The organism is Pseudomonas moorei (genome assembly GCF_042846945.1).
GTDB classification, from domain to species: domain Bacteria; phylum Pseudomonadota; class Gammaproteobacteria; order Pseudomonadales; family Pseudomonadaceae; genus Aquipseudomonas; species Aquipseudomonas moorei.
The window spans coordinates 5354961-5411886 of record NZ_AP035776.1 but is presented as its reverse complement, the minus strand read 5'-3'; the positions used below and the strand labels follow the sequence as shown (position 1 = coordinate 5411886).

The 56926-nt window shown below is 58.5% G+C and carries 50 protein-coding genes and 1 pseudogene (2 of these 51 only partly in view); 31 read left to right on the top strand and 20 right to left on the bottom strand.

What is annotated here, in order from left to right; all coding sequences use genetic code 11:
* From ACGJAX_RS25240 to ACGJAX_RS25225, 4 genes are all read right to left on the bottom strand, one after another.
* A protein-coding gene (locus ACGJAX_RS25240; RefSeq protein ID WP_390959992.1) for a DUF2950 family protein crosses the window boundary here: on the bottom strand, positions 1-822 show its 5' portion. 21 nt of this gene lie to the left of the window's left edge; 822 of the gene's 843 nt are visible here — the first part of the coding sequence; its start codon is at positions 820-822; its stop codon lies off the left edge, out of view.
* A gap of 80 nt (positions 823-902) precedes the next feature.
* The gene (locus tag ACGJAX_RS25235; protein WP_390956576.1) at positions 903-2429 is read right to left on the bottom strand and encodes a DUF3300 domain-containing protein; all 1527 of its coding nucleotides are present in this window, start codon (positions 2427-2429) and stop codon (positions 903-905) included.
* Positions 2430-2678: 249 nt separating this feature from the next.
* Entirely contained in the window at positions 2679-4235 is a 1557-nt protein-coding gene (locus ACGJAX_RS25230) for a glycosyltransferase family 39 protein (protein WP_390956575.1), read from the bottom strand.
* 265 nt (positions 4236-4500) lie between these two features.
* Positions 4501-4719, bottom strand: a complete 219-nt coding sequence (locus ACGJAX_RS25225; protein WP_248915224.1) for a DUF4287 domain-containing protein — start codon at positions 4717-4719, stop codon at positions 4501-4503.
* A gap of 291 nt (positions 4720-5010) precedes the next feature.
* Between ACGJAX_RS25225 and ACGJAX_RS25220 the strand changes: the two genes are divergently transcribed.
* The 6 genes from ACGJAX_RS25220 (at position 5011) to ACGJAX_RS25195 (ending at position 11815) form a co-directional block, all read left to right on the top strand.
* The gene (locus ACGJAX_RS25220; RefSeq protein ID WP_390956574.1) at positions 5011-5223 is read left to right on the top strand and encodes a hypothetical protein; all 213 of its coding nucleotides are present in this window, start codon (positions 5011-5013) and stop codon (positions 5221-5223) included.
* Positions 5220-7958: a toxin VasX gene (locus ACGJAX_RS25215; RefSeq protein WP_390956573.1), complete on the top strand. Its 2739-nt coding sequence runs from the start codon at positions 5220-5222 to the stop codon at positions 7956-7958. The genes ACGJAX_RS25220 and ACGJAX_RS25215 overlap by 4 nt, the downstream gene beginning before the upstream one ends.
* A complete protein-coding gene (locus ACGJAX_RS25210) occupies positions 7955-8647 on the top strand; it encodes a hypothetical protein (protein ID WP_390956572.1) in 693 nt (230 codons plus the stop codon). Before ACGJAX_RS25215 ends, ACGJAX_RS25210 begins: the two co-directional genes overlap by 4 nt.
* Before the next feature lie 424 nt (positions 8648-9071).
* Entirely contained in the window at positions 9072-9827 is a 756-nt protein-coding gene (locus ACGJAX_RS25205) for a hypothetical protein (protein ID WP_390956571.1), read from the top strand.
* A gap of 429 nt (positions 9828-10256) precedes the next feature.
* The gene (locus ACGJAX_RS25200; protein ID WP_390956570.1) at positions 10257-11144 is read left to right on the top strand and encodes a hypothetical protein; all 888 of its coding nucleotides are present in this window, start codon (positions 10257-10259) and stop codon (positions 11142-11144) included.
* Positions 11145-11320: 176 nt separating this feature from the next.
* Positions 11321-11815: a cupin domain-containing protein gene (locus ACGJAX_RS25195; RefSeq protein WP_390956569.1), complete on the top strand. Its 495-nt coding sequence runs from the start codon at positions 11321-11323 to the stop codon at positions 11813-11815.
* A 182-nt stretch (positions 11816-11997) separates the two neighbouring features.
* Here ACGJAX_RS25195 and ACGJAX_RS25190 read toward each other — a convergent pair whose 3' ends face one another.
* Complete coding sequence (locus ACGJAX_RS25190) at positions 11998-12318, bottom strand: isochorismate lyase (RefSeq protein WP_390956568.1); 321 nt, start codon at positions 12316-12318, stop codon at positions 11998-12000.
* A gap of 84 nt (positions 12319-12402) precedes the next feature.
* On the bottom strand, positions 12403-13332 hold the full coding sequence (locus ACGJAX_RS25185) for a LysR substrate-binding domain-containing protein (RefSeq protein ID WP_390956567.1): 930 nt from the start codon (positions 13330-13332) through the stop codon (positions 12403-12405).
* Positions 13333-13655: 323 nt separating this feature from the next.
* Here ACGJAX_RS25185 and ACGJAX_RS25180 point away from each other — a divergent pair, with 323 nt between their 5' ends.
* From ACGJAX_RS25180 to ACGJAX_RS25170, 3 genes are read left to right on the top strand one after another with little or no spacing between them, the layout of a single operon-like run.
* The gene (locus ACGJAX_RS25180; protein WP_390956566.1) at positions 13656-15092 is read left to right on the top strand and encodes an aldehyde dehydrogenase family protein; all 1437 of its coding nucleotides are present in this window, start codon (positions 13656-13658) and stop codon (positions 15090-15092) included.
* An 11-nt stretch (positions 15093-15103) separates the two neighbouring features.
* On the top strand, positions 15104-15442 hold the full coding sequence (locus tag ACGJAX_RS25175; RefSeq protein ID WP_390956565.1) for a carboxymuconolactone decarboxylase family protein: 339 nt from the start codon (positions 15104-15106) through the stop codon (positions 15440-15442).
* Positions 15439-16440 carry a zinc-binding dehydrogenase gene (locus tag ACGJAX_RS25170; RefSeq protein ID WP_390956564.1) on the top strand — a complete coding sequence of 334 codons (1002 nt, stop codon included), beginning with the start codon at positions 15439-15441 and terminating at the stop codon, positions 16438-16440. Before ACGJAX_RS25175 ends, ACGJAX_RS25170 begins: the two co-directional genes overlap by 4 nt.
* Before the next feature lie 13 nt (positions 16441-16453).
* On the opposite strand, the gene ACGJAX_RS25165 is transcribed toward ACGJAX_RS25170, so the two are convergent.
* Positions 16454-16651 (bottom strand): transposase, encoded by a 198-nt coding sequence (locus tag ACGJAX_RS25165; protein ID WP_390956563.1) that lies wholly within the window; start codon positions 16649-16651, stop codon positions 16454-16456.
* 180 nt (positions 16652-16831) lie between these two features.
* Between ACGJAX_RS25165 and ACGJAX_RS25160 the strand changes: the two genes are divergently transcribed.
* The gene (locus ACGJAX_RS25160) at positions 16832-17290 is read left to right on the top strand and encodes a YfcE family phosphodiesterase (protein ID WP_390956562.1); all 459 of its coding nucleotides are present in this window, start codon (positions 16832-16834) and stop codon (positions 17288-17290) included.
* Between the two features lie 87 nt (positions 17291-17377).
* On the opposite strand, the gene ACGJAX_RS25155 is transcribed toward ACGJAX_RS25160, so the two are convergent.
* The gene (locus ACGJAX_RS25155) at positions 17378-18289 is read right to left on the bottom strand and encodes a YeeE/YedE thiosulfate transporter family protein (RefSeq protein WP_390956561.1); all 912 of its coding nucleotides are present in this window, start codon (positions 18287-18289) and stop codon (positions 17378-17380) included.
* 701 nt (positions 18290-18990) lie between these two features.
* Here ACGJAX_RS25155 and ACGJAX_RS25150 point away from each other — a divergent pair.
* The 5 genes from ACGJAX_RS25150 to ACGJAX_RS25130 all read left to right on the top strand — a co-directional run bounded on the left by ACGJAX_RS25150 (position 18991) and on the right by ACGJAX_RS25130 (position 24855).
* Positions 18991-20019 (top strand): LuxR C-terminal-related transcriptional regulator, encoded by a 1029-nt coding sequence (locus ACGJAX_RS25150; RefSeq protein WP_390956560.1) that lies wholly within the window; start codon positions 18991-18993, stop codon positions 20017-20019.
* Positions 20020-20188: 169 nt separating this feature from the next.
* Positions 20189-21646 carry an amino acid permease gene (locus ACGJAX_RS25145; protein ID WP_390956559.1) on the top strand — a complete coding sequence of 486 codons (1458 nt, stop codon included), beginning with the start codon at positions 20189-20191 and terminating at the stop codon, positions 21644-21646.
* Positions 21647-21662: 16 nt separating this feature from the next.
* A complete protein-coding gene (locus tag ACGJAX_RS25140; protein WP_390956558.1) occupies positions 21663-22565 on the top strand; it encodes a farnesyl diphosphate synthase in 903 nt (300 codons plus the stop codon).
* Between the two features lie 165 nt (positions 22566-22730).
* Positions 22731-23948 carry a Xaa-Pro peptidase family protein gene (locus tag ACGJAX_RS25135; RefSeq protein WP_090323389.1) on the top strand — a complete coding sequence of 406 codons (1218 nt, stop codon included), beginning with the start codon at positions 22731-22733 and terminating at the stop codon, positions 23946-23948.
* Between the two features lie 79 nt (positions 23949-24027).
* Positions 24028-24855, top strand: a complete 828-nt coding sequence (locus ACGJAX_RS25130; protein WP_390956557.1) for a nitrilase-related carbon-nitrogen hydrolase — start codon at positions 24028-24030, stop codon at positions 24853-24855.
* 373 nt (positions 24856-25228) lie between these two features.
* On the opposite strand, the gene ACGJAX_RS25125 is transcribed toward ACGJAX_RS25130, so the two are convergent.
* The 4 genes from ACGJAX_RS25125 to ACGJAX_RS25110 all read right to left on the bottom strand — a co-directional run bounded on the left by ACGJAX_RS25125 (position 25229) and on the right by ACGJAX_RS25110 (position 28616).
* Positions 25229-25876: a hypothetical protein gene (locus ACGJAX_RS25125; RefSeq protein WP_390956556.1), complete on the bottom strand. Its 648-nt coding sequence runs from the start codon at positions 25874-25876 to the stop codon at positions 25229-25231.
* Between the two features lie 290 nt (positions 25877-26166).
* Complete coding sequence (locus ACGJAX_RS25120) at positions 26167-26571, bottom strand: DUF6632 domain-containing protein (protein WP_390956555.1); 405 nt, start codon at positions 26569-26571, stop codon at positions 26167-26169.
* 360 nt (positions 26572-26931) lie between these two features.
* Positions 26932-28122 (bottom strand): MFS transporter, encoded by a 1191-nt coding sequence (locus tag ACGJAX_RS25115; protein WP_390956554.1) that lies wholly within the window; start codon positions 28120-28122, stop codon positions 26932-26934.
* A gap of 95 nt (positions 28123-28217) precedes the next feature.
* The gene (locus ACGJAX_RS25110) at positions 28218-28616 is read right to left on the bottom strand and encodes a DUF5329 family protein (RefSeq protein ID WP_390956553.1); all 399 of its coding nucleotides are present in this window, start codon (positions 28614-28616) and stop codon (positions 28218-28220) included.
* Positions 28617-28971: 355 nt separating this feature from the next.
* On the opposite strand from ACGJAX_RS25110, the gene ACGJAX_RS25105 reads away from it, so the two are divergent.
* The 3 genes from ACGJAX_RS25105 (at position 28972) to ACGJAX_RS25095 (ending at position 33930) form a co-directional block, all read left to right on the top strand.
* Positions 28972-31023, top strand: a complete 2052-nt coding sequence (locus tag ACGJAX_RS25105; RefSeq protein WP_390956552.1) for a phosphatase PAP2 family protein — start codon at positions 28972-28974, stop codon at positions 31021-31023.
* Positions 31024-31335: 312 nt separating this feature from the next.
* A complete protein-coding gene (locus ACGJAX_RS25100; protein ID WP_090323384.1) occupies positions 31336-32268 on the top strand; it encodes a cation diffusion facilitator family transporter in 933 nt (310 codons plus the stop codon).
* Positions 32269-33099: 831 nt separating this feature from the next.
* Positions 33100-33930 carry a type 1 glutamine amidotransferase domain-containing protein gene (locus ACGJAX_RS25095; RefSeq protein WP_390956551.1) on the top strand — a complete coding sequence of 277 codons (831 nt, stop codon included), beginning with the start codon at positions 33100-33102 and terminating at the stop codon, positions 33928-33930.
* A 748-nt stretch (positions 33931-34678) separates the two neighbouring features.
* Here ACGJAX_RS25095 and ACGJAX_RS25090 read toward each other — a convergent pair.
* A complete protein-coding gene (locus tag ACGJAX_RS25090; protein WP_248915206.1) occupies positions 34679-34951 on the bottom strand; it encodes a hypothetical protein in 273 nt (90 codons plus the stop codon).
* Positions 34952-35244: 293 nt separating this feature from the next.
* On the opposite strand from ACGJAX_RS25090, the gene ACGJAX_RS25085 reads away from it, so the two are divergent.
* From ACGJAX_RS25085 to ACGJAX_RS25070, 4 genes are all read left to right on the top strand, one after another.
* Positions 35245-36606, top strand: a complete 1362-nt coding sequence (locus tag ACGJAX_RS25085) for an MATE family efflux transporter (protein WP_390956550.1) — start codon at positions 35245-35247, stop codon at positions 36604-36606.
* A 165-nt stretch (positions 36607-36771) separates the two neighbouring features.
* The gene (locus tag ACGJAX_RS25080; protein ID WP_390956549.1) at positions 36772-37374 is read left to right on the top strand and encodes a YceI family protein; all 603 of its coding nucleotides are present in this window, start codon (positions 36772-36774) and stop codon (positions 37372-37374) included.
* A 2-nt stretch (positions 37375-37376) separates the two neighbouring features.
* Positions 37377-38429: a DUF2235 domain-containing protein gene (locus ACGJAX_RS25075; protein WP_090323376.1), complete on the top strand. Its 1053-nt coding sequence runs from the start codon at positions 37377-37379 to the stop codon at positions 38427-38429.
* 173 nt (positions 38430-38602) lie between these two features.
* On the top strand, positions 38603-39325 hold the full coding sequence (locus ACGJAX_RS25070; RefSeq protein ID WP_390956548.1) for a GNAT family N-acetyltransferase: 723 nt from the start codon (positions 38603-38605) through the stop codon (positions 39323-39325).
* Positions 39326-39716: 391 nt separating this feature from the next.
* Here ACGJAX_RS25070 and ACGJAX_RS25065 read toward each other — a convergent pair whose 3' ends face one another.
* Positions 39717-40847 carry a P1 family peptidase gene (locus ACGJAX_RS25065; RefSeq protein ID WP_390956547.1) on the bottom strand — a complete coding sequence of 377 codons (1131 nt, stop codon included), beginning with the start codon at positions 40845-40847 and terminating at the stop codon, positions 39717-39719.
* A 103-nt stretch (positions 40848-40950) separates the two neighbouring features.
* Positions 40951-42054 (bottom strand): polyamine ABC transporter substrate-binding protein, encoded by a 1104-nt coding sequence (locus ACGJAX_RS25060; protein WP_090323371.1) that lies wholly within the window; start codon positions 42052-42054, stop codon positions 40951-40953.
* Between the two features lie 111 nt (positions 42055-42165).
* On the opposite strand from ACGJAX_RS25060, the gene ACGJAX_RS25055 reads away from it, so the two are divergent.
* A complete protein-coding gene (locus ACGJAX_RS25055; protein WP_390956546.1) occupies positions 42166-42939 on the top strand; it encodes a LuxR C-terminal-related transcriptional regulator in 774 nt (257 codons plus the stop codon).
* Between the two features lie 48 nt (positions 42940-42987).
* Here ACGJAX_RS25055 and ACGJAX_RS25050 read toward each other — a convergent pair whose 3' ends face one another.
* A complete protein-coding gene (locus ACGJAX_RS25050; protein WP_390956545.1) occupies positions 42988-43929 on the bottom strand; it encodes a class I SAM-dependent methyltransferase in 942 nt (313 codons plus the stop codon).
* Between the two features lie 281 nt (positions 43930-44210).
* Here ACGJAX_RS25050 and ACGJAX_RS25045 point away from each other — a divergent pair, with 281 nt between their 5' ends.
* The 6 genes from ACGJAX_RS25045 to ACGJAX_RS25020 all read left to right on the top strand — a co-directional run bounded on the left by ACGJAX_RS25045 (position 44211) and on the right by ACGJAX_RS25020 (position 49349).
* Positions 44211-44828, top strand: a complete 618-nt coding sequence (locus ACGJAX_RS25045) for a cytochrome b/b6 domain-containing protein (RefSeq protein ID WP_390956544.1) — start codon at positions 44211-44213, stop codon at positions 44826-44828.
* Complete coding sequence (locus tag ACGJAX_RS25040) at positions 44825-45610, top strand: molybdopterin-dependent oxidoreductase (protein ID WP_247257253.1); 786 nt, start codon at positions 44825-44827, stop codon at positions 45608-45610. The genes ACGJAX_RS25045 and ACGJAX_RS25040 overlap by 4 nt, the downstream gene beginning before the upstream one ends.
* Positions 45611-45663: 53 nt before the next feature.
* Positions 45664-45960 (top strand): pentapeptide MXKDX repeat protein, encoded by a 297-nt coding sequence (locus ACGJAX_RS25035; RefSeq protein ID WP_248915194.1) that lies wholly within the window; start codon positions 45664-45666, stop codon positions 45958-45960.
* A 401-nt stretch (positions 45961-46361) separates the two neighbouring features.
* Positions 46362-46874 (top strand): formaldehyde-activating enzyme, encoded by a 513-nt coding sequence (gene fae / locus ACGJAX_RS25030; protein WP_090323359.1) that lies wholly within the window; start codon positions 46362-46364, stop codon positions 46872-46874.
* Positions 46875-46884: 10 nt separating this feature from the next.
* Positions 46885-47919 carry an aldo/keto reductase gene (locus tag ACGJAX_RS25025; protein WP_390956543.1) on the top strand — a complete coding sequence of 345 codons (1035 nt, stop codon included), beginning with the start codon at positions 46885-46887 and terminating at the stop codon, positions 47917-47919.
* Positions 47916-49349, top strand: coding sequence for a succinate-semialdehyde dehydrogenase (locus ACGJAX_RS25020; protein ID WP_390956542.1), 1434 nt, complete (start codon positions 47916-47918; stop codon positions 49347-49349). The genes ACGJAX_RS25025 and ACGJAX_RS25020 overlap by 4 nt, the downstream gene beginning before the upstream one ends.
* 131 nt (positions 49350-49480) lie before the next feature.
* Here the strand turns inward: ACGJAX_RS25020 and ACGJAX_RS25015 are convergent, their stop codons facing one another.
* Positions 49481-50356, bottom strand: coding sequence for a LysR substrate-binding domain-containing protein (locus ACGJAX_RS25015; protein WP_090323353.1), 876 nt, complete (start codon positions 50354-50356; stop codon positions 49481-49483).
* A gap of 309 nt (positions 50357-50665) precedes the next feature.
* Here ACGJAX_RS25015 and ACGJAX_RS25010 point away from each other — a divergent pair, with 309 nt between their 5' ends.
* On the top strand, positions 50666-52231 hold the full coding sequence (locus ACGJAX_RS25010; RefSeq protein WP_390956541.1) for a methyl-accepting chemotaxis protein: 1566 nt from the start codon (positions 50666-50668) through the stop codon (positions 52229-52231).
* 7 nt (positions 52232-52238) lie between these two features.
* Here the strand turns inward: ACGJAX_RS25010 and ACGJAX_RS25005 are convergent.
* The 3 genes and pseudogenes from ACGJAX_RS25005 to ACGJAX_RS24995 all read right to left on the bottom strand — a co-directional run.
* Positions 52239-52352, bottom strand: a pseudogene (locus ACGJAX_RS25005) (IS110 family transposase); the annotation flags it as partial.
* A 335-nt stretch (positions 52353-52687) separates the two neighbouring features.
* Positions 52688-54097, bottom strand: coding sequence for a serine hydrolase (locus ACGJAX_RS25000; protein ID WP_390956540.1), 1410 nt, complete (start codon positions 54095-54097; stop codon positions 52688-52690).
* Positions 54033-55805 (bottom strand): DUF1302 family protein, encoded by a 1773-nt coding sequence (locus ACGJAX_RS24995; RefSeq protein ID WP_390956539.1) that lies wholly within the window; start codon positions 55803-55805, stop codon positions 54033-54035. Before ACGJAX_RS24995 ends, ACGJAX_RS25000 begins: the two co-directional genes overlap by 65 nt.
* A 388-nt stretch (positions 55806-56193) precedes the next feature.
* Between ACGJAX_RS24995 and ACGJAX_RS24990 the strand changes: the two genes are divergently transcribed.
* Positions 56194-56926 carry the 5' end (the start) of an AMP-binding protein gene (locus ACGJAX_RS24990; RefSeq protein ID WP_390956538.1) on the top strand. Its footprint extends 815 nt past the window's final position, so 733 of the gene's 1548 nt are visible here — the first part of the coding sequence; it begins with the start codon at positions 56194-56196; its stop codon lies off the right edge, out of view.

The following is a 56926-nucleotide window of genomic DNA, read 5'->3' as shown; positions in this document are numbered from 1 at the left end:
CGCAGGCACCACTTTCCAACTGTCATCCGGATCAAACAGCTTCATCGACTGCGCCAGCTTCTCACCGTCGGGCCCCAGGTCTTTCTCGAATACCTGACCATCATGGCTGATCATGAAACTCATCACGCCACTCTCGCCGTATTGTGCCGGCCAGGCGATCAGTGCAAAGCCCCGGCTCATCTTGTCGCCGATCAGGTAGCTATAGGCGCCGCCCGGTGCCGAAGGGCCCTGGCCATCGAGGATGCGGAAGTGGTAACCATGCCAGTCCTGGCCGTCAATGGTCTTGCCGAACTCGGGGCCCAGCGGGCTGATCTGACCACTGTTGTCGTCCGCCCAGTAGAGCCCGTCGTGCTTGCCCGGGGTGCTGAAGATTTTCTGCGCGTATTCAAGTGCGCCGTCACCGTCACGATCCACTGACGCGTAGTCCATCTGGGCGTCGTGATAGGCCAGTGCCGACTGCACGGCGGCGAGTTCGTTGCGGCCAATTTGACGGGCACGGATCTCGGCACTGCCGGCCTTGATGTCGAAGTGCCAACCTTGTGCGCTTTTGACCATGGGAATGGGCAATGTCCAGTGGTCACTGCCCACCGACAGAATGGCCTTGCCATCACTGGTTTTTTCAATGCCGTGTTGCTCGCGGTATTGCTTCAAAAACGCATCCACGTCTTTGCGCTCCGCGCCTTCGCGGGGGATGTAGGTGCGCCATTCGTTGCCCAGTAACTCGGTCAGGCGTTTCTGATCCGCGTGTTTTGTGCCCAGTGCTTCGACGAACGCCTGGGCGGCCTTTTCAGGGGTGGGAAACGCCTGCTGTGCCATGACCATGCAGGACCAGGCCAAACCGGCCGTGATCGCCAGGGCACTACCAAGCAGGCCTTTGAGAGCCGGTACTCGAGGATGGTTATTCAACGGCGGCCCCCCCTTTGACGCGCTGGTGGAGTGGAAGGCCGACTGATCTGCTGGCCGGCTGAACGTGAGGCGCTGGGGCGCTGAACGGATGCCTGACTGGCCCGGCCACGACTGGCTTGCAGGTTGGCCTGGGACGGTGAGCGCGCGCCAGCGAAGGCATTGTCGGGAGCGCTGCCCCGGCTGGCGGGCTTCGCGGCCGGCCGGTTTTGCGTGGTCTGGCGTGCCTGTGCATTGCCTTGTGCGCGTTGATTGCCTTGCGCGGTCTCTTTCCTGGGCTGCTGATTGTCCCGGGTATTCCTGGCCGTGCCCTGGCTTCTGTCAGTCGCTTTCGGTCTGTCTGTGGCGTTGGCTCTGTCTGATGCCCTGGATTTGTCTGCACCGGCTTGTAACCGATTGCCCGAGTCTCGCGCCTGGGCTTCGCGCGCACGATCCCGGGCTTCGAGGTTGCTGGTGGCGGGCCGTTCGATGCCGTGCTTGTCCATTGAGCTACGGGCCTTGTCACGCGCCTGGGCGCGTTGGGCATCTTCCCCCCGGTAGGCCTGACGCTGATTGGCGCCGTCCAGTTGACGGCCGTACTGTTCGCGGCTTCTGGTGTCCCGGTAGGGCACGCCATTGCGATGCACGGGGTTGTGCTGCCAGCTGTTATTGGTGATTCGGTTGTTGCCATTGATGTTGTTGTAGCGATTGACGTTGATATCGACGTCGTTATTGCCCCAGTCGCATTCACCCCACAACGCGCCGACGATTGCCACCCCGGTCCCGAACGCCAGCCCGGCCATCAACGCCTGGCCGGGGTAATAGGCCGGCGGCGGTGGGTAGTAAGCCGGCGGCGACGCCGGATAGGGCCAGGTGCCGTACGTGGTGGTCGGGTTATAGGTGGGGACGTACACCACCTGCGGATCGGCGGGTTGAATGATGATGGTGGAGCTGCTGCTGGCAGGGGCCGGTGCGGGGGCCGAACTCGTCGCGGCGGGTGCCGGTGCCGGGGCGGGAGCCGCCACATTCTGGATGGTCACGTTCTGATACTGGTTGCTCTGCAGGTTGCCGGCGGCTTGCGCTTGGCGACGCAAGCGTTGCACGCCCTCCATGACATCATCCGGTTGCGCCAGGAAGGCATCACCCAAGCGCTGTACCCACACGGGGTCCTGTCCCAGCGTCGCCAGCACCTGGGGGAAGGCGACCAGCGCCTGCACGCTGGGGTCCCATGGCTGGTTTGCCACTTGCTTGACCGCGTCATCGCCCTTGGCGTCCGGATTGGCTTTGGACCAGGTAACCGCTTCGGTCACTTCACCAGGGTAGGTCGTCGCCATCAGTACCTGTGCCAGCAGCGGGTCCGGGTAAAGCGCAATCGGCGCCAGCATTTGATCCAGCTGCTCTTGGGTAAACACGGCATCTTTAGCGGGCGCCGGGGCCGGTGCATTGGCGGCTGGGTGGGTGGTGGCGGTATCCGCTGCCTGCGCAAAGCAAGGGGTGCCGCTCAAAAAAACGAGCGTGGACAATGCATAAAGAAATGGAAGGCGCATCGCAGCTCCCTTTGGTCTGGCAGATTTGAAAGGAGTGAATCCATGCCAGGGAGGTGACAACTGACTTTGCAAGCCACGACCTCGATGCCGTGCAGTAATAGTAGCAAACAAAAAATGTCTGCCACTGAATCGGCGGTTCAGTGAGGGGAGCGAATGACTACGCGGTAAGGATGTGTATGCCTGATGGGGGGTGGTCGGTCGACCACCCCCGAAAATCCACGAGGGTTATGCACGCGGAAAAGAGGGACCTCAGTCGCCCGTTTTCACCTTGGGAATGTACGCAGCACTGCCGGCTTCATGGGAGTGAGTCAAGCGGGCGCCGTTGTTGGGCCTGGTGGTGATCAACTGATGATCGGCAGTCAGATAGCCCAGGGGCAATCGATTGATGTCCTCGTACGGCTCGACAATGATCGTGCGTTCGGGATTCCAGCGCTCGCCACTTTTCTTTTCCAGCCACGCCATGAGTGCCGCGCTGTCACCACTTTTCGGAATGTCCGAGTCCGGCTGAACGTAATAAAACGGTGAGCCATGGTTTTGCAGGTACATGGGCAGCTTGTTGTCGACGTCCACCAGCACCAGGCGCCATTCGTTCCACGGCGCCGTTTTGCTGGCTTCGGCACGCACATCCTTGCTGAACTGCATGACCCCGCCGTCTCCGCCGTTGGTCCAGGGATAGACGATCCCCAGAATCAACAACAAGAAACCAGCCGCGCCGGCAATGCCCTTGGTCCAGCCTGGGCCGCTGACTTTACCCGCAGCCTCTCGCTCGGCCATGCGCCGGGTAACCCACCAGGCCGCCAGCAATTGGGCAAACGGCACCAGTGGCAATACGTAATAGCTGCGTCGACTACCGCTGGCGGTAAAGAACAGGAACAGCAGCCCCAGGCCGCCAATCAGCCAGCGAACGTTGGGCTCGGTGTGCTTCCAGCTGCGCACGGCCACCCACAGGCCGAGTATCCAGCAGGGAGCCCAGGGCAGGGTGTAGACCGGCAGATAAATCAGATAGGTGTAGATCGGGCCAAATTGGTCGAATGGCTGAAAGAATCGGACCACGTTTTCCCGAAAGACCAGATCAAGCCCGCTCTGTTCGTAGCTTGGCGTGCCGTAGCGTTGCGACAGCAGGAACGGCAGCATGTAGAACGCGCCTGCCACCAGGAGCGCCAGGCACAGACGGGGATTGAGGTGGTTTTTCCAGCGCCCTTCGCCCAGCAAGTGCGGCAGCAGGATCAGCCCGGGAAGAATGAACCCGATCAAGCCCTTGAACAGCGAGGTCAGCGCCAGTATCAGGAAAAACACGATGTAGCGACTCAGGCGCGTATCGTTCGGACCGCGCCAATACCACCAGACCGCACCCAGGACACCGCAAACCGTGAGGATGTCCGCCGTGGCGACCCGGGCCCAAAATACGAAAAAGAACGTCGTCGTCAGAAACCAGCCAGCGATCAGGCCGGTGCCTTTGCGATACAACTGTTCACCGATCAGGTAGACCAGCCAGACACTCACCCACGCCGACAAGACCGTGGGCAGACGCAGCGACCAATTCCCAAGGCCACCCATCAAATGGGCAGTGGCGGTAATCAACCAATAGGAAGGCAGTGGTTTGTCGTAATAGGGCGTGCCCTTGAGATAAGGGTCGAAATAATCGCCAGTTTGCATCATCTGCAGGGCGATGTTTGCCCAGCGGGTTTCCGGGCCCCAAAGCTCTCTGGCACCTAACCCGAAAAGCATCAAGAGCGCGGAGACGCTCAGCAGAAGTATCAGCGCACCCTGTTCACTTTTTAGAAAACTGACTAACGTTTTTTTCATGAGAGTTTCGCACGTTGCGCTCGCCGTGACGTCGGTGAAGCGTCTGGACCGTCAAGGCTATCGGTTGAAATGTGATGGAATTGTCAGTAGATCGCGAATAAATCATTAGTTGCGGTTCATATCCAGTTAACACACCCATTAATGCAGGAGTGTGAATAACAGCATAAACAATGGTTCATGTCAGACTGCTGGATCCGGAAGAGCGGCGGATTCGGCTTGATTGGCCCCATCGCAGCGCCGAGAAGGCCCCAATGATGCCGTGTAGTCAGTCGCTTCTAGCTGAAGCCAAATAGTGGGCAACTAACGCGTTGGCATGACCATGGCCGATACCGTGTTCGGATTTGAGTAAGGCCACCAACTCCATATGCTTCTTGCCGCTGACTGATTCGAGCAGATTCAGCCAGTGAGTGACAGGCTGCCCGTACTTTTTTTCAATGGAGGGGAAGTAAGACGCCGGCCCTTTGATTTTTGAGTCTTCGGTCATGAGGCAAACTCCTTTTTGGCTTGGGTGATGGCAAACACTGCGGCTGGCCGAATTCGAACGCAGTATAGGCAACTTGGGCTGAAATGCAGCAGACACGAAAAGCCCAGTGGATCAGACCCTGATTTTCAGCAGGGTATTTGTCTCGTAAAGGACAAGTCCTTCCGACTTTAAAGATTCTTCCTACATCTATCCGCTTTTTGCCTTGGTAGCGTGCGTGCCAATTTTCGCGAGCACGAACCAGGGACGGTTTGAACATCGCACTTCTTTTCTTCCTTGCTTAAGGATAAGCGTATGTTCCGGTCGACCCATGCGGCGCAGTTAGTGCTGCAGACCCCTGCTATTTGTCACGACTTCGGCTATCTGGCCGGCCAGCCGTTGAGCGATCACCCGGACATCGTCGAGCTGCTGACGGTGTCGACCCAACAATCACTGTTGAGCCGCGTGCAACGTGCAGCGGAGCTGGCACATGCGCGCTCGACCGAACGACCGGGAGACGTGCCGTGACAGTCCAACCACCGCTCCGAGGTGCTGCCAACATCGCCGCCATGGCCAAGAGCGCCCAGGACATCCGTTCGCCCATGGGCCTGTGTCCCCTGATGAGCCAGAAAGTGCAGTTGCTGCCGCTGCGTTATGGACTGGTCGAACACCTTGATCCCTCATCCGAACTGACCCTGCCGCTCAAGCTGAACAGCCAGCCGCTGGGCATACGCCTGCTGCGCGACGGTTACCTGTACATCATCGACAGCGGCACCGGCTACCTGCACGAATACCGCGTCGAACAGGGGCAGATCAGCAAGCTGCTGTGGCAGGGCCCGGAGGTGGCGGGCGATACGCGCACCACGTCGGTGGGTGAACCGCACTTGGTCTTCGCCCGTCGGCACACCTTGTTTGCCAGCTATTCGGAAATCCAGTGGACGGCCTACAAGTGTTCGCAAGTGCTCAAGGACGCCACCGAGCGCGAGCGCTTGATGCAACGCATCGAGCTGGCCAAAGCCTGCCCGGACCGGGGCGGCGCCGATTTGCTGAGCCTGCGCCAGGCGATAACCTGGCTGGCCGAGGTCGCTGAAGCGGGCGCGCCAGCCCAGGGCCGCGAGCCGTTGCCCGAAGGCGCCCACCCGCAAGAGCGCCAGCCCTATGGCTGGGAAGACAGGCCGCTGTTCAAGGCCACGGCGATCGAAGCACTCACCAGCCAGGTGCTGGGGGATCATCAGAACGACTACCTATTCCTGGTGTTGCGCGACGACTTTGGGGTGATGCGCGACCTGGCCAGCGCCCAGCTGCAAGTCGCGGACTGGATCGAGCAATGGAGCGCCGACGACGACGCCCAGCGCAAGTACCTCACCGGTGCCTACATCCAGTCCTTGTACGAGGTGACACCGGCGCGCCTCGAGGCGCTGGCTACCCGCGATGCCGATGTCAACGCCCTGATAGAAGACACCGACCCTGCGCAGCAGGCCGCCCTTGAAGAGTATCTGCGCATCCGGCGTGACCATGACGGGCCGCCGATCCATGGCGACGAGGCCCATTGGCGCAAGGCGGCGGCCAGCGATCCTTATGCGCGCGCCGCCGTCAACCTGCAGGACGCCCTGGGCGTGGCGCTGTGGCAAAAGCATCGAGACACCATTGCCAGGCTCCACGGGCAAACCTGGGAAACGTTGCACGGCGAGGCTATCGGCCAGCGCGGCATTGATCATCTGGTCAATCGGGCCGGGATGGAAGCATTTGTCCGCCAGCAGCAAACGCTGCTGGCCCATTGGCACAAGCGCCTGCAGGTGATTCGCGAAGACCGCTTGAACATGATCGTCGCCGGCCATTTCCACCGTGCCGCCTGGTATTACGACTTCCGCAGCGATGCCCAGATCCGCCATCGCCTGGAGACCGAATTCGTCTGCGTGGCCGCCCTGTGCGGTGACCGCGAAGCCACCGAAAAACTGGCCGCCTACCTGCAAAGCAACCTGCTCACCGTGGTGCCGGGGCTGGACACCCTGACCCGGGCCGATCAGCTCGACCTGAGCAAGAAACTCATGGACCTGAGCAATTTCTCGATCACCCTCGCCACGGCACCGGAAAGCCTTGCCAGCGTGAATGTGCTGAGCAACCAGTTCAGAAGCCTGATGAATGAGCGGTTGCCGAACTTTGAGGACCTGAATACGCGGTTCAGGGGGCTGCAGAGTTTGTTGGACGGGGCGTATAACCCGGCGAGGCAACTCAGTATCGCGGACGAGTTAGACACGGCCTACAACGCATTCAAGCAACGACAACATATCGACCCCAACAACTTCATCCGCGACCTGGGCGTGCCGGCACGTCTGCAACTGTTACGCGAGTTTTCCCGCAGCGGCTTGACCCTGCGGGCGGCGTCGGCGGCGGAAATCCAGGCGTTCAACCAGGCCCGCGATGCCGCGCTCGACCTGCGCCGCCAGCTCAAGGACACCTACAAACAGCGCCATCGCGAGTTGTCGCGGCAAATCTATGGCCTGACCGAGCCCGGCGGTGAGCAGAGGCTCAACCAGCGGATCATTAGTCTCAAGACCGCGCTGGTGCCGCTGGAAGACCACCTCAGCCGGGCCCTGACCGTTGGCGCGGGTGGCCCCTGGCAAATCGGCACCGTGATCGATGGCATGGCCCCGGCGCTGCGTGACGAAATGGTGCGCACCGTGCGTGATTTCCGCGCCACGGGGACGTTTGGCCAGCCACTGATGAGTGCGTTGAAGTCCGGGGGGGACGGGATTGCGTTGTTGCTGTTTGTTTATCAGGGGCAGAAGTTTGTGGAGGTGTTGAGTGCGCTTGGTAAGGATAGTTATCGCTCGTTATCAGGCCTGGGAGCTCTTGTTGAGGCATTTATTGTAATGTCAGCTGCTGGCTTTGCCGCTGTACAGGGCCTGTCGGTAACACTCCTTCAGGCATATATCGTGCAAATGGACAGCGCCGCCGGCAAACTCAACACCATGAGCCGTTTAGGACGCTGGAGCGGTATCGCAGGAGTTGGAGCATTTGGGTTTGGCGGTCTTGCTGCCTTAACCGATCTCGGCAAGCACTCCCGGCAATGGGCTAAAGCGCTGGCCCAAGGCAATCACCAGGCCTTGGCGGCCACGACCCTGCAAATCGCCGGCGACGGCATCCTCGTGGCCACCAACACCTGGGGCGCCAAACACACGACGTCGATCATCAGCCAGGTACTCAAAAACCCGCCGAGCTGCGGGCCCTGGCCTGGGCCGAAGCCAGCCCGCGGCTGTTGAGCATCGCTGCCAGGGCCAACCTGGTGGGGTTGATCGGCACGGCCCTGCAACTGGTGGGCGAAGGCCTGTACAACTACTTCAACCTGGACGCACTGCAGAAATGGCTGCAAGCCAGCGCCTGGGGCAAGGCCAACCTGCAACGCAGCCTGGCCGAGGACTGGAGCGCGTTGGCCCGGGTGGTGCAACAACCCACCTGCGAGCTGGTCCGTGAGGGTGAACGCACCTATGTGCAACTGCGACTGCCCGGCGTGCGCACCCGGGAAATGGACAGCCGTCAGCTGCATTTGCAGGCCTATCGTCAAACCGGCGATCTGCATCGACCCCGGCCCTACAGTCGGCAGTTACCGCCGACCCGCTGGCAGGAATGCAGCGCGGCGTGGGCGGCGGTTGCCGTGGTCGCCAGCCAGGAAGAGGAGGCCCTGACCCTTCACCTGCCCATCGGCACAGGCATCCAGGCATGGGATTTTGCCCTGGCGATCAACATCGGTTACCAACTGGAGCCCGGGCGCGACTTGCTTCACCGCACCTGTTTTGTCCTGAGCGACCTGCGCATCGCCACGGTGCGGGGGGTACGTTTGCCGACCCAGGGCCGATTCAGGCTCGAGGCCGTGGACAGCTTGCCCCGCGGCACGGGCGATGCCCCTTACTGGTGGTTCACCCGTGACGAAATGGCGACGGTCGATGTTTAGCCAACTGTTCAAACGCCAAGACAAGCCTGATACCGCCGAGCCGGCGCCGGACATTCGCAGCCAGCGGCCCAGCGCCGGGCAGCTGCGGGTTCGGGGATTGAACGAAACCCTGTTTCTGGCGCCATTGCCGGTGTACACCGGGCAGGCGCCAGTCTCTCGGCGTAACTTTTCGGCGATGAATGAGACCTATCTGGAGTTGGGGGGGAACAACTACGGGATGGTCGAGCAGGGAAAAAGATTAGCGTTTGGAATCTGGATTCCTTTGTTTGTAGCTTTCATAGCTCCAAGCCTACTCATCCTGTACGGGGTGCTCTTTTATCCAGAAAACTTTAAGGATCCATGGCGAGATTTATTCCTATTTATGGAGGCAGGCAGCAAAATTAGCGTCGCATCGATTCTCCCTATTGGTGCCGTTATCTACGGCATGCTCTCCAACGTCCGCACCCTGGCCAAAAGCTACCCGGTGCGCTTCAACCGCCAGCGTCGCGAAGTCTGCTACATCGACGACACCACCCATCGCGTGCTGATCGTGCCCTGGGAAAGCGTGGTGGCCTGGGTCGCTCGCAGCCAGGGCATCACCCGCTACGGCGCGATGCGCGATTACACCTTCGGCATGGGCCTGGAAGACGAAGCGCACGACACCGTGCAATTCATCCTGTCGGCCCAGCCCAGCGATGCCCATGCCCTGGGCATGTGGACGGCCATTCGCAACTACATGGAAGAAGGGGAGTTGGTCGATACGCCCAACCCCATGCTCGTTGCGCTGGGCATCACCCTGAGCGAAGACGAGCTCAAACCTTATGAAGGGTTGCACACCTTTGAAATCGAGCGGCTTGACGCCCGGGCACTGGGTCGGTTGGACGACGGTGGAGGTCACCTGACGGCCGAAGAGCGAAAGCGGTGGGGATACTCCAAGCGTTCCCCCTGGCCCCTGCGCTGGTGGTACGTGCGCCGCGTCCTGACCTTCTGGAAAATGCCCTACCTGATCGCCGAGTGGGCCCACCGCAAGGGCCGGCCGGCCCTGCCGCAAAGCGTGCAAGCCTGGTCCCGCCCACTGCCCCCCGAGCAATGGGCCCAACCCAGTCCGGCGCTGCAAAAAGCCAACGCACTGGTGAAAACCGCCATGGACAAAAAGGGCGTGAACTTCATCGATGCCTGCAAAGCGGCGGGGCTGCATTGAAGACGCCACTGCAAACGAGAAAGGGGAATGACGGGTGGTTCGCCCGCGACGAAATGGCGACGGTCGATGTTTAGCCAACTGTTCAAACGCCAAGACAAGCCTGAAACCACCGAGCCGGCGCCAGACATCCGCAGCCAGCGGCCCAGTGCCGGGGAGCTGCGGGTTCGGGGCTTGAATGAAACCCTGTTTCTGGCGCCATTGCCGGTGTACACCGGGCAGGCGCCAGTCTCTCGGCGTAACTTTTCGGCGATGAATGAGACCTATCTGGAGTTGGGGGGGAGTAACCGGGGTACTGTCGAGCAGGGGAAGATCCTTGCGTTTGGCATCTGGCTTGTTTTGTTTACTGCCTTTGTTTTTCCGAGTCTCGTAATTATTCATGGAGTGCTTTTTTATCCAGAAAACTTCACGAACCCGCTCCAGGATCTACTCATGTTTTTGAAGGTTTCGACGCTGGTTTCTCTGGGGGCGATTTTCCCCATCGGCGGCTTCATCTACGGCATGCTCTCCAACGTCCGCACCCTGGCCAAAAGCTACCCGGTGCGCTTCAACCGCCAGCGTCGCGAAGTGTGCTACATCGACGACACCACCCATCGCGTGCTGATCGTGCCCTGGGAAAGCGTGGTGGCCTGGGTCGCTCGCAGCCAGGGCATCACCCGCTACGGCGCGATGCGCGATTACACCTTCGGCATGGGCCTGGAGGACGAAGCGCACGACACTGTGCAATTCATCCTGTCGGCCCAGCCCAGCGATGCCCATGCCCTGGGCATGTGGACGGCCATTCGCAACTACATGGAAGAAGGGGAGTTGGTCGATACGCCCAACCCCATGCTCGTTGCGCTGGGCATCACCCTGAGCGAAGACGAGCTCAAACCTTATGAAGGGTTGCACACCTTTGAAATCGAGCGGCTTGACGCCCGGTTCATGGGTGATCTCGATGACGGCATGGATGACGCCTACCGCAAGCGTTATGGGTACCCCCAACCGACGAGATGGCCCCTGCGCTGGTGGTACGTGCGCCGCGTCCTGACCTTCTGGAAAATGCCCTACCTGATCGCCGAGTGGGCCCACCGCAAGGGCCGGCCGACCCTGCCGCAAAACGTGCAAGCCTGGTCCCGACCACTGCCCCCCGAGCAATGGGCCCAACCCAGCCCGGCCCTGCAAAAAGCCAACGCACTGGTGAAAACCGCATGGACAAAAGGGGCGCGAACTTCATTGATGCCTGTAAAGCGGCGGGGTTGCATTGAGCGCGCCGCTCCCGCTCTAAACGAGCAAGGCCCCTTACTGTTGGTTCGCCCGAGACGAAATGGCGACTGCTGAAATTTAAGGCGAACAGCACACTGCTTGTGGGCGTGATGAGGTGGCGCACCTGTGCGGCAGCGCATTGATTACATTGGGTATCAACTGTAATTCGCGATCACGCCATTATCAGCAATGCCCATCGGAAATAGAGTCAGCCTGACGATTTCGTCTACTGCGTAGTCAAGGTGCCTTCCATGATTCAGAGCATGATCAAAACAGCGGGTCTGGCCGCACTCCTTGTCGCAAGCGCGGCAATCCCGCTCGCCCAGGCTCAACCCTTGCCACTCGATAAAGTCGGCGCCTTGCATAACGAAGACGTGGAATGGCGCAGCTTTCCGGCCTTCCCGAAAGAAGTAAAACTCGCGGTTATCGCCGGCGACCCGAGTAAGCCAGCACCTTACGTAGTGCGAGTCAAAGTGCCCAGCGGCACCAAACTTATGCCCCATACTCATCCGGAAGATCGTATCTATACCGTCATGTCCGGTGTGTTCTACATCGGCTTCGGTACTGTTTTCGATCCAGACAAACTGGTGGCTTATGGTCCGGGCAGCGTAGTGATACTCCCGGCCAATACACCGCACTTTCACTGGGCGAAATCAGGCGAGTACATCTCGCAAGTCTACGGAACGGGGCCGCTGGGGCTTGAATACATTGATAGCCATGACGATCCGCGCAACGCGTCGAAGTGACAAAACCGTGCCCAAGTCGATACCCCCTGTAGGAGCGAGCCCGCTCGCGAAAAACCCGAGGGCGCCGCAGGTAACCGGTTGCCAACGAAGCCGGAGCCATCGAGCAGCCCGCGTTTTCACACTGCCTGGTGCACCACCGAGATAAGCCCGGTGCGCCGGACTGGATATCCGACACTACAGGATTAGGTATTGGGCAATTGCGCCGACCAGTGTTTCATCTCTTCGGCAATGAAATGGTTGACCAAGTCGCTATACAACTTTTCGATCGCATCCGGGCTCAGGCCTTCGGCCTCTGCCCATTCACGACGTGTCGCGAGCATGGCATCGAATCGCTCCCGGGCACGCACCGAAGCCGCAGAGGTCTTGAATTTCGAAGCCGCAAGCACGTACTGGAAACGCTTGCCCAACAGCTTGATGACGGCCCGGTCGAGGGCATCGATCTCGCGTCTGATGTCCTCCATTCGGGCGCATTCTGAGGGTTGCAATTGATTGGAAACGTCCATGTGAGTCACTCCCTTTGCTGAAATAAATTGTGAATCGGCTGATGTGCTATTCAGGATCTGCCTTTCCCGAGAGTCTCAAGCAGGTTACCTATCGATAAGTTCTCTTGCAGTGTCTGCCAATTGGCTACCCACCCGCGTTTTTAGCGTTTCTATGAAGCGGGTTATCTTCGCATCGACAAACTGGCGGGAAGTGTAAACGGCATAAACATTGCGCTCATAGGTATGGTACTCAGGCAAAACTCGCACGAGTTTCCCCGAGCGCAGATCGTCGATGGCCGAGAATCCAGCCAACAAGCCAATCCCCGCTCCGGATCGAACGGCGACGGCCATTGCATCCATATCATTTACGCTAAAGCTCGGCCCGGTGGGTACGAAACTGGCGATGCCGGATTTGCTTTTCAGCTGCCATTCATCCCGAGCGTAATCAACGGTGCCCAGCAACAGGCACTGATGATCGTTGAGGTCTTCAGGCTTCGCCGGCGGTGCATGTTGAGCCAGGTAGGCAGGGGACGCGACCAGCACGCAATGACTGACCCCAATTTTTTGACTGACGTACGCTGAATCGGGCAGCGTTCTGGCTATCAGAATTGAAACGTCCAGTTGGTCTTCCAGCAGGTTCGGCATCCGTTGGGATAGCAGCAAATCTACCGTGACCTCGGGAAACTCCTTGCGGAACTCAAGGATGGCGCAGGTCACCAGATGACGCGCAAGGCCAGGCACGCTATGAACACGGAGCGTGCCCTTGGGTTCCAGGATCGAATTACTCGCTTCGGCTTCAGCGTTTTCAAGGTCGGCCAGGATCGCCGTACAGCGTTCGTAAAATCGTCGACCTGCGTCAGTCACGGAAAGACGACGAGTCGACCTTTGCAGCAGGCGGGCATCGAGCATTGTTTCGAGCGCAGAAACGGCACGGGACACATTGCCGACTGTCGAGTCCAGATGGTTGGCCACTGCAGTGAAAGTGCCCATCTCAACGACTTTCACGAACACAGACATGTTTGAAAGTTTGTCCATCCCTACCGTCCTTTTCTACCGGTTTACTGCTTGAGTTGCAGAGAAAATCCTCTGGGACTGTTCAGTACTTGTGAGCCCAACGCCACCACACACTGACACCGCATGATGGCCGTTGAATGTCGAGGACACAACTCAACGGCGGCGGGTGATATTCCCTCTGCACACAACAATGATTCCCTCGTGGCCATCTAAATCAAACCTGTCGTCCTCCATAGACTGGGCTGCACGGGCCGCCTGAACCGGCTCTGTCGTAAACCACCGAAGCGAGGACTCACGCAGCGCGCTTCGGCCCGATTCCTGACAATCAAGTGAAGGCCATATCTATGAACACGCCATACGATGCGCTCTATCTTTTCATTGGTGGTGAGTGGATCAGCGCAGAAGGGCGCGACACCGCAGCCGTCATAAACCCAGCCACGGAAACTGAAATCGGACGTGTGCCGCTGGCCACTTCAGCCGACCTTGACCACGCCCTTGAGGTCGCCCGGCTCAGCTTCCAGACGTGGCGCCAGACGGTGCCGGACCAGCGCGCAAAAATTCTCAAACGTGCCGCTGATCTCATCCTCGAGCGAGCGCCGCACATCGCCTCCCAGATGACGCTGGAAGAAGGCAAACCCCTTGGCGAAAGCATGGACGAGGTCACGCGTGCAGCAGAGTATTTTGAATGGTTCGCCGAAAGCGCCCGTCGTATCGATGGCCGCGTCGTGCCGGCCAACCGCCCAGGCGTGTTGCAACTGGTGAAGCGCCAGCCAATCGGCCCGGTCGCAGCCTTCACGCCCTGGAATTTTCCAGCCATTACTCCTGCTCGCAAGTTATCAGCGGCTTTGGCGGCAGGTTGCAGCGTCATTCTCAAACCCGGTGAAGAGAGCCCTTCCACGGCGCTGGCCCTTGCTCGCGCCCTTGATGATGCGGGCTTGCCCAAAGGCGTTCTGCAAGTCGTTTTTGGCGTGCCGGATCAAGTCTCCAGTCACTTGATTGCTTCGCCGATCATTCGCAAGGTGACCTTTACCGGTTCCGTACCGATTGGGCGACTGCTGTCGACCAGGGCAGCGGCAGGCGTCAAGCCAATCACTTTGGAGCTGGGTGGCCACGGCCCTGTGCTGGTGTTTGAAGACGCCGACATTGAAAAGGCGGCAGTAGAAGGCGTGGCGAATCGGTTCCGGGGTACCGGGCAAGTCTGTATCTCGTCAACACGCTTCCTGATCCAGCGTGGTGCTTATCAGGCGTTCACCGATCACTTCGTCGCGGCGACCAATGCCTTGAGAATCGGCAACGGCCTGGATCCCGATACTCAGGTCGGGCCACTCGCCAACCCAAGGCAATTGTCAAAGATGGAAGAACTGGTGGCTGACGCCGTCGAGAAAGGCGCGCGGGTACTTGCTGGCGGCGAATGCCTGCCAGGACAAGGCTATTTCTTCCAGCCCACCGTCTTGGCTGATGTGCCCATGAATGCTCGGGTCATGCATGAAGAACCCTTCGGCCCTATCGCGATTTTGATGCCCTTCGATACGTTGGCCGACGGACTGGAAGAGGCCAACCGTCTGCCCTACGGATTGTCCGCCTATGCCTTTACCGCTAACGCTCGAACCGCCATTGACGTCGCAGACGGCCTCGAGGCCGGAATGATCGGAATCAATCAATACCGAATTGTTGCTACTGAACTTCCCTTCGGCGGCATGAAGGAGAGCGGTCATGGCTCAGAGGGCGGCATTGAAGGCATCGAACACTATCTGACCAACAAATTAATCAGCCAGATTTAAGGACGCCCGAAATGTCGAACATCAATTTCAGCAGCCCCCGTGAAGCGGCCAGAGCGTTCACCCCAAAGCTGTCGCAGTTCGTCGACGCTACGCTCTATCCGCAAATATGGAGCGATCCGGCACTGTCTCCACGTGACCGCAGCCTGATAACGGTGGCTGCGTTGATTGCCGGTGGTCACGCCGAAGAGCTGCCTGCGCACCTGCGGCGCGCGGTCAGCAATGGGGTCACCCATGACGAAATATCCGCAGCGATCACCCACCTGGCGTTCTATGCAGGTTTCCCAGCCGCCATCACCGCGTCCGCCATTGCCAATGCCACATTCACTCAACCGCAGGCGAAACAACCATGAAAGCCATTACCATTGAAGAGTTTGGCAGCCCCGACGTGCTGAAGTTGAAGGACGTTCCCGACCCCGTAGTACGCCCTGCCGACCTGCTGGTGCGCGTCTATGCAGCCGGTGTCAATCGCGCGGATCTGACACATCGCACCGGTGGCTACGGGCATCCCGATTTCGGAGATTCACCCATCATTGGGCTTGAGATCGCTGGCGAGGTCATTGAAAAAGGCAGTGCCGTCGTAGGTTTCGAAGTGGGGGATCGGGTGATGGGCGTGGTGGGTGGCGGGGCGTATGCCGAGCTGGCGCGCATTGACTACCGCATGGCCATGTCAATCCCGACTCAACTGGATTACGTGCACGCGGCGGCGATTCCCGAGGTGTTTGTCACCGCTCATGAGGCGATGATGCACCTGGCACGACTCCAGTCAGGTGACTCGGTCTTGATTCATGCCGCCGCCGGTGGCGTTGGCTCAGCTGCGGTACAGCTCGCTTACGCCACAGGTGCGACGGTTTATGCGACAACCGATGGCAGCAAGTTATCGCGCGTCGAGCATTTGGGCGCCGATGTTGCCATCGACTACAAGAACAGTGATTTCGCCGAAATCATCGCCAGCAAAACCGACGGTCGAGGTGTTGATGTCATCATCGATTTCATCGGCGAACCTTACTTCGCTCGCAACCTGGCTTCACTCGCTAACGGCGGGCGATTGATCCAGGTTGGCATCCTCGGCGGTGGCGGGAAGATCTCCCTGGAGCTGGAGCATATTCTCTACCGCCACCTGCAAATCATCGGCACGATCATGAAGTCCCGCACCCAGCCGGAAAAGCACGACATGATCAAGCGATTCCGCGAGCATTGGCTTGAACGGTTCGAAGGGGGAGGCAGCCTGGAGCCGGTAGTCGACAGTACCTTCCCCCTCTCACGTGCCGCAGATGCCCATCGCAGGATGGAGTCGTCCGAAAACGTCGGAAAGATCATTCTCACGATGCAGCCTGTGGACTTGCTCTAAGACTGGCCTTGTATTAGACGCGCCTGCCGAAGTTACCTTGCGTAATCCAGGCAGGCATCCATTTGTGCAAGGTTTCTATTGTCGGGGCTGGTTTTTCCTGCCGAATCAGACGCAGATCCGGTTCGCTGACGTCCCGCGCTTTCCGTTCTACTTGATACAAGCGGCCAATCGGGTGCAGCGGTTGTTCGGCCAATGGGCTTTTGTTTCTCACATACCTGGGCCTGGCGTGAGCCAAGGCCCCGAAAAATGAACATCTGTGTCGTCGCCTGTGTGCCGGGGTGAATCAAGCACTTGACCCCGGAGCACCCAAACGCCGGGGCAGGGGAGTACCCGAACGTTCACCCACGGCTGATACCCTGTATTCATTTTTGAAACTGGCCGGGAGCCTTGCATGAAAGTTGGCGTGATCTCCGATACCCACGGCTTGCTCCGCCCTGAAGCCGTCGCGGCGTTGCAGGGCTGTGAGCGGATCATCCACGCCGGTGACATCGGCAAACCGGACGTTCTCGAACAACTCGCGTCGATCGCGCCCCTGCATGTCGTGCGCGGCAACAATGACCAGACGGCCCCGTGGGCAGCACACATCGCCGACCACCTGTCTTTCGACCTCAATGGCTGGCGTACCTTGCTGGTCCACGACATGGCCGACGTCCCGGCAGCGCTGGAAGCCGGCACAAGGCTGGTGATCACCGGACATTCCCATCAGCCACGCATTGAATGGCGTGACGAACGACTATTCCTCAATCCAGGCAGCGCGGGGCCCCGGCGGTTCAAGTTGCCGGTGACATTGGTGTTGCTGGAGGTGGAGAAGGGGTCTATTGAGCCGCGATTGATTTCGTTGTTGGAATGAGGGGGCTGAAGGGTTGGCCGTTCCATGCCCTTGACGGAGGGGGCGGCCGGTACTGTTGAGTCGACAGCGGAACCCTCTGGAGGGTGTTCAATTCGTAAAGCGCTTTTTGCACCACAACGACACCAGAATGCCTGTGGCGATCGACACCATTGGAATGCTTGAAGCAACGCTCAGTGTTGGAAACACCAACAGTATTTGCGAGTCGTTACCGCCTAGCATCATCGAAGCCCCAATCCCCATCAAAATACCCGCCAACAAATGAACGCCAGCCTTTGATGGGGTAAAGGCCTCGAAACGGAAATTTTTCCGGTATACGGTAAAACTCAGCATGCCGGCCAACAACATGACAAACACTGCAATTCGCCGGGCGCTGATTGCCATATCGGCTTGCCAGAACATCCGCGAAACATCGTAAAAGAACACACTCGGTGTCCATAACGGCTCAAACGCATAGAGCGCACTCGTCAACGCACCCAGCAGCATGCTGGAGAAAACCAGGTGTTTATTACCCTGTATGGCGACCAGAAAAATCAGCACCAGCGCCACAACACCGATCAATAGCCAGTAATGGCGGTTGGAAATTTCCGGCATCAGAAGGGTCTTCTGTTCGGGCATCATGCGCATGTAATACCAGAGCACGATGCCCAGGACCCAGCCGATCACGGTGAACAGCTTATTGACATTGCCACAGGCAAACCGGGTCAGCGTACCTACGCTGCAACCGTTGTTCAGCATCGATGCCACCCCGAACAACAAGCCTCCCGAAACCAGTAAAGGATAGGAAATACCCGGCGAGTACAGCGGCAGGCTGACCTCGGAGAAACGATAGAGCGGGGCCAGCAGCAACCCGAACAATCCACACGATGTCAGTGCCACAAACAATGTCGGACGCCCCGCCAGCAATTGTTCGCTCGCTTTGACAAGGCACATGCCCATGCGCTGCGAAACCCAGCCAATCAGAAACGCTAATACCAACGCCATCAATAAAGAGAAAACCATGTTCGTGCGCCACCGCTGATTTGGATGGACCGGGCCTTACCAGGCATTAGCGTAGCTCTCGATCTGGCTACCTGTGTATCGGACACGGCCCTGAGCTGACGGTCGCTTTGTATTGGCCACTGATTTCGTAGAGGTTGAAGGAATGCGCTTGGCCGATTGCTGCCTTTCTCGAAGGGCTATAGTCGACCTACTGCGGACATTGGGTCAGCCCCTTAACTGAATTTCGTTTGACGGTTTTCTTGGTCGTGATGATTTTATGCTTTGTCCAGATTGAGTTTCTTGATGCTTACTTAACTATGTAAGCAGGGTTCCAGGTTTGTTTCAGTTGTTTTATTTGTATGGTGTTGAGAGTTTCGACTTGATGTAGTTCATGTCTAGAGCAGTATGTGAAATTTGCAGGTTATTTAACGGATTTAAGAGCTGAAGTTTTTAAGCAGCTGTGCTGCGTCGCCTCTTGATAAAAAGTCAATGGTGTCATGTTGCACTATTGCGGATCTCGCTCTGTAAATTAACGTGGCATAGTCATTGCTGATTGGGTGCGCGTAACCGGTTGTCGTTAGCTGACGCGTTAATGCATTGCCAGAAATAACATCAATGTATCGTGTTGAAGCCATCGGTTATGTGCATCGTTTGGTGCGCATGCTGCACTGTGAAAGGGCTATGCTTGATGCGATAAGGCATTTGCAAAATCGGAGATCCTCATGAATGAAGTCTTTCGTGATCACACGCGTGTGGCGGCAGCAATAGCGGCCGTTGTCGACGCTGTGGGGCGCCAGGACTTTTATGCCATCGTGCTGGAGACGCTGGGACAATATATTGACTGTGAGCGTTGGCTGGCTATCAAGTACAGCAGATTTTCTGCCCCCGAGTTCATTGTCAACACCTCCTTGAGCCACGAGGCGGTTGAGCAATACATGAGTCACCTCTACAGGATCGACCCTTTGCTTCGGCTAGTGACAGAAGAGCGTGTGCCCTCTGTTGTAACGTTTTCACTCATGCAAAGTGAGGATGATTCCAACGTTTATTACGATGAAATATTCAAGTCGGGGCAGATTCTGGACGAGCTGACACTGATGCTGCCTGTCATCGGAGGCGGCTATCTGGGTTTCTGTTTCGACCGCGAGTACACCCTGTTCAATGAGGATGAAATCGCCTTGTTCACCGCCCTTTACCCCATCATCGTCGCTGCGCATGCCGCGCACATGCGAACGGAGTTTCTGGAGGGGCTCGGCGCCCTGTTCGGGAATGGAAAGGTCGGCGTTCTCACGTTGGGAAGTGATAACAGGATCCTCTATCAAAACCCCGCATGGCACGCCATGACCGGTCATGCCTTCGGAAACGAAACGCTGGAATTCATATTGAGTCAGCCTGAACTGATTGCGGTTCATGTTGAGGGCTTGATTGCCCACTGGGAATATTCCAGAAATGTATCCGCTTCGGCGACGAACGTCAGAGCAGTATTTCTCGAACAAAAAAGCGAAGGGTATATACAAACGGATGTAAAAGAGTTTTTCGAACAATTCTATGATGCTTATCACCTCAGTCCGCGCGAGCGACAACTGGTCGAAAAAACCTTACGCGGGTATTCGATGCCCGTGATCGCGGAAAAACTGGACCTTAGTCTGGGAACGGTCAGGAATTATAAACAGCGGTTGTACGCCAAACTCGACATCACCAGCGAACGGGAAATATTTTCTTTATTCATGATGCACATGTTCGGGCAGTCATAACGGCAGCTAGTGCAGATTAGCACTATTGGTGCAGTCGGTGACGGGGGATAACATCGCCCTCAAGGCTCGGCACGCAGCCCCGCAACAACGGTCATTCAGCGGCCGGCCTACAACGATAACAATATGAACTTGAAGACTCGCGGATTACGCGAGCGGCGGGAGTATGCCCATGAACAGCACACCGGTTGGCAGGGACTATTGTCAGGAAAAAGGTCATCACTTACAGCGTGAACTGAACTTTTCCTCCACATTTTCCCTGGCCTTTGCCTTCATATCGCCCATTGTGGCGCTTTACTCCATCTTCGGAATCGGCATTTTAACGGTCGGCCCTGCCTTCTGGTGGGGTTTGGTGGTGGCCATGGCAGGGCAGCTGCTAGTGGCGTTGGTCTTCGCCATGCTGGTATCGAGATTTCCATATGAGGGCAGTATTTATCAGTGGTCCAAGTACCTGCTCGGCAGTCGCTTTGGCTGGTTTGCAGGCTGGACTTACATCTGCACGCTGCCGATCACCATTGCAACGGTAGCCCTTGGCGGCGCGGGATTCGTGGCGCAGCTTTTCGGCATCGATGCGACGGACAAGATGATCAGTGTGCCGATTGCGCTGTTTCTCATTGCATTCGCCACGTGGGGTAATACTCAAGGCCGAAAGATTTTCTCGACCATCGTCTGGCTGTGCATTGCAGCCGAAGTGATCGGTTCGGTCGGCATCGGCGTGCTGTTGCTGGTGGAGTTCAAAGTCAACGCGCTGTCCATCCTGATTCCCGACGCTCAGGTGTTTGCCTGGCCGGAACCAGGTATCTCCGGCTTTTTCTCGTCGAAAGTAGCGCTCGCCATTGCTTACTGCGGTTGGGCATTCGTGGGTTTTGAAAGCGCCGGTGCCGTCGCTGAGGAAGTCAAGGATCCTGAACGAGCGGTGCCCAAGGCGATGCTCTTTTGCCTGCTGTCGGTTGGCGCGGTGGTGGCATTTTCGGCGTTTTCGCTGATCCTGGCGTTGCCCACCCTGGAATTCCCCGCGGGAAGCGACCCTGTCACGGTGACGCTGATCACTCATCTGGGGCAGATCGCTTACAAGGGCATGCTGGTGCTGTTCATCATTGGATTTCTGGCGTGCATGCTGGGCATTCAGGCTTCGGTTTCCCGGGTAATTTGGGCGTTCGCTCGGGACAGAACCATTCCCTGCTCGGATTTCCTTCGACAGTTGAGTGGGGACGACAAATTGCCCACCCGCGCTTTTCTCTTGACCGGCGGGTTATCGGCACTGTTGTTCATGTTGTCTTTCACCAATATTTATCCGCTGTTACTGGCGTTCAGTATTGCCGGGTTTTATCTCGCCTTTGCATTCCCGCTGGTGGGTGCTTGTATCAGCGTATTGAAAGGCGACTGGCGAGAAGGGCCGTTTTCGCTGGGGGTCTTGAGTATTCCCGCCATCTTCGCGGCCACCGGTTGGACCCTGTTTGAAGCGGTCAATATTTCATGGCCTCGTTATCCGGAACTTGCCTGGTACGAAAACTGGGCGGTGCCGATCATGATTGTTTTCCTGGCGATGGCGGGTTGGGTTATTTATTCGAAATGGGCCTCGCCTTCTTATGCGCACTCTATGTTACGCGCCGTCGCGGATAACGAATAAATCTGGCGAGCCGGTGATGCAAATACATGAAACCGTGAACAGCGAAAGATACCTGACACTTCGTGCACGACTGGACAATGGATTACGGAAACGACTGACACACTCAAGTCCTTCACTGGAGAAACTGTATAACGCCATGGCTTACGGCGTATTTGAGCCGGGTAAATGTTTGCGGCCAATACTCGCATACAGTGCGTGTGAAGCCATGGGAGGGCCGCTTGACGCTGCGGACGGTGTCGCTTGTGCGGTGGAGTTGATGCACGCCTATTCCTTGATACACGACGACCTTCCTGCACTGGACGACGCGCTTGTTCGTCGAGGGAAGCCGGCGTTGCATGTGGCCTACGGCGAAAGCACGGCCTTGATTGCAGGGGATGCCTTGCAGGCACTGGCGTTCGAATCGCTGGCGCAACCATCGACGGTCAGTGTCGGGATTCGGCTGCAAATGGTGGCGGTCATGGCCAGGGCGGCCGGCCCCGCCGGTCTTGCAGGTGGCCAGTTTCTCGACATGACGCTGGCCGGTGCCCGACCGACCCCGGAACAAATCGCTGAAATGCAGCGTTTGAAAACCGGCGCTTTGATCGAGGCCAGTGTGGTGATGGGCGCGATGGCGAGTGGCGCAAACGTGGAGACGAGCCATTTCGTGGCCCTGAGAAAATACGCCGAACAAATCGGCCGGGCCTTTCAGGTGCGCGACGACATTCTGGATGTCGTCGCCGATCCGGTGGCCTTGGGGAAAGCGGTTCACGTGGACCAGCCTGCCGATAAGTCCACCGCCGTTTCTTCATTGGGACTGGAGGGGGCGCGGCAGTATGCCTGGCAACTTCTGCAGGGGGCGTTAACGGCATTGGAGGCATTTGGCCCGGAAGCTGATGCACTTCGACAACTTGCACATGTTGTCGTGGAACGCGACCTCTAGTGATACGAACTTTCGTTCCTTCTTTCATTTAATAACGATAGCAATAGTGCAGATTTGCAGTATTTGAGTTCTCCCGTCATGGGTTGAATATGACGGCTATGGCGCTCGAACGCTGAACAGTATTTGACGCGCTTATTTATAAAAACAACGACTGAGGTAATCGTAATGACGATCGAAAGAATGAATTACCCCGACGGTTATTTTCCAGTGGATGAATATCAGGGTCGCTGGAAAAAAGTGGAAGATGAAATGCGCCGGCAGGGTTATGAACTGGCCATTGTCTGGGGCAAGACAGCTGGCCATTATGAGCGGGCCATGGAAACACTTTGGTTGACCAACTTCTGGTCGGAACACTCTGGCCAGGAACCGGATTCCCCAATCTGGAACGCGCGAGGTTTCTGCTGCGTGATACTGGAACTCGGAAAGGAACCGGAGCTGCATGCCGACGTGGCGACAGTGCGTCGTCGTATGGTGCGTTGTGGCGATTATTTCTTCAGTGACGACCCGATCAGCAGCGTCGCCAAGGCACTGAACGCGCGCAAGCCACGTCGCAGCGTCGTGTTCGTCGGGTCCGACAATCTGCCGATGAAATACGCCAGGCAGCTCGCGGAGCAGACGCCCGGCATCGAGTTCGAGTATGACGATAACCTGATCCGCCGTTGCCGCCGGATCAAGAGCCCGCGAGAGCTGGACATGTTCCGCGAAGCGGGGCAGATGGTCTCCAGCGCCTTGTACCGCGTGTGCGACAGCCTTTACGCGGGCAAGACTGCGGCCGAGGCGGCGGCAGAGGGCGCTTATGAGCTGACACGCCGTGGGGGAGGCTGGCTGCGGATTCCGGTGAACTTCGGCAACGACGAGGACAGTCAGTTCTTCGAACGTGATCCCATGTACGGGTATTCCATGGGCGCGCCGAGCAAAGGCGATATGGTCCGGACCTGGATCTATGGGCCCACCCATCAGGGGTACTGGCTCGACCCCGGACGCTCGTTGGTCTGCGGCGGCAAGCCCACCCCGGAGCAGCGCTCGCTGCTGGTCGACTCTTACGCCATCACCGAGGCGGTGATGAACTCCGTGAAGCACGGAGCCCGCGTGCTCGACGTGGTGGGCGAGGCCGAGCGTGTGCAGGCACGGGTGGCCGAAGAAGAGGACCTGGCCGCCAAGCAATGGCCGTACTTTGGTCACGGCAATGGCTCCATGTGGGAACACCCGATCATCAACCGGGATTCGGTCACCGCAGACGATATTTTCGAAGAGGGGATGGTCGCCTCCGGGGAATCCTTCATGACGCGAAAAGGTGTCGGCAGCGTGGGGTGGGAGCAGAACTTCATCGTCACCCGGACCGGAATCGAGTTGCTGACAACGACCCCGGTTTTCTGGTTCTGATCGCTAGTCGCACTGTTTGACGTTTCAGGGTGCCGCTCCCATCGACCCAGGTGCGGTGCCCTTTTTTTTGGAGGCCCCCATGAACATTTTGCTGGCGCAACTGCCCATCGCGGACGCATACGTCGAGATCAATCTGAGCAACATGCTGTCGATAATCCGCAATGCCCCGCTCGATACGGATTTGATCGTGTTTCCGGAGACGACGCTCTCAGGTTTTCCGACCAGGGACGAGATTGATAGCACTGGACTGACCACCCGTAGCAAGCCCATCCGACTGATTCAGGAGGCGGCACGCAAAAGCAATACCGCCATCGCTTTCGGTTTTTGCGAAGTGGCTGACGGGCGGGCGTATAACACCGCGATGTTGATCGATGGGTCGGGGCGTATTGCCCTCAAATACCGCAAGACTCACCTCTGGCCCGATACGGACTGGGGCGTTTTCGATGCCGGCTCGCAGTACGCGGTGTGTGAAATCGCCTCGTTACGCGTGGGCATGCTCATCTGCTACGACATCGAGTTTCCGGAGACCGCCCGCTCGCTGGCCCTGTTGGACGCCGACCTCATCCTCGTACTGGACGGCAACATGGACCCCTACGGCCCCGTACACCGTCGCGCCGTGATCACCCGCGCCATGGAAAACCAATGCTTCGTCGTTATGGTGAACCGGATTGGTGAAGGCAAGGGCCTGTCATTTCCTGGCGAGAGTGTCGCCGTCGATCCGTTCGGAAACGTGCTGGTCGAGGCCACCGACGGACATCCTGTCCGTGTCACGCTGGACCGCGGGCGGATTGAAGAGAGCCGCAACAGTTATCGCTATCTGCGCGACCGACGTCCCGTTCCACTGGGCGTCGAACGGGCCTCCAGTGAAGACGGCGTCGCCAACACGGTCAGCGTCATTCCTGGGTGATCATGCAAATCGGGTCCGGCGACTGCTGAGGTGCGGAGCAGGAATCTCATGTTTTCACGGGGCAGCAGCCAGACGAGTGAGGGCATCCAGCATCAGTTGCGCGACATCGATCACGTCGCGACGGCGGCCAACCCGATTAGCGCAAGCGCACGACTTGGCGTGCAATGCGTAGAACGCTATCGCGATCGAAGCGGCAGGGGCGGGTGAGGGGCGTCTTGAGGAATATGTTGATATCCGCTCCGGGCCGATTGTTGCCTGTCGCGACCGGCAAGAAACGGCCAATTGCTGCTTGTCAGAAGCGGCGAGAAAACGCACGCGAATAGGAGAAGCTCATGAGCGAGCAAGCTATCACCTACTTCAACCAGGCGCAGATCTAGTAATTGTTTTTGAGTCGCATCGAGGTGGTTAGACCCACTTGGGCATTTTCTTTGCGAAGATCATCCAGGGACAGCGCAGGATCAGAAGAAGCAGCTGCAGAACTCGCACATCCACGCCCGCTCAGGCAGATGCTGTGAATTACGAGGTTAGTCTTTTTCAACTGTTCGACTGACTGCCCGTTGGCGTTATTGGCCGCATCTGTTGCCGAGGTCAGGTTCATGGCCACGCCGTTGCCGAGCACGCCTGGCGATGTACACGTGTTCATAGCTACGCATGCGGCTACTGACAATGCCACGGACGCGCCTGTTGCCAAGACGGAGCCTGTACCGGTGTGGGCCTCTTTGTACTCAGAAGCTGGGCCAGCATAGATCTCACGAATCGAATAGGTGAGATCGGAGTCTCCGTGCACGACATTGTATTTTGCATTCTTCAGTGATTCGTTGACGAAATCGGCCATCTCGGTGTGGGAGTCAGTCGATATGGCCTTGACTGTACCTTTCCAACTTTCCTGCATCCGACCATTAATTAAGGACGACTGAATCCGGACTGGGCCATTATCGACGAGCACGGGCTTTTCGGCGCAGCCAACCAAAGTGGCGAAAATGAGCGATAGAGGAATGGGGGAGGAAAGTATCTTGAGCATGTTTGGAGTCTTTATGGGATGACATGAAACCAGGATACTGGCTTTCGAGTATTCAAATAGAGGCATTTTGACTTTATATAGCCATCATTATCAAGTCATGACGACAGGAGTCCTCAGCCCAAACCGGTCAGTCGTGACAGGCAGAAAACGCCCGAGGCTGTGAAAAAACGCGGGTACAGTCTTGAAGACTGCGTTGCTACGTAAAATCTGTCGGCACTTGGTAGATCAACAGACCAAAAATTTGCGTACAAACGCGATTTTCGTTCCGATCTTGACAGTCAAACCTGCTTTTAGGCCCTATTTTGTGTCCGGGGCTGAGCGACCAATTGCGAGCGGGGCGTCAAGATGGCCAAGGCAACCGCAACGATGAAGAGCGCCGGCACATCACCTGCCAAGTGCCCCATTTGCCCTGGCTGGGTGACCGCCTGGACGGCCATGATTCCTCCGTGTACGGCGCTAGACCACACGGTGAACCAGATGAGGCTCAGATTGGCTAATGGATCACGTGCGGCCAGGATCAAGAACACGCCAAGTGTGGCGTAGATGCCAACGATCATCATCGGGTAGTCCGAGTGACCGACGTGCCAGGCCCAGCCGGACGGCCAGAGCAACATAAGTGGGTAGAGAGCAAGGCTCGCGAGGCCAGCCAAAACCAGAACGACGCGCAAATACCTGAGGCGATCGACTACGGTCATGGTGGACTCTCCTTGGGTCTGGCTTGGTGATAACGCCTTCACAGGTTTGGTGGATTGTCGTCTATCCCTCACCAGACCGGGGATTGTGACAGTCGGGTGACCGCTGAAGGGGTTTATACACCTTGGACGCAAAGCCCAGCTCAGTCAGTACCGGCAATAGACCAAGCATAGCTACTCATTTGCGATCGCTCCGTCCACCGGCTGCTTCTCGCTGTTTTCTACCTGTCGCAACCGGCAGAAGTCTTCCAAGAGCAGTCTTTTAACTGCCAAGGTCGAACCCGCCTATAACCGGAACAACGGTTGATGCCTGAAACGGTGAACTGTTCGTTCAGAACCATTCGTTTTGTTTTTTGTTTGCGCTTACTGCTTCTTGAATAACAGTAAGAGCAGCGCTGCTGTGGCAAGCAGCGCACCGGTGAGGAAAGTGCTGGATGACCCCATGTTTTGCCAAAGCCAGCCTGCAAGAACACTGGCGATCAGCACGCATAAACCACTGACAAGGTTGAAAATGCCGAAGGCCGTACCTTTGAGTTCCGTGGGCGCTTTATCGGCTACCAGCGAGGCAAGAATGCCTTGGCTAAATCCCATATGAAGCCCCCACAAGGCTGTGCCCAACATCAACGCAATGACAGAACCGGACTGAGCAAGCAGCAAGTCCGCCAGGACGAGCAGTCCCATCCCCATACAAAGCAACTTGGTGCAACTGATGCGATCAGAAAGCCAGCCGACAGGATAGGCGGACATCGAATAGAAAAGGGCCATAACCACCATCACCAGTGGAGTCCAGGTGATCGACAGGCCTATCTGTTGCGCCCGTAAGACCAGAAATGCCTCACTGAAACGGGCAAGCGTAAACACCCCTCCAACGATGACAACCCACCAATACCCAGAAGAGAAGTCATACAGGACTTTCCAATGAATTGGAGATCGAAATTCGCGTTCGCGGAGGAGGTGTGTGGGATCTTTTACGCCTGTGACAATGAGCGCTACCGCCACCACTGCCGGAATAACTGCAAACCAGAGGACAAGCTGTATATCTGCGAGCCATAACATGAGCACGATGGCCAGAACAGGTCCAAGAACAGCCCCTGCGGTATCCATCGACTGCCGCAGTCCAAAGCAGGCACCACGGATTTCTGGTGGCGACACATCTGCGATCAGAGCATCTCGTGGTGCCCCACGAATGCCTTTGCCAATTCGATCCAGAAAGCGTGCGGTAAAGACCACTTCAACGGAGTGAGCCAGTGGAAAAAGTGGTTTGGTCAGAGCAGCTAAACCATATCCTAGCAACAGCAATCCTTTGCGCCGTCCCATAAAATCGCTGATAGCACCAGAGAATATCTTGACGAGCATGGCGGTCGACTCGGCAATACCCTCGATGACGCCGACGGCCAATGCACTCGCCCCCAATGTCGTGACCAAAAACACAGGCAGTAAACTGTGTACCAGCTCGGATGATAGATCCATGAAGAGGCTGACAAAGCCTAGCGCCCAAATCGCGCGCGGAATACGAAGATGCTCAGCGTTGGTGTTTGAACTTCCGCTATTCATATTTTCATCCTGTACTCATCGCTATCAAGGAGAGACTGAGAAACGGTTTAGTCGTGCTCGCAGGCGAACCCGGTTCACGCCAGAGCGGCAAAAAATCAATGAAGCTGCCGTTGCCTCTGTAGCTCCCTCATCAACCAGGTGCGTGCCGATTCTGCGCCTTCTGGACATCGCACCTCATAGGCGCGACCACTCATACTGCTTCCAGTGGCAGCCAGATCGATGAAGTCTTCTGCGCTGTTCACCATGTTCTTGCCTTCGAGATAATTCAGCTTCTTCTCCAGATGCGCCCGAGCCCGGGGGCCTGGGAATTCGTCCCCGTTACGCACAAACTGACATTCACTATGCTCGACGAAGTCCAGCAAGCCTTTTATCTCTTGAGTGGCTTGAGGTGTGGCTTGAGCCTGCACATTGGTTAAGTTTGTGAAAAGGCTGAAACCAGCGACTATCATCCATTGGCTGATGAGCCTGCCCGCCACTCCTGTCCACATACGCATGATTCATCCTCGTGCTGAAAGTGGAATGAACGCAAAGCCCAAAAATACGATGAACGTCAGTAATGTCAGTTCCAGCCCGAACCCGGTCCAGAATGAATCGTCCATGCTACGCAGTCCTGATGATAGTCCTTGGCTTGTACGGCCTGTAATCGTCTAACGGAATCGAAAGGCCCACGGCTAACATTACCTTGGGTGGGGCAGTGACCTTACGCACGCGTCGGATGCTGGACGCTTTGAAAGGCGCGCCGAAGAGTTCACCGCTGACGTGGCACCTGCTTCATAACGGTTGTGCGACTGATCGGGAAGACATGCACATTGATCGCGTCCTCACCGACATTAAACAGGCTGCCAGCGAATGATGACGTCCCTGGTCTCATCGATCATCGAGTTTCTCACGGTGAATCCGCATGTTGCCTATCTTGCGGTCTTTCTTCTGGCACTTTCCGAGTCAATCCCGATTATCGGCGCTGTCGTTCCCGGTACAGCGGTAATTCTCGCACTCAGTGCCTTGGTGCCAAGTGGTGTTTTATTGCTCTGGCCGTTGCTGATCGCCGCCACGTTGGGTGCCATCGCAAGTGATGGTTTTTCGTTCTGGCTCGGGCATCGATACCACCGGGAAATTCTTGGTTTCTGGCCTTTGAACCGTCACCCTGAACTGGTTCAGAGCAGCGAGGCCTTCTTTGAGCGTCACGGCACCATGAGTGTGTTTTTCGCGCGCTTCGTACCGGGTGTCCGCGCCGTCATCCCTCTCCTCGCCGGCATGTTGGGGATGACGGCCAGTCGGTTCTATGCCGTCAATATTGTTTCCGCTCTCGTTTGGGCTTCGTCGCATATCTTGTCCGGTGTGCTCGTAGGCGCAACATTTAGCGTCCTCGGAGCAGCTGCCAAGCCGCTCGCGATTCTGCTGATCGTTTTGCTCACGGCGGGCTGGGCACTCCTGCATATCGTGCGCTGGGGGTTGCACCGCGGCGTTCCTTACTTCATCGATTCACTGGGGCGGCTGCGGTACTGGGCCGCCACCCACAACACCTGGTTGAGCCGCAGGCTCACCCGTTTACTCGATCCTTCTCGGCCCGAAGCACGGACTCTTGCATTGTCAGCCCTGCTTCTGGCGGGGGCAGCCTGGCTCTTCTTTGGCGTCCTTGAAGATGTCGTCACCGGTGACCCATTGCTGCTGGCCGACAGCGCGATTTACCACATGCTCCAGGACCTTCGTACTGCACCAGGCGACGCCGTGATGATCGCCATTACAGAGCTCGGCGACACAACGGTCGTGATGGCGGTCACAATGGTTGTCTTACTGTGGCTCTTGTGGAAACGCGCCTGGCGTACAGCGGCCTATTGGCTGGTAGCAATTACCGGCGCTTCAGTGCTCAACACGGTCATCAAAGTCGCGTTGCATCGAGCTCGCCCCGGCGAGCTTCTCTATTCTGGCTGGAGCGCATTTTCCTTCCCCAGCGGCCATAGCACAGTCAATGTCGTGCTCTACGGTTTCCTTGCTTTTCTCATCGCGCGTGAGATCCGCCCGGCATGGCGCCTGGTGGTCATTCTCGGCGCAGCAACCCTGATATTTCTGATTGCCTTCTCGCGCCTCTACCTCGGTGCGCATTGGTTTTCAGACGTGCTTGGGGGGATGGCATTCGGGTCGGCGTGGCTGGCACTGCTCGGCCTGTCCTACCTGAAACGCCAAGCCAGACGCATTGATTCTATAGGTCTACTCGCCGCCGGATGCTTGGCACTGACTCTCGCCGGAGGACTCAATATCTATCGTAGCCATGCGACAGACCGTGATCGCTACGCCGTCAAGACAGGAACTCCGTCCATGACCGCCACGGACTGGTGGGCGTCGGGCTGGGAACAACTGCCGGCGCGGCGTATCGATCTGACCGGCGAGACGAATGAGCCGCTGACGTTCCAGTGGGCCGGTAGCCTGAAGGTGTTGCAGGATGTCCTGCAGCGTAACGGGTGGCGGGACTCAGTGGCCTGGACACCGTTGAGTGCCCTGAACTGGCTCTCCATCCAGACCGACTCGGCAGCTCTTCCCGTCATTCCACTTTTCGCCAGTGGTCGTCTCCCCAGTCTGACGCTCATTCGAGCGAATAGTGGTGGCGCGCTTACCAGCTCGCGCCTCGTACTTCGAGTATGGGCCGTCGATTTCGAGCTCACGAACGAGCATTCTTCAGCGCTGTGGATGGGTTCAGTTGTGGAGGAGCGCCTCTATCATCCGCTATCCCTCGTCACGTTGGCTTCGACACAGCCCGATGTGAATGCACCACGGGGCACTCTGGCTGCCGCTTTTAACAACGAACGGCTCCTGCCACGAGCCGAAGGAACGGCAAACGGGGATTGGGATGGCAATGTCCTGTTAGCCCGACAGGGCAAGGCACAGAAAACAATGTCCGACTGATCGCGACAGGCAACAATCGACCCAAAAGCGGGCAATCACTCTCACTGCCGAGCCGGGTGACTCATCCCGCTTTAAAACTTGAATTTTGCTGAGTTCCAGAAAGTTAGAGTTACGCGAAATATTAGTATTTACACCATCATGCTCAGTTGTCGAAAACCATCTTTCGTGCGCGGCATGATTAATGCCGTCAACATTGCGCCGGCGTAATTTCAAGCCTTACACTTTAAGGCCATTTAAAAATAGAAATTCCGCCGGGCACATCCATCGCTCATGTTGCGTAGCGAGTATCAGTTTCAATGACAGGAATAAAAAATGAGTTATGAAGAGTTCTCTGACGAGCCTGAAGACGAAGGCTTCAGTCAACTTGCGCGTGCAGCGGCAGCCTCCCGCTGCACGTGGGTGAGTGTCATCGTTAATATCGCGCTTTCGCTGACCCAGATTGCCGTTGGACTGCTATCGAAATCCCAAGGGCTTGTAGCCGATGGCATTCATTCATTATCCGATCTGATCGCTGACTTTGTCGTGTTGTTCGCCAGCCACAAAAGCAAGCAGGAGGCCGACGAAGGTCATCCCTATGGGCATCTGCGTTTTGAGACCGCCGCGTCCATGGTATTGGGAATACTGTTGTTGATCGTGGGTGTTGGCATGATTGGCTCCGCGGTGCTGAAGCTTGAAACCCCCGAATCAATTCCAACGGTGCACGCGGTGGCATTGTGGGTTGCCTTGGGAGCGTTGGTCGCCAAAGAGTTGTTATTTCGCTTTATGCTGAGGGTCGCCAAAAAAGTTAAGTCCAGCTTGTTGGTTGCCAATGCCTGGCACGCGCGCTCCGACGCCGCTTCCTCCTTGGTGGTGGGCATAGGCATTGTCGGTAACCTGGCGGGATACCCGATTCTTGACCCCATTGCTGCGCTGGTGGTCGGTGGCATGATTGCCAAAATGGGCTGGACCTTCACTTGGGATTCATTGCACGACCTGATGGACCGTGCGGCTGATGAGCAAGAGATCGCAGCGATCCGCGAAACGCTCCAACAAACACCAGGTATCAAAGGTGTCCATGATCTACGTACTCGAAAAATGGGCGACATGATCATGGTGGACGCTCATATCGAGGTGGATGCCTCAATTACTGTTGAGCATGGCCATGCCATCGCCGTGGCGGCCAGGGAGAACGTGATGCAAAGGCACCGCGTTTTGAACCTGATGACGCACGTTGACCCTTGGCATCGCCCGGACCTCGATCATTGATCATTTGCAATGCATCCCTGAATAGTGACGGTAGGGTTGTCACGCAAGAGTTTGTATTAAGGTCATTACAATAAAACTTTGATTGTTCACGCGCGCATCACATTTTTTTCACGTCTTGCAATGCCTGAAATATACAGCCGGGCTTGTGACTGGGAGCGGATCTCAGTTGTTTTAAATGAGTGGATACCGTACTAAATGCCCTGAATATTTAAACAATGACGCCGATAGTATCAACTCAAACTACTGCTCCTTAAGGGGATTAACATGACATCGGCAATAAGCACTTCGACCCATATCACCCTGCCTCAAGCCGCCGCCATCAAACACGAAAAGCCCCCAACTGTGCAGATAGATAGCGACGGCGATCATGACGGGAGTAAACCGGGCGAAGTCGAGCTGCCAAAAGCTACCTCAGGATCTGTGGGTACCCGCATCAATACCACTGCGTAATGGGCCCCAGGCGTAAACTCAAGACATTCACGTCTGAGAACAAAGCCTGCGGTCCTTCTCATCCGACAAAAAAACGGGCGCCTTCAGCGCCCATTTTTCACTCACTGCGCCCCCTGCGCCCGCAGTCGCCGCCCGATCACATCCAATAAGTCACACCCATCCCGCAGGAAGGATCGCGGGATGGTAAGCAGGACGGCCTGCGTCAGCTATGTCCCGGAGTTTGCACCGAGAAAATTCTGGCGGCGGGCCAAGCACCTCAGCGACAGTAAGTCCTGCCTATTGATTACTCAGTGTAATAAGTGAAATTCAATTCATGGGCTCTATCGCTTTCTGCTCCAGTAATAAGATGGCTCCATCAAATCATCCCTACTGGAGAATCGCGTGAAAAAAACCATTATTGCCGTCCTGCTGGCCGCCGCCGCTAATTATGCCAACGCCGGCACGGTATTGGTTGTACTGTCGGATCAGGCTCAACTGGACCTGAAGGACGGCAAGGTCATGCAAACAGGTTTCTTCCTGAATGAATTAATGCAACCGGTGCAGACCTTCATCGCGGCGGGTCAAACCGTCGTATTTGCCACCCCTAGCGGCAAGGCGCCAACGGCGGACCAGAAATCCAATGATGTGAACTTCTGGGGCGGCAATGAAAAGGCCCGTCAGGAAAGTCTCGCGCTGCTGGACACGCTGAAGCTGACCTCGAAGAGCGGCTCGCCGGCCATCAGCTTCGCGCAGGTTCAGAAAATCGGTTACGACAAGTTCGATGCTGTATTCGTGCCAGGCGGCCATATCCCAATGCAGGATCTGCTGAAGGACAAGCAACTGGGCCAGCTGCTGACCAACTTCCATGAAAAAGGCAAGATCACCGGTTTCACCTGCCATGGCACCATCGCCATGTTGGCGGCGATCCCGGACGCGCACCGTTTTGTCTCCGCGCTGGAATCGGGCAAACAGCCGGCAGCGCCAGCCAACTGGATTTACAAGGGCTACAAAGTCACCGCCTTCACCGACGCGGAAGAGGAGCAGGCCAAAGGTTTCCTCGGCGGCGGCCATATGAAACTGTTCCCGCAAGATGGCCTGACGGCAGCCGGTGCTAACTTCTCCGAAGCCAAGCCGTGGAGCGAGAACGTGATCGAAGACCGCGAAGTCATTTCCGGCCAGAACCCTCAATCGGCCAAGGCAGTCGCCGTGGCGATGCTGGCGAAACTGAAGTAATCCTGAGCGGTCGCTCCGGGCAAGTCGGGTCGTAGGTGCTGTGGGTCGATCTGCTTCGGCTCCAGCACCACCGTCTATTCCGACACGCTGCAAACTTATGTGTCGGAAGCTGACACCCGCACATTAAGTCCAAGCCGGAGGGTGGCTTCGTAATTCCCTCGTTTAGAGATTTACCACCCGACAGTTTTTGTTCCTGCCTTCCAGTGCGTTGCTTCAAATTCTTGTGCCAACGACGCTATTTCTTGGTAGAGGGTCTTGTACAAAGAACCGGATCGGTCCGAGCCAAAGTCAAGGTGTGATCGATAATCTGCCAAGTCGCACCTCAACTGTCTGCTGATATGCGTTCGACCTGAACAATTATTTGCATGGCACCGGACTAACCCGATACCAAAGTCTTAAGCGACCGGAAATGACCCGGTGAGGCTGGCGACAGACAGAAATTGGCCGATTGCTGATGGTCATAGATGGCTGCAATTGACCGATATCGAATAAAAAAACGCTCGAGAAAAAAGGGGCATTGCAACGTGGGCACCGCCCATTTAAGGCGCTGGCTTGTCGGGTCGCCGCATCGCGGCGATGGTCATTAACAATAAAGCCTGTGGACTGGATAAACGCGGCGCACTCCAGGGCATCGCCAGCAAGCTGGCTGCACAAGTATTGCGTTAGCGTTGTATCCCGGGATTGCGTGAAGCACAAAAAAATGCCTCATCCGACAAAAAAACGGGCGCCTTCAGCGCCCGTTTTTCACTCACTCCACCCCCTGCGCCCGCAGTCGCCGCCCGATCACATCCATCAAGTCACACCCATCCCGCAGCGGAATGGCCAGTAACCTGGAAAAATCCGACAACACCACCGTGTCGCAACCGATCTCGGCGCGAAAGGCAATGTTCTCCAGCACCTGCGTCACCGTGCGAATACGGTAATCGGCCATGGCGTGCAGAACGTCGAGTGGGGCTTGGGTATCAATGAGCAGCGAGGCGGGAACCAGGTCGATTCCGGTGAGAGGCATGTATCGATTCATTCTGAATGATCTCTGTCTGATTGGCTCAAGGCCGTCAATTGGTCATTCTCTGTTGTCAGGTCGCCAAACCCGAATCGCCATTTGGGCGACGGCGCAGACTATAAGCGGCATGGAATCCGTGCGGTAGGTGAGTCATTCCGAGCTTTTTGTAGGACCCATGACGACAAAACCTCGGACTTTTCCCCCCATGCTGGAAATCCCGACCCAACCCTCAAATGTTCATTGCCCCTTACGCGTAACTCACCGAAGCTATCCTCATCAGCCCTCACGTCGTCGAGATGGACCTCCACCCCATGCAAACCCCCACCCAACCCCTGCGCCCGCTCTGGAAAACTTACCTCCTGTTCCTCGCCCCCATGGTCCTGTCGAACTTCCTTCAGTCCATGTCCGGCACCGTCAACAGCATCTACATCGGCCAAATGCTCGGCACCCAGGCCCTGGCGGCCGTGTCCGGCATGTTCCCCATCGTGTTCTTCTTCATCGCCCTGGTCATCGGCCTGGGCGCGGGGGCGGGGGTGTTGATCGGGCAGGCCTGGGGTGCGCGGCAGACGCATCTGGTGAAGACCATCGCCGGCTCGACGCTGTTGTTGGGCCTGTTGATCGGTTTGGTGGCGGCGGTGGTGGGGAGTGTGTTTGCGCGGTCGTCGCTGGTGGGGTTAGGGACACCTGGGGATGTGCTGGACGATGCGGTGGCGTATGCCCATGTGATGTTGTGGTTCATGCCGACGCTGCTGGTGTTCGTGTTGTTCACCCAGTTGCTGCGCGGGGTGAGCGATACCTTGTCGCCGCTGCTGGCGCTGGTGGTCTCGACCTGTATCGGGCTGGCGCTGACGCCGGCGTTGATTCGTGGCTGGCTGGGGTTGCCGCCGATGGGGATTCAGAGTGCGGCGTTTGCCGGGTTGGCGGGCAACCTGGCGGCGATGGGCTGGCTGGCGTGGCGCTTGATTCGTAACGGGCATCCGCTGGCGCCGGACCGGGAGTTTTTCGCGGCCATGAAGCTGGACATGGCGATTCTCGGCAAGGTGCTGCGCATCGGTTTGCCGACCGGCTTGCAGATGGTGGTGTTGTCGCTCTCGGAGCTGGTGATTCTGGCGCTGGTCAACCAGCACGGTTCCCAGGCGACGGCGGCTTATGGCGCGGTCACGCAGATCGTCAATTACGTGCAGTTCCCGGCGCTGTCGATCGCGATCACGGCGTCGATCCTCGGTGCGCAGGCGATCGGGGCAGGGCGCATCGAGCGTATCGGCTCGATCTTGCGTACCGGGCTGATGATCAACCTGTGCCTGACCGGTGGCCTGGTGGTGTTGGGTTACGGGCTGTCGCACTGGTTGCTGGGCTTGTTCCTCACCGAAGAGGCGACGCGAAGCATGGCTGAACACCTGTTGCACATCATGCTCTGGAGCCTGCTGGTGTTCGGCTTCCAGGCGATCATCGGCGGCATCATGCGCGCCAGCGGCACGGTGATGGTGCCGGTGGCGATTTCCATCGTGTGCGTGGTCGGCGTGCAGTTGCCGGCGGCGTACCTGCTGGATGCACGGTTCGGGCTGCAAGGGGTGTGGATGGCGTTTCCGCTGTCATACTTGGGGATGCTGGCGTTGCAGACGCTGTATTACAACCTGGTGTGGAAGCATCAGAAAATTGAGCGGTTGGTGTAGTTCTGTCGGAATCCGCCTGGGGGGTGTTGCGGCGCGAATGAGGGCGATCCGCTGCAACGGGTTTCAGGTGGATTTAGCCGCCGTTCTTTGCTTTAGTCCTTCTACTGCCGGCTGGCATGCGATTGACACCTCAACCCCTGAGGAAGCCCTGGCCCGGAGAGCTCCATGAACGTTCGATTCACTCGTCTCACCGCTGTGGCGGCCCTTTTCGCGGCGGGTATCCTGCCCGTCGCCCAGGCGGTGGAATACGCCGATGTGAACACCACGGCCAGTACCATCAGCTTTACCTATGACCAGATGGGGTCGAGTGTGTATGGCACTTTCTCCAGGTTCCAGGGCAGCCTCTATTTCGACACGGTCAGGCCCGAGTCAGCCCACGCCAGATTGATCATCGAACTCGACAGCATCGACGCTGGCAGCAGCGACGCCAACAGTGAATTGAAGAAGACCGCCTGGTTTGATACCGCGGCTTATCCGCAGGCGATTTTCGAGTCGACCGCCGTCAAGGACCTTGGCAATAACCGCTATCAGATCACCGGGAACCTCACGCTCAGGGGCAAAACACGGGAGGTGGTGGTGCCGGTTCTGCTGAAGGCGGAGAACGCCATCGGCATTTTCGACGGTCAGTTAACGCTTAAACGCAGCGACTTCAACATCGGCGAAGGGGAGTTCGCCAGCGGTATGGTTTCCGACGACATCAACATCCGGTTTCGCATGGTCGCGCCCCAACGCAGCGATCATGCATTGCCCGTTACTGAAGGGAGATAGTCATGCCAAAAAAAATCATCATCGCATTTGATGGCACCTGGAACCTGCCGGATCAGGCGCCGGAAATCGACGGCGATTCCAGCACCAACGTCGTTAAGTTACATGACGCGATCCTGCCGGCGCACAAGGACGGCACGGTCCAACTGGCGGTGTACATCCCCGGTGTGGGCACCGATTGGTACGACAAACTGGAAGGCGGCGCCTTCGGGGTGGGCCTGTCCAAGAAGATCAAGGAGGGTTACCTGGCCCTGGCCAAGAGCTACGAAGACGGTGATCAGGTGTACATCATCGGCTTCAGTCGCGGCGCCTATTCGGCGCGCAGCCTGGTGGGGCTGATTCGAAACGTCGGGCTGCTGACCAAAAAACACCTCAATCGTATCGACGAAGCCTACAGCCTGTACCGCACCCGGGATTCCAGTGCCGACACCGAAAACGCCCAGTATTTTCGGCAAAGTTACTCGCGGGAAATCGAGATCCACTTCCTGGGCGTCTGGGACACGGTTGGCGCGTTGGGTGTTCCGTTCAAATCGGCCGAGTGGTTCAACCACAAATATTACGAGTTTCACGATACCGAGCTCAGCGGGATTGTGCGCAACGCCTTCCATGCCGTGGCCATCGATGAGCATCGGGAAAATTATGAATGCACACTGTGGGACCCGATTGCCAAGCCCAATCAAGTCATGGAACAGCTTTGGTTCTGTGGGGCCCATGCCAATGTCGGAGGCGGCTATACCGATAACAACCTGTCGGACATCCCCCTGCGCTGGATGGCCGATAAGGCCATGGACTGCGGGTTGGAGCTGGACCCGATGAAAATTCCCCGGCAACCCAAAACGCTGCCTGATATCACTGATTCCTACAGTGATTTTCTCGGTGGAACCTACCGTTTGCTCAATGCCCGGTATTTCCGGCCAGTCGGCACCAAAACGTTCGGTCAGGAATGCATCGATGACAGCGTGCAGCAGCGCGTAACCACCGTTGGCACGTATCGCCCGAAAAATCCGGTGGGTGTGTTTTTATCAGGCGATTACCGGCCGGTGAACAAGATCAGTTGATTCAGGGTGGCGATGGAACCGGGGGGCGGCGTGCGGCTGACTGAGCATGTCAGCCCCATATCGCAACGCCTCCCGTGGATCGATCAACGCAGGCCAGTAATGCGCCCGGGCACGTTATGATAGGCAGCCCCGCGATCAACGCTTCATCCCAGCCCCCGGAGTCAGCCCGCGCAATGCCCCAGATCAGCCACTTCAAAACCCCGTGCCCCGAGCACATCAACAGCCAGATCCTGCAGATGGTGGTCGATAACCTGACCGACATCAGCATGGTCGCGATCCCGCCCAGCAACCTGTTGTACAACGTCTACCAGTATGCGATCGGCTATGAGGTGCACCTGTATCTGGAGGCGTTGAACGGGACGAAAGGGATCGATGTGGAGTTGCTGGTCGCCACCGATCTGGACGATCCGGACAAGGTCATCGGCTTTTTGCTGTACCTGCCGCTCAAGGACGATCCCGAGGCTTGCGGCGTCGCCTATATGGCGGTGGATGCCAGCCATCGGCGCCAGGGCGTTGCGCGCAAAATGCTGCGGGAGATGGTCGGTCGCTATCCCCATGCCGAGCTGACCTGCGCGGTGGCCAAGGTGCCGTACTTCGAAGCGATGGGCTTTCAGGTCGTGGGTACGCGCGCGACCCAGGTGCTGATGAACACCCGCGACCACGGCAGCGACGGCCTGATGGCGCTGCTGGATGTGGCGTCGATCTACAGCTCCCTGGAGGTGCGGCAGATTCATACCTATCTGCTGCAAAAGCACGGCAAGCGCGCCATGCTCGACGCGGAAAAACAGCGTGACCGGCATCTGGACCAATTGACGCGCAAGGCCAGCGAGTTTGTGCGCGATCGGTTGGGGGAAGACGCCGTGCCAGCCACCGGCCCGCGCTTGCGCCTGGTCTGATAACCCGATCAAAACTGCAGGAGCGAGCCTGCTCGCGAAAAACGCGTGGACACCACGGGCATTCAGACAGCCGGCGTTATCGTTGACGTCCATCGCGGGCAGGCCGCTCCTACAGGGTGCGGATGTCAGGCAGCACAAAACCCGGCCATTTGCCGGGCTTTTTCTGGTCTGGACGTCGCGCAGTTAAAAAAGAGCCTCAAAGCTCTTTGATGGGGAGGAAGTGGAGCCATTGAGGCTCAAGATGCGCGTGAAGCAGGCGGTGAGCTTGATAGGGGTTCAGTACACTCACCACCTGCGCAACGGCTTGAGCAAGCAAGCGGCTGCGCACAATCATCGTAGAAAGTTGGGGGTTCGACCTCAAGTACCGCTAGTCGAATCACCCCCATAATTGTCAGCTTTTACCCTGGCGGGCACCCGGCCAACCGGCCTGCTGCAAGGCGTCGAGCAGCGTCGTGGCATCCAGTCCCGGTACGGCATGCCCATTGCCTTCGGCGCTGTCGGCGGCCAGCAGGGCGTTGATGATGGCTTCCTCCACCGCTTCGGTGGCCGCCAGGAACAATTCGCTGATGTGATCGTTATTGACCATGCTCAGGTTGCCCGTGGTGGGCGCGCGTTTGCTCTCGTAGGCGGCGGGCGGCACGTGCGCGTTGCCGGTGGAAAAGGCGATAAAGATGTCACCGCTGTGGTCTTCGTTGCCGCCGCCGGTGCGGGCCAGGCCGAGGCTGGCTCGTTGCGCCAGGCGTGTGCATTGGTGTGGCAGCAACGGTGCGTCGGTGGCCAGGCACACCACGATCGAACCCATGCCCGGATGCGGCAGCGACGCCTTGAGGAACGGCGAATCCACCTGTTCCATGTAGCGCCCGACCGGGTAGCCATCGACGCGCAACTCACCGCGAATGCCGTGGTTGGCCTGAACGATGGCGCCGACCGTCCAGCCGCCCTGAGCACTGTCCAGCCGTCGCGAAGCGGTGCCGATGCCGCCCTTGAATTCATGGCAGATCATGCCGCTGCCACCGCCGACATTACCCTCGGCCACCGGGCCGCTTTCTGCCGTGCGCAGGGCTTGGGCGACGTGCTCGACCTGCACATGGAAGCCGTTGATGTCATTGAGCAAACCGTCGAAGGTTTCCAGCACCACCGGCATGTTCCAGTAGAGCCGGCCGTCGTCCGGTTGCTGTTCACGGTCCAGCACGATCAGCGCATCACGCACCACCCCCAGGCTGTGGGTGTTGGTAAAGGCGATCGGACTGGTCAACAGACCCGCTTCGCGAATCCATTCCAGACCGGTCGCGTCGCCATTGCCATTGAGCACATGGACGCCGGCAAAGCACGGTTGCAGGCTGGTCGAACCGGCACGCGGTTCGATCACGGTGACACCGGTGAGGATGTCACGACCCTTGGCGCTGCGGCCGCGTACATTGCTGTGGCCGACGCGCACACCGGGGACATCGGTGATGGCATTGAGCGGGCCGGGTTGCAGTTGGCCAATCTGGATATCGAGGTCGCGGGCACGTGGTTTCATCGGTTTACTCATCTTCGAATTCGTGGGTTGAAAAATATCTGGCTGATAGCGCTGATCGACTTGGGGGAGCGAGCTTGCCCGCTCCCACAGGGGCCGTGGTGTGTCATTCGCCGTTCTTGACCTTGCTCCACACCCGCGTCCGCACCCGTTCGGTAGCCGGTGGCAAGGGTTGCAGGGTGAACAGGGTGGCCAGGGCTTCGGCCGACGGGTAGACCGCAGGGTTGTTGCGGGTCGCCTCGGCCACCAGGGCCGTCGCGTTGCGGTTGCCGTTGGGGTAGTTGAGGTGATTGCTGACCGGGGCAATGACATCGGCACGCATCAGGTAGTCGATAAAGGCCAGCCCTTGTTGCGGATGCGGTGCATCCTTGAGCAATACCAGGGTGTCGAACCACACCGGTGCGCCTTCCTTGGGCAGGCTGTAGGCGATCTTCACGCCATTGCCGGCCTGCTCGGCGGTGGCCTTGGCTTCCAGCATCGCGCCGGACCAGCCCACCGCGACGCAGATATTGCCGTTGGACAGATCGCTGATGAATTTCGACGAGTTGAAGTAGGCGATATGAGGCCGCAGCTTGAGCAGCAGCGCTTCGGCCTTCTTGTAGTCCTCGGGGTTGGTGCTGTTGGGCGGCAGGCCCAGATAGTGCAGGGCGACCGGCAGCATTTCCGAGGGCGAATCAAGCATCGCCACGCCGCACTGGCCGAGCTTGGCCAGGTTCTCCTCCTTGAACACCAAGTCCCAGGAATCCACCGGCGCCTTGTCACCCAGGGCCGCGCGGACCTTGTCGACGTTGTAGCCGATGCCGTTGGTGCCCCACAGGTACGGCACGGCGTATTGGTTGCCCGGATCGTTGTGGGCCAGTTTCGCCATCAGATCCGCGTCCATGTTGGTGAAATCCGGCATCTGGGCATGGGGCAGCGGGGCGAGGGCGCCGGCCTTGATCAGGGTCGGCAGGCTGAAGTTACTGGCCACCACCACGTCGTAGCCGCTGCGGCTGGTCAGCAGTTTTCCTTCCAGGACTTCGGCGCTGTCGAAGGTGTCGTAGACCGGCTGGATACCGGTGTCACGCTTGAAGTCATGCAGGGTGTTCGGGCCGATGTAGTCGTACCAGTTGTACACGTGCACGGTCTCGCCATCGGCGGCGACCGCCGACAACGAGATCGCCAGACAGGCGCTAAACCCCAGATTGAAATACGAGCGGTGACCACTCATGATGCGGCACTCCTGGTCTGCTGCAGGCCGTTGATAATCAGGAGTCTGCAGCGTATCGACCGGGGTGGCCGTCACCCATTCCCATCATGGGTTACTCGAAAGGGGTAGTGCGTGGACGCGTTGTTGAAAGAGTTACCGCTGCACCAGGGGCTGGCGCGGGTATTTGGTTCGGTGGGCCAGGACGGGTTCTGGCGGGCGCTGGTGGACACCCTGCGTTTGCTGGTGCCGCTGGACAACGCGCTGGTCGCGGTGATGCAGGCGGGAAGGGTGCCCGGCCTGCTGATCGATTTCGACTCGCGGGGCGCTGCCGACGAGCATGAAGAGCTGGCGGATTACTGCGCCGGGATGTACCTGCTCGATCCGTTTTACCTGGCGGTGTGCGCGGGCATCGCCGATGGCTTGCACAGCCTCGAATCGGTGGCGCCCGACCAGTTCCAGCAGAGCGAGTACTACCTGAGTTATTTCCGCTCCGTGGTCGGCGGCGACGAATTGCAGTTCATGCTCAACGTCGACGGCGCCGTGCTCGGTTTATCACTGGGGCGTTCGACACGCTTCAGCCTTGAAGAGCAGGGCCGCCTGCTGTGCGTGCGCGATTGGGTGCTGGCCGCGATGCGTCGACATTCGCAATTGCTGCCGCCGCAAGGGCCGGCCGCCGAGGCGGTGGCCGGCGATCTGGCGACCTTGCTGGACCGCTTCGACGCACGCCTGTCGGCACGGGAAATCGAAACCGCGCGCCTGATTCTCCAGGGATTCTCCAGCAAGGCCATCGCCCAGCAAATGGGCATCTCGCCGGAGACGGTGAAAGTGCATCGGCGCAACCTCTATCACAAGCTCAATGTGAACGGCCATGGCGAGCTGTTTGCGCTGGTGTTGCGGCCGCGCTGACGCGTTAGTTTTTGCAGGGGCCGCGTACAACCATGGGGCGGTGGTGTTTCAGCTTTGCAGTTTGAACACCAACGCCTTCAACCCGCATTCGATGTCGGCATCCGGAAACTCCGGCGGGTTTTCCAGCCGCTCTATGAATTGCAGGCTCGGCGCTTCGCGGGTCACGCCGTCGATCAGGAAGTCGGCACCGAAGGCCGGGTCGTTCATGCACGCCAGAACAGTGCCGTTTTCAGCGAGCAATTCCGGCAGGCGGCGCAGCACGCGCTGGTAGTCCTTGGTCAGCAGGAAGCTGCCTTTCTGGAACGACGGCGGGTCGATGATCACCAGGTCGTACGGGCCTTTGCCGATGACTTTGCCCCAGGACTTGAACAGGTCGTGGCCGAGAAACGTCACTTTGCCCAAGTCATGGCCGTTGAGCCGGTGATTGTCGCGACCACGGCTCAGGGCCGGGCTGGACATGTCGAGGTTGACCACGTGGGTCGCGCCGCCTTCGATGGCTGCGACAGAGAAGCCGCAGGTGTAGGCGAACAGGTTCAGCACCCGTTTGCCCTCGGCGTTGGCCCGTACCCAGTCGCGGCCGTAGCGCATGTCCAGAAACAGGCCGGTGTTCTGTTTGCGTCCCAGGTCCACCCGGTACTTCAGACCGCCCTCGACAATCGTCAGCTCGTCGATTTCTTCCCCGAGCAACCATTCGGTGGTGCTTTGCAGCAGGTAGCGATGTTGCAGCAGCAGGGTGTGCGCGCCGGATTGCGCCCAGGCGTCCGACTGCGTGAGTGCCAGCAGAAGCTGTTTCAACGCCTCCAACTGCGCCGCTTCCGGCTCCTTGAACAACGCCACCAGCACCACGCCCTGCAGCCAGTCGACGGTCAACTGCTCCAGCCCCGGCCAGCAGCGGCCACGGCCGTGGAACAGGCGGCGGGTTTCGGCGGGTGCAGCCGCCAGGGCGGTCAGCAAATGTTCGCGGAGGGTAGCGAGGGCTTCAGGGTTCATCGGGTCGGGTCGGTCATTTGAAGGGGGCGGCATTTAACCATAGTTGCGGCACGGGCGGCTCACCCAAACCCCTGTAGGAGCGAGCCTGCTCGCGATGGTCGTTAACGAAAACGCGGGGAGTCTGACACCCCGCGGCGTTCTCAAGTCCATCGCGAGCCGGCTCGCTCCTACAAGGGATCGGGTAGGCAGTTATCACGATTTATTTAACTTTACGTGAGGATTTGGCGACCTTGTGCCTCCCATACTCGGCCCCAACGAACAACAACAGCCGGGAGCCCGTCATGTCGCCGCTACCTGCCTCACCCAGAGCCAGCCATCCACGATGGCTAAGGCTGACCCACTGGCTCAACGCCCTGGCGGTGCTGGTCATGGTCACCAGCGGTTGGCGCATCTACAACGCCTCGCCGATCTTCGATTTCAGCTTTCCCAAGTCGATCACCCTCGGCGGCTGGCTCGGTGGTGCGCTGCAGTGGCACTTCGCCGCCATGTGGTTCCTGGCGATCAACGGCCTTGTCTACCTGGCGTTCAACCTGTTCAGCGGTCGGCTGAAACGACGGTTTTTCCCGGTCTCGCCCAAAGGCGTGTTGCAGGACCTGTGGGCCGCGTTGCGGGGCAAACTCGGTCACGCCGACCTCAGTCATTACAACCAGGTGCAGCGCGTGGCCTACCTGTTCGTGATGATCGACATCACGCTGCTGGTGCTCTCCGGGCTGGTGCTGTGGAAGTCCGTGCAGTTTCCGCTGCTGCGTGAACTGATGTGGGGCTACGAAGGCGCGCGCCGCGTGCACTTCTTCGCCATGGCGCTGTTGGTCGCGTTCGTGGCGGTGCATCTGGTGATGGTCGCACTGGTGCCAAAAACGCTGGTGGCCATGATCGTTGGACGTAAGGAGCACGTATGAACAAGCGCATTCAAGGATCGGGACTGGATGAGTCGTCCATCCTGACCGACGCCCGTAAGATCCTCGCCCCGCAGATCGAAGACCGCTCGCGCCGTTCGTTCCTGCTGCGCGGCCTGACCCTCGGTGGCGTGGCCATGTTGTCCGGCTGCAACCTCACCGACAACGAAAGCGTCGACACCGCCTTGTCGTCGATGTCGCGCTTCAACGATCGGGTGCAGGGCTGGCTGTTCAACCCCAACGCCATGGCGCCGACCTATCCGGAATCGATGATTACCCGGCCGTTTCCCTTCAATGCCTTCTATGGCATCGACGAGGCACCGACGGTGGACGAGGAGAGTTATCGTCTGGAAGTGACCGGCCTGGTCGCCGACAAGCGCAGCTGGCGCCTCGAAGAGCTGCGCGCGATGGCGCAGACCGACCAGATCACCCGGCACATATGCGTCGAAGGCTGGAGCGCGATCGGCCGCTGGGGTGGTGTGCGCTTCAGTGATTTCCTCAAGCGCGTGGGCGCCGACACCGATGCCAAATACGTCGGCTTCAAATGCGCCGACGACTACTACACCAGCATCGACATGGCCACGGCGCTGCATGCACAAACCTTGCTGACGCTGACTTACGACGGCGCGGTGTTGCCACGCGAGTACGGCTTCCCGATGAAGCTGCGCATGCCCACCAAGCTCGGCTACAAGAACCCCAAACACATCCAGGCGATTTTCGTCAGCAACACCTACAGCGGTGGCTACTGGGAAGACCAGGGCTACAACTGGTTCGGTGGCAGCTGACCGGCGCCCGGCCATTTCCTTTGTACACACCCCACGCATCAAGGAGTTTCATCATGAAAAAGCTGACCACCGTTGTTCTGTCCATGTGCCTGGCTGTCGGCGCTGCCAGCGTGTTTGCTGCCGATACGATGAGCAATGACAGCATGAGCAAAGACTCGATGTCCAAGGACGCCATGTCCAAGGACACGATGAAAAAAGACGCGATGTCCAAGGACACGATGAAAAAAGACACGATGTCCAAGGACACGATGAAAAAAGACAACATGTCCAAGGACACAATGAAAAAAGACAACATGTCCAAGGACAGCATGAGCAAGGACACGATGAAAAAGGACGCCATGTCGCAGTAATCCCGGACAGCTGTAGGCCCTGTGGGAGCGAGCCTGCTCGCGATGGACGTCAACGAAAACGCGGGGCGCCTGACACCCCGCGGTGCTCTCAAATCCATCGCGAGCAGGCTCGCTCCTACAAGTCTTTCGCTCGTCTTGCCGGGGGTATGACTTGAAGTCATGCCCCCATGATTTTTAATGGTTACAGCCCCGCAAACCCCCAGTGTTAAAAAATCGCAAACCAGCTCATCAACAACAAAAAAGAGCGTTTGCAACCATGACTCATCATCACTGCCGCGTCTTCGCCAGCGACCTGCTGCGCTCTTCGATCCCGACCCTTTGCCACGCCATGGCCCACGCCGGCGTGCGCTGCTGACCACCCCCAAACAAATCCCTCTGCGTCCTGAATAGAGAATCGACCCATGAAAGAACTCGACCTGTACATCGGTGAAGGTTTCGAAGGCCCTGGCGTGAACGCCGCGCACATCAACATCCTGATCGGCCCGCGCAACGGCCCGGCAGGGCAAGCGTTCGCCAACAGCCTGGCATCCCCAAGCCAGGGCCATTGCCCGTTCATGGTGATCGCCCAGCCGAACATTCCGGTCAAGCCGATGACCCTGTACGTCAACAAAGCCGCGATCGGCAGCGATCTGCACGGCAACGCCACCTGGGGCGCGTCCCAGGCCGGTATCGCCAAGGCCGTGCTCGAAGCGTTGCTCGATGGCACCCTGCCGCCGGAGGCCGAAGACGAGTGGGCCATCGTCACCGCCAACTGGGTCAACCCGGCCTGCGATGACCTTGATGCGGTGTACCTGAACAACTACAACGCCTGCCGCACGGCGATCCGTGCCGCGCTGACCGGCCAGCCGGAAACCGCGCAACTGGCCGACGTGGTCAATCACATCAGCAACCCTTTCTACACGCCAAAAGCCTGAGGTCCGCGCCATGCAATACATCCGTTTGGGCAACTCCGGCCTGCAAGTCTCCCGCCTGTGCCTGGGCACCATGAACATGGGTACCCCGGACTGGAAACCGTGGATCTTCGATGAGAAGAAAAGCGAGCCGATCGTCAAGCACGCCCTGGACAACGGCGTGAACTTCATCGACCTGGCGGACTTCTATTCCGCCGGTATCGGCGAAGAAGTGGTAGGGCGCATCGTCAAGCGCCTGGCCCGTCGCGACGACCTGGTAATCACCACCAAGGTCGGCTACGGCACCCGCACCGGGATCAACGCCAGCGGCCATTCGCGCAAGCACATCATGGACAGCATCGATGCCTCGCTCAAACGCCTGGACATGGATTACGTCGACGTCTTCATGCTGCATTACTTCGACGTGAACACCCCGGTCGAAGAGACCATGGGCGCCCTGAACGACATCGTGCGTTCTGGCAAGGCCCGTTACATCGGCGTGTCGACCATGCTCACCGGGCAGTTGGCGAAAATCCTCATGGCCTGCGAGCGTAACGGTTGGGTCAAGCCGATCAACATGCAGCTGCAACTGAACTGCGCCTACCGCGAAGAAGAACGCGAGATGATCCCGTTCTGCCGCGACCAGGGCCTGGGCGTTTCGGTGTTCAGTCCGCTGGCCCGTGGCTTGTTGACCGGTGACGTGCAGTCGACCCGCAACCAGACCGACTTTTTCACCCAGCAGATGTACAGCGACGAAGCCTCGTTCGAGATCGCCCGTTCGGTGCAGCGCGTAGCCCGTGCTCGCGGCGTATCCAACGCACAGATCGCCCAGGCCTGGGTCGCCAACCACCCGGGCGTGGATTGCATGCTCGTCGGCGCCGACACCACCGAGCAATTCGACAGTGCCCTGGCGGCCCTGGAGACCAAGCTCGACGCCGAAGAATTGCATGAGCTGGAGCGCAACTACACGCCGTGCGACGTGATCAACGATTACACCGCCGGCAAACGTATCCTGCGTACCGCCCGTCCGGGCCTGGAACGCTTCAACCTGACCGAGGCGGTGGCATGAGCGCATTGATCCGTCACGGCAACTTCATCGATGGCCAATGGTCCAGCGGTGGCCCGACTTACCCGGTATTGAACCCGGCCACAGGCGAGTTGATTGCCGACGTACAAAAGGCCGGTGCCGAAGAAACCAACCTGGCCATTGCCGCCGCCAACCGCGCGCAGCCGGCGTGGCGCAAGCTGACCGCCAAGGAACGCAGCCAGCGCATCAAGCGCTGGGGCGAATTGATGCTGAGCAACCAGAAGGAGCTGGCGACACTGCTCAGCCGCGAACAGGGCAAGCCATTGGCCGAAGCCATGGGCGAAGTGGTCTACGCCGCGAGTTTCCTCGAGTGGTTCGCCGAGGAAGCCAAGCGTGCCTACGGCGACGTGATCCCGAGCCACAAGGCCGATGCGCGGATCATCGTGGTCAAGGAAGCCATCGGTGTGGTCGCCGCGATCACGCCGTGGAATTTCCCGTTGGCCATGGTCACCCGCAAGGTCGGCCCGGCGCTGGCGGCCGGTTGCACGATGATTCTCAAGCCGTCGGAAGAAACCCCGTTGTCGGCGTTCGCGTTGGCGGTACTGGCCGAGCAGGCGGGCATTCCGGCCGGTGTGTTCAACGTGGTGTCCGGTGATGCCGTCGCCATTGGCGGCGCGCTGCAAGCCTCCGGCATTGTGCGCAAACTGTCGTTCACCGGCTCCACCCGCACCGGCAAATTGCTGATGCGCCAGGCCGCCGACACCTTGAAAAAGGTCTCGCTGGAACTGGGCGGCAACGCGCCGTTCATCGTCTTCGACGACGCCGATATCGACGCGGCGGTCAAAGGCGCGATGGCCTCGAAATTCCGCAACACCGGGCAAACCTGCGTCTGCGTGAACCGCTTCTTCATTCAGGACGGTGTCTACGAAGCCTTCACCGGCAAGCTCGCCGAAGCCGTGGCCGCCATGCGTGTCGGCAACGCCCTGGAAGGTGAAACCGAACAAGGTCCGTTGATCAACAGCGCAGCGCTGGCCAAGGTCGAACTGCATGTCAGCGACGCGCTGGAGAAGGGCGCCAAGGTCTTGTGCGGCGGCCGTCGACATGCCTTGGGTGGCACGTTCTACGAACCGACCATCCTTGCCGAAGCCAACAGCGACATGCTGATCGCCCAGGACGAAACCTTCGGCCCGGTGGCCGCCTGCTTCCGCTTCAAGGACGAGGCCGAAGTGCTGCAACGGGCCAACGACACGCCGTACGGTTTGTCGGCCTACTTCTACAGCCGCGACATCGGCCGCGTGTGGCGCATGGCCGAAGGCCTGGAAGCGGGCATGGTCGGGATCAACGAAGGGATCATCTCCACGGAAGTGGCGCCGTTCGGTGGCATCAAGGAATCGGGCCTGGGTCGCGAGGGTTCCAGGTACGGTCTGGATGACTACCTGGAAATCAAATACCTGTTGATGGGTGGTCTCTAAGGACGCACACCCCCTGTAGGAGCGAGCCTGCTCGCGATGGACTGGAGAACACCGCGGGGTGCCAGGCTCCCCGCGTTATCGTTAACGATCATCGCGAGCAGGCTCGCTCCCACAAGGGGGGCATCGTTGCCCTAGGGATTACTGACCAGTTCCAGCCACTCGGTAAACAACCGCACCTTCGACAAGCCCCGTTTGTCGTTCGCCACGTCCAGCCAATAGCCGTACGGCCCGACCACTTCCACCGGGGTGATGGGTAACAGGCTGCCGTTGGCCAGTTCCTTTTCGATCATCTGCCGGTCGATCACCGCCAGGCCGCCACCGGCCAGTGCGGTATGGATCACCTGATCCAGGGTGCTGAATTCCAGGCCTTGCCCGGCGTCGACATCTTCCCGGCCCATCGCCGCCAACCAGTTCTCCCAGACCTTCAAGCGCTTGCCGTTGTGCAGGATGTGCAGCAGCGGAAATTGCTGCAGGTCCGGTGCCTGGCCGTCGATGAACAGCTCCGGGCTGGCCACGGCGATGTGCCGTTCCATCACCAGCAACTGGCTGTGGCATTGGGGGGCGGCTTCGAGGCCGAAGCGGATGTGGCAGTCGATTTCGGCGAGGCTGTCGTGACTGGCCTGATGGGTGACGCTCAGGCTGATGTCCGGGTAGCGCTGGCAGAAGGCGCGCAAGTGCGCCGATAGCCAGCGAGTGGCCCAGGTCGGCGGGGCGACGATGCGCAGGCGCTGACGCAGGTTGGGCACGCGCACCGCCTGCAGGGCACGCTCGATGTGGTCGAAGGCGTCGCTCAGGTGCGGCGAGAGGGCGATGCCGGCTTCGGTCAGGGACAGGCCCTGGGGCGTGCGAATGAACAACGCCACCCCGAGGTAGTCTTCAAGCTGCTTGATCTGCCGGCTGACCGCGCCCTGGGTAACATTCAGGCCCAGGGCGGCCTGGCTGAAACTGCGATGCCGCGCGACCTCTTCGAAGACGCGCAGCATGTTGAGCGAGGGCAGTTGACGCATGGAAGAAGGGGCTCCGTACCTGACGCCGTCCGATGCAGCGTGGGGTGGTGTTTTGGCTGTCTATCTGACTATTAGCGCGGAGCCGATGCAAGCGTTGTCTTCTCTGGGATCTGAGTCAGATGAATCTGATGGAAATGAGCACGGCCGACTATTTACAGCGAGTCATGAAATGAAAAGTTTTTGACGTGAACTGCGTGGTTCGAGCCATTCGTTCTTCAGTACCTTCGGCTGTCTTGACTGATGTTGATCCGCCTCCCTGAAGCATCGATGGCGTGAAGGGTGGATACCCCGAAAAACTGAGGAGCTTGTATGCGAGTCAATACGCCTGTCACTGATCGGGAACGTGACTTTCCCGCCGAGCAGCGGCTGATCTCAGCGACCGATACGCAGGGTCGAATCACTTACTGCAACGACGAGTTCGTCGTTGTCAGTGGTTTCTCCAGGGAGCAGTTGATGGGCAGTGGGCACAATATCGTCCGCCATCCGGATATGCCCGCAGTTGTCTACGAACATATGTGGAGTCACCTCAAGGCAGGCAAAGCCTGGATGGGAATAGTCAAGAATCGTTGCAGCAACGGCGACTTCTATTGGGTCAGTACCTATGTCACTGCGATTCGGCAGGACGGCCAGATAATCGGCTACGAATCGGTGCGGGTAAAGGCTGAGACTGACCAGGTCAAGCGTGCGATTGCGTTGTATGCCCGATTGCGCCAGGGGCGGTCGGCGGTCAGTCTGGCGCAGCGCTTGAGTATTTTTTCCCGATTCCTCCTGTTGCCGCTACTCGGCGGGCTGTTGGGGGCACTCCTGTTGACGCAGGGGATGCCCGTAGGGGCTTTTGTTTGTATGGTCACGTTATCGATCGCGCAAACGGTGATGTCATTGCAATTCGTGCGTCGCGCGCTGACAAAGATTCATGAAGCCGCGCCACAGGCGTTTGACAGCGAACTGGTTGCGCTCACCTACAGCAGCGAATCGGGTGCAGTTGCACGACTGCAAATGGCGTTGATCAGCGAGGGGGCGCGTATTCGCACAGCGCTCAGCCGTCTGGGTGATTACGCGGACCAAACAGCCAACCTGGCCTCCTGCAACGGTCAGTTGGTCAATCAGGCTGAAACAGCGCTGAAAGTACAATGCATTGAAGCGGACATGGCCGCCGCCGCCATGCATGAAATGGCGGCCTCAATCGTACAAGTGTCGGCGCATGTACAGGACACGGCACAGAGTGCGCGCGAGGTTAACCAGTTATCCACCGGTGGTGCGCAGCAGGTTGTCCAGACACGTCGGGTGATCGAGAGACTGGCCGACACCGTAGACGACATCAGTCGGTCGGTCGACAACCTGGCCACGCAAACGGAGTCGATCCACCAGGCTGCCAGCATGATTCAGGCAATTGCCGAGCAGACCAACCTTCTGGCGCTGAATGCCGCCATCGAAGCTGCGCGCGCGGGTGATCAAGGGCGCGGTTTTGCGGTGGTGGCGGACGAGGTTCGGGCTCTGGCCTCTAAAACCCGCGACTCCACGAAATTCATCCAGCAGATCATCAGCACCTTGCAGCACGAAGCCCAGCAAGCGGTGGACATTGCCGGTAAAGGCAGTGAGGAAGCACGTACTGGCGTCAAGCATGTGGTCGATACCGAGCGCGCGCTGGACGGGATCACGCTCGCGGTCAGTGGTATCCACGAAAGGGTCGAGCAGATGGCTGCGGCAACCGAACAGCAGAATCAGGTCGCCGGTAATATTGCCCGACAGATCACCACGATATCTCAGGCTGCGCAGAGTAATTCCGAGCTCACCGGTCGTTCCCTTTTGCTCGGTCGCGAATTGGAAGCCACCGCTAATTCGTTGCACTTGCTGGTTGAGCGTTTCAACGCATGAGGGAGTCAGCGGCGGCATAAATGAAATCGTTTTTGTTGCCTTTGACGAACGGCTTAACGTATTGCGGGGCGACCAGCTTCACCTCGTGGCCCAACGCACCGACGCAACTGCGGAAGAGCCAGGAAGAGGCCGAGGCAAGGAAGTAGCTAGGTGCCTGGCCTGAGAGTAGCCGTGAAGACCAGCTCGCCATGCTATGCATTCCGCCGCAGTTGATGGGGGTAGTGCCACAGAGTTCTGGGGGGATCGACTCGAGACGCGTCGGAAATGTGTGTCATCAACGAACTGGAGCCTGAACAGGTCAAGCTAAAACAGACCAAAATGTGATTGGGCGAGAGCAATAAGGCCCCCAATCTATTGGCTGCTGTTGGCCGATTGCTGGCTGCCACTAAAGCCGCAACCGGCCAATTGTTACCTGCCGAAAAAGCAACGCCCCGATCCATGATCCATACCCGGATTTCAGTCCCTCAACTGCGCCAATACCGCATTGACCATGTTGTTGAACGTAACCGGTGAATCGATCACCCGGGCAGCAACCTTTGCTTCGCCATCTGCGCTGGTGGCACGCCTGGCTTGATCGGCAGTGGAGGACAATTTTACGATGACGACCTCGCGCTTCGGGTTGATGTAGATTTTTTGTCCGAAGCGACCACTAGCCTCCACTGATCCTTCGCCATCATTTCGCTGAAACCAATAGTTGCGGTAGGCATAACCAGGCCGGCCTGGCGCGAGGTTGCCTTGAGCGAAAATCGTTGGGTCACCCGGCTGGAAAGTACTGCGCACCGCCTGGTTGAAGCTATCGCTGCCCTGCTTTCGGGCCAACTCTCGGCGTACCAGTTCGGCGAAGCGCGCAGTATCGCGAAGGTTACTGCTGATCCCGCCGCTGGCCATCTCGGTGCCCAATTCGTCGATCTGGACATAGGCATCTTCCTGGGCGAAGCGCGACCAGATGCGTTGCTGGACCAGTTGCGCCCAATTCAATCCGGATATACGCCGCAGGGCCCAGGCCATCGCCTCGGGCGAACCGTTCTGGTAAAAAAATCTGCCTTCTCCAGGGGCCATTTGCGCGATTTTCAGAAAGGCATAGATATCGCCGGGCATCGTTGCGTTACGCGGGATCAACCCGGTCGCGGCGAACAGGCCGAGGTCAGGTGGCACCGCTTCGGGGTATGCCACGGCCACCTGCATATCAAGGTTGGCCTGCACCGTGGCCTCGCCGAATGGCGTACCGCTCAGCTCAGGGACATAGCTGGCCAGTTTCGCCTGCGGGTCGAGCGTGCCTTCGGCGATGAACTGTGCCGCTAAAAGGCCGGTGACCGACTTGGTCATCGAAGCCCAGATGTGTGGCTGGCCGGGTTCGAATCCTTCAAGGTAACGCTCAAAGATAACGTTGCCGCGCTGTAGCACGATCAGCCCATCGGTCGAGGTATCTTGCAGGTAACGGGCGAGTGTCAGGTCCTCTTCGCCGGCCTTGAAAGTGACCTGGTCGAGATCGCGCGTTGCAGCGTCGATCAATGACAAGGGGCGCGCAGCTCGACCGATGTTGCGCGTCGCGGACACTTCACGGGCGTGACGTATTGACCAGCGCAGGAAGGGCGGTTGGAAGGCGTTGACTTTGTTCACACGAAACTCCGGTGCAGGTGGAAACCCTTGCATGACGCCGTTATCGGTCGAGCCATTCGCCGCGAGGGCCGGCCAGGTTGCGCTGCAAAGCAGCAGCGCGACTCCCAGGACGAAATTGGCTGTGGACTTGGCAGATTCGGGCCGGGTGGGACATTTATGCATTGTCGTTATCCTTTTAGGCTTAGAAGGTGGCACCAACACCGATCGAAACGAAGTCGCGATCGCCACGCGTGCCGTAGGTGCCATCGATGTAATCGGTGTAAGACAGGCTCATCGAATACGTACTCATGAACGTAGCGTCGAGGCCGATGCTGACGGAGCGCGAACCTTCGTTGAAGGCCGAGCCGTCGCCTGGCGAGTAACCCTCTACGTCATGCGACCAGGACAGGTTGGGTCGCAGGTCCAGACCCTGCATCACGCCCGAATAACTCCAGGTGGCCCGCATCCGATACCCCCAGGAGAACGGTGTGACGAAGCCTTCGTCGTTGCAATATTCCGGGCTGTTCGAGATGGACAGGCAGACGTTGTTGTCTATCAGCTCGCCACTGTTATAGGCCCCGGAGCGGCCATAGCGTGGCCCGTTTTTCCCCTCCAGGCCGCCGACATAGGTGGCGCCGAGCTCACCGACCAATATCACTTGATTGGCGCCCATGACCTGGCCGAAAGAGTGCATCGCCGAGACCTGCGCCTGGGTGACTTCCTTGCGCCGATACCCATTGAACAATGTCGAGTCGGTCGTTGGTCGCTGCCCGGGTTCGGACAAAGGGCTGCGACCGTTGGCGTTAAGCAGCGACTGCAGCACATCAGTGCCATTGAGTTGCACGGGCATGTTCGGGCGGTAGCTCAGCTCGCCCTGAAGCGCCGTGCCGGTGCGCAGGGTGGTGGAGAATGTCGCGCCATACAGGCGGATATCCTCAGGGTATTGTGCGAGATACCGGGAAGTGCCCATGCGCAACGCGCCTGCAAGGGTCTGGCCTGAGCTGGAAGCCAGAAAGGCGCCGCAGCCGGCTGATGGCACCCCAAGGTTGCTGCACAGCTGGGGAGCGAAACCGGTATTGCTGTAATACGGGCTGCTGACCGTTCCAAGATAAGGCGAACGGCTGTGATAGTTGGCGGCGTAAACACCGAACTCGGCATCCAGCGGCGCGACGTACCAGCGAACAGACAAGCCCCACTGGCCACTGTTGCGAGCATCCTGATCGCCCGCTCGAGGGATGCGTACACCTTCCTCGTTCATGACCACGCCGAATGGCCCAAGACCTCGATTTGCCACCGTGAGGTTGACCTGCCGACCGCCAACGTCGAGGCTCTCGCAACCCTCGGGGATGAAATCATTGCCCGAAAAGAATGTGCCGCAGTTGTCCAGTTGCGTCTGTTCCCAGTCCAATTGATAGAAGGCGTCAAAGGACAGTGCTTCGTTGATGTTCTGTGTCACGTACAGCAAGTTGACCGGCACCAGCGCGTCCTTGACCTCCGAACCTGGGCGGCGCAGGGCGGCCTGGTTAAAGGGGTTGACGACGTTCAAGCCGCCCTGGATAAAAATGCTCTCGCCCCAGTTCACCACTTGTTTACCCAAGCGTGCCGAACCTGGCTCACCGTTTATGTCGTAGAAGTAATAGGCGAATGCATCGAGCAGCTGGGAGCCTGCGGTCTTTGCTGATGTTTTGCGATTGTTGTCTTCGATGTTCTTGAAGCGTTGGCTGTGATCGCGCTGCGCCGTGTCGTACCAGTAGGTTCCGCGCACGAACATGCCCAGGTTGTCGAGTTTGAGTTCCAGGTCATGGGTGCCTTTGAATATCGTCGAGAACACATCCCCGGATCGATAATTACGCCGCCCGTCATTGCCGTTGGCGGCCGCCACCTGCAGCTTGTCCGGATTGGCTGTGCTGACGCCGACACCTAATGCCAGGGCCGAATCGAACTGGCCTTCAATCTCACCCAGTTCAAATTGCATGGCATCAACGGGGGTGACGAGAAGACTGCACGATAGTAATAGCAGTGATGACTGAAGCCGGTGGGGACAGATAGCGTTCACTCTTAACCTCTTATTGTGCTTATTAGAGAGTGAGGGGATGGGACAACGGAGCGAAGATCCTGGCTGTTGACTGCCGTTGGCTTGGTCGTTGTCGGTCGCGAGGGATAATAGGGAGGCGGCGGATCAGCTCACAAATAGCGTCTTTGGATTGTTGCCATAACATTTTGGCATGGCTGACGCAGGCATTTGAGACGGCAGGTTGAGCCAGCTAAAACCGCTATACCCGGCATCAAGAACTGATATTACGTTTGCCGTTGCGCCGCTGTTTAGGATCGTCCCGGTCTTAACTGTCGACGAGAACAACACAGTGAACCTTGGAAAAATAATCAGTCGAAGTGCCAAGTACTGGCCTGAGCGAATGGCCGTCATCGATGTCAACACGCGAGTGACCTTCGCTCAGCTCGAACAGCGTACAAACCAGCTTGCCTCGGCGTTACTGGGCCAGGGCATTACCCTTGGCGAGCACGTCGCCATCCTCGCCGAGAACCGGGTTGAACTGGTCGAGGCCGAAGTCGCGTTCTATAAGACCGGCCTGGTGAAGGTTCCCGTCAATGCGCGCCTGTCACTGGACGAAGTCATCCAGATCATCAACGACTCTTGCAGCGTCGCGCTGATCACCACGCCTGTATTTGCCGAGGCCTTGACTGCCCGCCGGGCTCAGGTCCCCGCGCTGCGTCTGATCGTGGCGCTGGGAGATGAGGGCGGTGATGTCGCCTACTCGGCACTGCTGAGCCAGGGCGACCAGCAGCCGATCAGTTGCGACCCGTCGGACGACGCACTGGCCGTGTTGCATTACACCTCCGGCAGCTCCGGTGTGCTGAAGGCCGCCATGCTCAGCGTCGGTAATCGCAAGGCGCTGATCCGCAAGAGCATCGCCAGCCCCACCCGGCGTGCCGCACCGGGTGATGTCATGGCCCACGTTGGCCCGATCACCCATGCCAGCGGCATGCAGTTGATGCCGTTGCTGGCGGTCGGCGCCTGCAACCTGTTGCTGGAACGCTACGACGATCAACTGCTGCTCGAAAGCATTCAGCGTGAAC

Excerpts from the sequence above, each read along its gene's own strand:
- ACGJAX_RS25235 (WP_390956576.1), bottom strand. The coding sequence starts at position 2,429 with ATGCGCCTTCCATTTCTTTATGCATTGTCCACGCTCGTTTTTTTGAGC.
- ACGJAX_RS25230 (WP_390956575.1), bottom strand. The coding sequence starts at position 4,235 with ATGAAAAAAACGTTAGTCAGTTTTCTAAAAAGTGAACAGGGTGCGCTG.
- ACGJAX_RS25225 (WP_248915224.1), bottom strand. The coding sequence starts at position 4,719 with ATGACCGAAGACTCAAAAATCAAAGGGCCGGCGTCTTACTTCCCCTCC.
- ACGJAX_RS25220 (WP_390956574.1), top strand. The coding sequence starts at position 5,011 with ATGTTCCGGTCGACCCATGCGGCGCAGTTAGTGCTGCAGACCCCTGCT.
- ACGJAX_RS25205 (WP_390956571.1), top strand. The coding sequence starts at position 9,072 with ATGCTCTCCAACGTCCGCACCCTGGCCAAAAGCTACCCGGTGCGCTTC.
- ACGJAX_RS25200 (WP_390956570.1), top strand. The coding sequence starts at position 10,257 with ATGTTTTTGAAGGTTTCGACGCTGGTTTCTCTGGGGGCGATTTTCCCC.
- ACGJAX_RS25195 (WP_390956569.1), top strand. The coding sequence starts at position 11,321 with ATGATTCAGAGCATGATCAAAACAGCGGGTCTGGCCGCACTCCTTGTC.
- ACGJAX_RS25190 (WP_390956568.1), bottom strand. The coding sequence starts at position 12,318 with ATGGACGTTTCCAATCAATTGCAACCCTCAGAATGCGCCCGAATGGAG.
- ACGJAX_RS25185 (WP_390956567.1), bottom strand. The coding sequence starts at position 13,332 with ATGGACAAACTTTCAAACATGTCTGTGTTCGTGAAAGTCGTTGAGATG.
- ACGJAX_RS25180 (WP_390956566.1), top strand. The coding sequence starts at position 13,656 with ATGAACACGCCATACGATGCGCTCTATCTTTTCATTGGTGGTGAGTGG.
- ACGJAX_RS25175 (WP_390956565.1), top strand. The coding sequence starts at position 15,104 with ATGTCGAACATCAATTTCAGCAGCCCCCGTGAAGCGGCCAGAGCGTTC.
- ACGJAX_RS25170 (WP_390956564.1), top strand. The coding sequence starts at position 15,439 with ATGAAAGCCATTACCATTGAAGAGTTTGGCAGCCCCGACGTGCTGAAG.
- ACGJAX_RS25160 (WP_390956562.1), top strand. The coding sequence starts at position 16,832 with ATGAAAGTTGGCGTGATCTCCGATACCCACGGCTTGCTCCGCCCTGAA.
- ACGJAX_RS25155 (WP_390956561.1), bottom strand. The coding sequence starts at position 18,289 with ATGGTTTTCTCTTTATTGATGGCGTTGGTATTAGCGTTTCTGATTGGC.
- ACGJAX_RS25150 (WP_390956560.1), top strand. The coding sequence starts at position 18,991 with ATGAATGAAGTCTTTCGTGATCACACGCGTGTGGCGGCAGCAATAGCG.
- ACGJAX_RS25145 (WP_390956559.1), top strand. The coding sequence starts at position 20,189 with ATGAACAGCACACCGGTTGGCAGGGACTATTGTCAGGAAAAAGGTCAT.
- ACGJAX_RS25140 (WP_390956558.1), top strand. The coding sequence starts at position 21,663 with ATGCAAATACATGAAACCGTGAACAGCGAAAGATACCTGACACTTCGT.
- ACGJAX_RS25135 (WP_090323389.1), top strand. The coding sequence starts at position 22,731 with ATGACGATCGAAAGAATGAATTACCCCGACGGTTATTTTCCAGTGGAT.
- ACGJAX_RS25130 (WP_390956557.1), top strand. The coding sequence starts at position 24,028 with ATGAACATTTTGCTGGCGCAACTGCCCATCGCGGACGCATACGTCGAG.
- ACGJAX_RS25125 (WP_390956556.1), bottom strand. The coding sequence starts at position 25,876 with ATGCTCAAGATACTTTCCTCCCCCATTCCTCTATCGCTCATTTTCGCC.
- ACGJAX_RS25120 (WP_390956555.1), bottom strand. The coding sequence starts at position 26,571 with ATGACCGTAGTCGATCGCCTCAGGTATTTGCGCGTCGTTCTGGTTTTG.
- ACGJAX_RS25115 (WP_390956554.1), bottom strand. The coding sequence starts at position 28,122 with ATGAATAGCGGAAGTTCAAACACCAACGCTGAGCATCTTCGTATTCCG.
- ACGJAX_RS25110 (WP_390956553.1), bottom strand. The coding sequence starts at position 28,616 with ATGCGTATGTGGACAGGAGTGGCGGGCAGGCTCATCAGCCAATGGATG.
- ACGJAX_RS25105 (WP_390956552.1), top strand. The coding sequence starts at position 28,972 with ATGATGACGTCCCTGGTCTCATCGATCATCGAGTTTCTCACGGTGAAT.
- ACGJAX_RS25100 (WP_090323384.1), top strand. The coding sequence starts at position 31,336 with ATGAGTTATGAAGAGTTCTCTGACGAGCCTGAAGACGAAGGCTTCAGT.
- ACGJAX_RS25090 (WP_248915206.1), bottom strand. The coding sequence starts at position 34,951 with ATGAATCGATACATGCCTCTCACCGGAATCGACCTGGTTCCCGCCTCG.
- ACGJAX_RS25085 (WP_390956550.1), top strand. The coding sequence starts at position 35,245 with ATGCAAACCCCCACCCAACCCCTGCGCCCGCTCTGGAAAACTTACCTC.
- ACGJAX_RS25080 (WP_390956549.1), top strand. The coding sequence starts at position 36,772 with ATGAACGTTCGATTCACTCGTCTCACCGCTGTGGCGGCCCTTTTCGCG.
- ACGJAX_RS25075 (WP_090323376.1), top strand. The coding sequence starts at position 37,377 with ATGCCAAAAAAAATCATCATCGCATTTGATGGCACCTGGAACCTGCCG.
- ACGJAX_RS25070 (WP_390956548.1), top strand. The coding sequence starts at position 38,603 with ATGCCCCAGATCAGCCACTTCAAAACCCCGTGCCCCGAGCACATCAAC.
- ACGJAX_RS25065 (WP_390956547.1), bottom strand. The coding sequence starts at position 40,847 with ATGAAACCACGTGCCCGCGACCTCGATATCCAGATTGGCCAACTGCAA.
- ACGJAX_RS25060 (WP_090323371.1), bottom strand. The coding sequence starts at position 42,054 with ATGAGTGGTCACCGCTCGTATTTCAATCTGGGGTTTAGCGCCTGTCTG.
- ACGJAX_RS25050 (WP_390956545.1), bottom strand. The coding sequence starts at position 43,929 with ATGAACCCTGAAGCCCTCGCTACCCTCCGCGAACATTTGCTGACCGCC.
- ACGJAX_RS25045 (WP_390956544.1), top strand. The coding sequence starts at position 44,211 with ATGTCGCCGCTACCTGCCTCACCCAGAGCCAGCCATCCACGATGGCTA.
- ACGJAX_RS25040 (WP_247257253.1), top strand. The coding sequence starts at position 44,825 with ATGAACAAGCGCATTCAAGGATCGGGACTGGATGAGTCGTCCATCCTG.
- ACGJAX_RS25035 (WP_248915194.1), top strand. The coding sequence starts at position 45,664 with ATGAAAAAGCTGACCACCGTTGTTCTGTCCATGTGCCTGGCTGTCGGC.
- fae (WP_090323359.1), top strand. The coding sequence starts at position 46,362 with ATGAAAGAACTCGACCTGTACATCGGTGAAGGTTTCGAAGGCCCTGGC.
- ACGJAX_RS25025 (WP_390956543.1), top strand. The coding sequence starts at position 46,885 with ATGCAATACATCCGTTTGGGCAACTCCGGCCTGCAAGTCTCCCGCCTG.
- ACGJAX_RS25020 (WP_390956542.1), top strand. The coding sequence starts at position 47,916 with ATGAGCGCATTGATCCGTCACGGCAACTTCATCGATGGCCAATGGTCC.
- ACGJAX_RS25015 (WP_090323353.1), bottom strand. The coding sequence starts at position 50,356 with ATGCGTCAACTGCCCTCGCTCAACATGCTGCGCGTCTTCGAAGAGGTC.
- ACGJAX_RS25010 (WP_390956541.1), top strand. The coding sequence starts at position 50,666 with ATGCGAGTCAATACGCCTGTCACTGATCGGGAACGTGACTTTCCCGCC.
- ACGJAX_RS25000 (WP_390956540.1), bottom strand. The coding sequence starts at position 54,097 with ATGGCACCTACGGCACGCGTGGCGATCGCGACTTCGTTTCGATCGGTG.
- ACGJAX_RS24995 (WP_390956539.1), bottom strand. The coding sequence starts at position 55,805 with ATGCAATTTGAACTGGGTGAGATTGAAGGCCAGTTCGATTCGGCCCTG.